General features: G+C 66.3%; 56 protein-coding genes and 1 other RNA gene (2 of these 57 running past the window's edge). 39 read left to right on the forward strand and 18 right to left on the reverse strand.

Annotated elements, in window-relative coordinates; translation table 11 throughout:
• On the forward strand, positions 1-506 hold the 3' portion of the coding sequence (locus tag LN450_RS21580) for a zinc-dependent alcohol dehydrogenase family protein (RefSeq protein ID WP_039417472.1). The gene continues 505 nt to the left of window position 1, outside the view; only the last 506 of its 1,011 coding nucleotides appear in the window; the start codon falls outside the window, past its left edge; the stop codon is at positions 504-506.
• Between the two features lie 55 nt (positions 507-561).
• Here the strand turns inward: LN450_RS21580 and LN450_RS21585 are convergent, their stop codons facing one another.
• Both LN450_RS21585 and LN450_RS21590 read right to left on the reverse strand, forming a co-directional pair.
• Positions 562-1,377 (reverse strand): META domain-containing protein, encoded by an 816-nt coding sequence (locus LN450_RS21585; RefSeq protein WP_011345919.1) that lies wholly within the window; start codon positions 1,375-1,377, stop codon positions 562-564.
• 240 nt (positions 1,378-1,617) lie between these two features.
• Positions 1,618-2,415 carry an undecaprenyl-diphosphate phosphatase gene (locus LN450_RS21590; protein ID WP_007968085.1) on the reverse strand — a complete coding sequence of 266 codons (798 nt, stop codon included), beginning with the start codon at positions 2,413-2,415 and terminating at the stop codon, positions 1,618-1,620.
• 221 nt (positions 2,416-2,636) lie between these two features.
• On the opposite strand from LN450_RS21590, the gene glnA reads away from it, so the two are divergent.
• From glnA to LN450_RS21625, 7 genes are all read left to right on the forward strand, one after another.
• On the forward strand, positions 2,637-4,046 hold the full coding sequence (glnA, locus tag LN450_RS21595; RefSeq protein WP_003488480.1) for a type I glutamate--ammonia ligase: 1,410 nt from the start codon (positions 2,637-2,639) through the stop codon (positions 4,044-4,046).
• A gap of 273 nt (positions 4,047-4,319) precedes the next feature.
• The gene (locus LN450_RS21600; RefSeq protein ID WP_002808480.1) at positions 4,320-4,658 is read left to right on the forward strand and encodes a P-II family nitrogen regulator; all 339 of its coding nucleotides are present in this window, start codon (positions 4,320-4,322) and stop codon (positions 4,656-4,658) included.
• A gap of 22 nt (positions 4,659-4,680) precedes the next feature.
• Entirely contained in the window at positions 4,681-6,123 is a 1,443-nt protein-coding gene (locus tag LN450_RS21605; protein ID WP_011345920.1) for an ammonium transporter, read from the forward strand.
• Positions 6,124-6,387: 264 nt separating this feature from the next.
• The gene (locus LN450_RS21610; protein ID WP_011345921.1) at positions 6,388-7,443 is read left to right on the forward strand and encodes a two-component system sensor histidine kinase NtrB; all 1,056 of its coding nucleotides are present in this window, start codon (positions 6,388-6,390) and stop codon (positions 7,441-7,443) included.
• A complete protein-coding gene (ntrC, locus tag LN450_RS21615) occupies positions 7,436-8,863 on the forward strand; it encodes a nitrogen regulation protein NR(I) (RefSeq protein WP_008571547.1) in 1,428 nt (475 codons plus the stop codon). Before LN450_RS21610 ends, ntrC begins: the two co-directional genes overlap by 8 nt.
• Positions 8,864-9,230: 367 nt before the next feature.
• A complete protein-coding gene (locus LN450_RS21620) occupies positions 9,231-9,833 on the forward strand; it encodes a superoxide dismutase family protein (protein WP_011345922.1) in 603 nt (200 codons plus the stop codon).
• A gap of 48 nt (positions 9,834-9,881) precedes the next feature.
• Entirely contained in the window at positions 9,882-10,529 is a 648-nt protein-coding gene (locus tag LN450_RS21625) for a superoxide dismutase family protein (protein WP_011345923.1), read from the forward strand.
• A 533-nt stretch (positions 10,530-11,062) separates the two neighbouring features.
• Here LN450_RS21625 and LN450_RS21630 read toward each other — a convergent pair.
• A complete protein-coding gene (locus LN450_RS21630; protein WP_011345925.1) occupies positions 11,063-11,500 on the reverse strand; it encodes a VOC family protein in 438 nt (145 codons plus the stop codon).
• Positions 11,497-12,381 (reverse strand): hypothetical protein, encoded by an 885-nt coding sequence (locus LN450_RS21635; protein WP_039417480.1) that lies wholly within the window; start codon positions 12,379-12,381, stop codon positions 11,497-11,499. Before LN450_RS21635 ends, LN450_RS21630 begins: the two co-directional genes overlap by 4 nt.
• 88 nt (positions 12,382-12,469) lie before the next feature.
• Here LN450_RS21635 and LN450_RS21640 point away from each other — a divergent pair, with 88 nt between their 5' ends.
• The gene (locus LN450_RS21640) at positions 12,470-13,765 is read left to right on the forward strand and encodes an acetyl-CoA C-acetyltransferase (protein ID WP_011345927.1); all 1,296 of its coding nucleotides are present in this window, start codon (positions 12,470-12,472) and stop codon (positions 13,763-13,765) included.
• Between the two features lie 222 nt (positions 13,766-13,987).
• On the opposite strand, the gene LN450_RS21645 is transcribed toward LN450_RS21640, so the two are convergent.
• From LN450_RS21645 to LN450_RS21655, 3 genes are all read right to left on the reverse strand, one after another.
• Positions 13,988-15,253 carry a heme biosynthesis protein HemY gene (locus tag LN450_RS21645; protein ID WP_011345928.1) on the reverse strand — a complete coding sequence of 422 codons (1,266 nt, stop codon included), beginning with the start codon at positions 15,251-15,253 and terminating at the stop codon, positions 13,988-13,990.
• On the reverse strand, positions 15,250-16,227 hold the full coding sequence (locus tag LN450_RS21650) for a uroporphyrinogen-III C-methyltransferase (protein WP_008572010.1): 978 nt from the start codon (positions 16,225-16,227) through the stop codon (positions 15,250-15,252). Before LN450_RS21650 ends, LN450_RS21645 begins: the two co-directional genes overlap by 4 nt.
• A gap of 103 nt (positions 16,228-16,330) precedes the next feature.
• Entirely contained in the window at positions 16,331-17,110 is a 780-nt protein-coding gene (locus LN450_RS21655) for a uroporphyrinogen-III synthase (protein WP_011345929.1), read from the reverse strand.
• Positions 17,111-17,313: 203 nt separating this feature from the next.
• Between LN450_RS21655 and LN450_RS21660 the strand changes: the two genes are divergently transcribed.
• The 7 genes from LN450_RS21660 to LN450_RS21690 all read left to right on the forward strand — a co-directional run bounded on the left by LN450_RS21660 (position 17,314) and on the right by LN450_RS21690 (position 21,678).
• Positions 17,314-18,123: a glycosyltransferase family 25 protein gene (locus tag LN450_RS21660; protein ID WP_039417482.1), complete on the forward strand. Its 810-nt coding sequence runs from the start codon at positions 17,314-17,316 to the stop codon at positions 18,121-18,123.
• A 324-nt stretch (positions 18,124-18,447) separates the two neighbouring features.
• A complete protein-coding gene (locus LN450_RS21665) occupies positions 18,448-18,918 on the forward strand; it encodes a YiiD C-terminal domain-containing protein (protein ID WP_017156408.1) in 471 nt (156 codons plus the stop codon).
• A gap of 28 nt (positions 18,919-18,946) precedes the next feature.
• Complete coding sequence (locus LN450_RS21670) at positions 18,947-19,369, forward strand: hypothetical protein (protein WP_011345931.1); 423 nt, start codon at positions 18,947-18,949, stop codon at positions 19,367-19,369.
• Between the two features lie 75 nt (positions 19,370-19,444).
• The gene (locus tag LN450_RS21675; protein WP_005912207.1) at positions 19,445-19,879 is read left to right on the forward strand and encodes a rhodanese-like domain-containing protein; all 435 of its coding nucleotides are present in this window, start codon (positions 19,445-19,447) and stop codon (positions 19,877-19,879) included.
• 109 nt (positions 19,880-19,988) lie between these two features.
• On the forward strand, positions 19,989-20,501 hold the full coding sequence (gene secB, locus LN450_RS21680) for a protein-export chaperone SecB (RefSeq protein ID WP_003488515.1): 513 nt from the start codon (positions 19,989-19,991) through the stop codon (positions 20,499-20,501).
• 15 nt (positions 20,502-20,516) lie between these two features.
• Positions 20,517-21,542: an NAD(P)H-dependent glycerol-3-phosphate dehydrogenase gene (locus tag LN450_RS21685; protein WP_008572015.1), complete on the forward strand. Its 1,026-nt coding sequence runs from the start codon at positions 20,517-20,519 to the stop codon at positions 21,540-21,542.
• 62 nt (positions 21,543-21,604) lie between these two features.
• Positions 21,605-21,678: non-coding RNA, sX9 sRNA (locus LN450_RS21690), on the forward strand.
• A gap of 328 nt (positions 21,679-22,006) precedes the next feature.
• Here the strand turns inward: LN450_RS21690 and LN450_RS21695 are convergent.
• Positions 22,007-22,603 (reverse strand): OmpO family porin, encoded by a 597-nt coding sequence (locus LN450_RS21695; RefSeq protein ID WP_003488520.1) that lies wholly within the window; start codon positions 22,601-22,603, stop codon positions 22,007-22,009.
• 375 nt (positions 22,604-22,978) lie between these two features.
• Here LN450_RS21695 and poxB point away from each other — a divergent pair, with 375 nt between their 5' ends.
• The 6 genes from poxB to LN450_RS21725 all read left to right on the forward strand — a co-directional run bounded on the left by poxB (position 22,979) and on the right by LN450_RS21725 (position 30,493).
• On the forward strand, positions 22,979-24,688 hold the full coding sequence (poxB, locus tag LN450_RS21700) for a ubiquinone-dependent pyruvate dehydrogenase (protein ID WP_170808547.1): 1,710 nt from the start codon (positions 22,979-22,981) through the stop codon (positions 24,686-24,688).
• A gap of 49 nt (positions 24,689-24,737) precedes the next feature.
• Positions 24,738-26,180 (forward strand): sensor histidine kinase, encoded by a 1,443-nt coding sequence (locus LN450_RS21705; RefSeq protein WP_011345950.1) that lies wholly within the window; start codon positions 24,738-24,740, stop codon positions 26,178-26,180.
• Positions 26,165-27,508: a sigma-54-dependent transcriptional regulator gene (locus tag LN450_RS21710; RefSeq protein ID WP_011345951.1), complete on the forward strand. Its 1,344-nt coding sequence runs from the start codon at positions 26,165-26,167 to the stop codon at positions 27,506-27,508. The genes LN450_RS21705 and LN450_RS21710 overlap by 16 nt, the downstream gene beginning before the upstream one ends.
• Positions 27,509-27,698: 190 nt before the next feature.
• Positions 27,699-28,451, forward strand: coding sequence for a hypothetical protein (locus LN450_RS21715; RefSeq protein WP_011345952.1), 753 nt, complete (start codon positions 27,699-27,701; stop codon positions 28,449-28,451).
• A gap of 75 nt (positions 28,452-28,526) precedes the next feature.
• A complete protein-coding gene (locus LN450_RS21720; RefSeq protein WP_228892940.1) occupies positions 28,527-29,171 on the forward strand; it encodes a hypothetical protein in 645 nt (214 codons plus the stop codon).
• A gap of 92 nt (positions 29,172-29,263) precedes the next feature.
• The gene (locus tag LN450_RS21725) at positions 29,264-30,493 is read left to right on the forward strand and encodes an MFS transporter (protein WP_011345953.1); all 1,230 of its coding nucleotides are present in this window, start codon (positions 29,264-29,266) and stop codon (positions 30,491-30,493) included.
• Between the two features lie 349 nt (positions 30,494-30,842).
• Here LN450_RS21725 and LN450_RS21730 read toward each other — a convergent pair whose 3' ends face one another.
• Both LN450_RS21730 and LN450_RS21735 read right to left on the reverse strand, forming a co-directional pair.
• Positions 30,843-31,319 carry a tRNA (cytidine(34)-2'-O)-methyltransferase gene (locus tag LN450_RS21730; RefSeq protein ID WP_008572190.1) on the reverse strand — a complete coding sequence of 159 codons (477 nt, stop codon included), beginning with the start codon at positions 31,317-31,319 and terminating at the stop codon, positions 30,843-30,845.
• Between the two features lie 26 nt (positions 31,320-31,345).
• Positions 31,346-31,807, reverse strand: coding sequence for an XAC0231 family protein (locus tag LN450_RS21735; protein ID WP_011345954.1), 462 nt, complete (start codon positions 31,805-31,807; stop codon positions 31,346-31,348).
• Positions 31,808-32,193: 386 nt separating this feature from the next.
• Here LN450_RS21735 and LN450_RS21740 point away from each other — a divergent pair, with 386 nt between their 5' ends.
• The 4 genes from LN450_RS21740 (at position 32,194) to LN450_RS21755 (ending at position 35,906) form a co-directional block, all read left to right on the forward strand.
• Entirely contained in the window at positions 32,194-32,514 is a 321-nt protein-coding gene (locus tag LN450_RS21740) for a DUF4156 domain-containing protein (RefSeq protein ID WP_008572192.1), read from the forward strand.
• A 101-nt stretch (positions 32,515-32,615) separates the two neighbouring features.
• Positions 32,616-33,632: a 3-oxoacyl-ACP synthase III gene (locus tag LN450_RS21745; RefSeq protein WP_008572193.1), complete on the forward strand. Its 1,017-nt coding sequence runs from the start codon at positions 32,616-32,618 to the stop codon at positions 33,630-33,632.
• An 83-nt stretch (positions 33,633-33,715) separates the two neighbouring features.
• Positions 33,716-34,855, forward strand: a complete 1,140-nt coding sequence (gene fic / locus LN450_RS21750) for a protein adenylyltransferase Fic (RefSeq protein ID WP_011345955.1) — start codon at positions 33,716-33,718, stop codon at positions 34,853-34,855.
• Positions 34,856-35,003: 148 nt separating this feature from the next.
• Positions 35,004-35,906 (forward strand): alpha/beta fold hydrolase, encoded by a 903-nt coding sequence (locus LN450_RS21755; protein ID WP_011345956.1) that lies wholly within the window; start codon positions 35,004-35,006, stop codon positions 35,904-35,906.
• A gap of 155 nt (positions 35,907-36,061) precedes the next feature.
• On the opposite strand, the gene LN450_RS21760 is transcribed toward LN450_RS21755, so the two are convergent.
• Positions 36,062-36,445, reverse strand: a complete 384-nt coding sequence (locus LN450_RS21760; RefSeq protein WP_011345957.1) for a YkgJ family cysteine cluster protein — start codon at positions 36,443-36,445, stop codon at positions 36,062-36,064.
• Between the two features lie 320 nt (positions 36,446-36,765).
• Between LN450_RS21760 and oleC the strand changes: the two genes are divergently transcribed.
• The 3 genes from oleC to LN450_RS21775 all read left to right on the forward strand — a co-directional run bounded on the left by oleC (position 36,766) and on the right by LN450_RS21775 (position 39,888).
• The gene (gene oleC, locus LN450_RS21765) at positions 36,766-38,427 is read left to right on the forward strand and encodes an olefin beta-lactone synthetase (RefSeq protein ID WP_011345958.1); all 1,662 of its coding nucleotides are present in this window, start codon (positions 36,766-36,768) and stop codon (positions 38,425-38,427) included.
• Between the two features lie 227 nt (positions 38,428-38,654).
• The gene (oleD, locus tag LN450_RS21770; RefSeq protein ID WP_008572201.1) at positions 38,655-39,665 is read left to right on the forward strand and encodes a 2-alkyl-3-oxoalkanoate reductase; all 1,011 of its coding nucleotides are present in this window, start codon (positions 38,655-38,657) and stop codon (positions 39,663-39,665) included.
• A gap of 64 nt (positions 39,666-39,729) precedes the next feature.
• Positions 39,730-39,888, forward strand: a complete 159-nt coding sequence (locus LN450_RS21775; RefSeq protein WP_003468167.1) for a DUF1328 domain-containing protein — start codon at positions 39,730-39,732, stop codon at positions 39,886-39,888.
• A 188-nt stretch (positions 39,889-40,076) separates the two neighbouring features.
• On the opposite strand, the gene ddlA is transcribed toward LN450_RS21775, so the two are convergent.
• Entirely contained in the window at positions 40,077-41,180 is a 1,104-nt protein-coding gene (ddlA, locus tag LN450_RS21780) for a D-alanine--D-alanine ligase (RefSeq protein ID WP_011345959.1), read from the reverse strand.
• Between the two features lie 234 nt (positions 41,181-41,414).
• On the opposite strand from ddlA, the gene LN450_RS21785 reads away from it, so the two are divergent.
• The 4 genes from LN450_RS21785 (at position 41,415) to LN450_RS21800 (ending at position 45,251) form a co-directional block, all read left to right on the forward strand.
• Positions 41,415-42,059, forward strand: a complete 645-nt coding sequence (locus LN450_RS21785) for a ubiquinone biosynthesis accessory factor UbiJ (RefSeq protein WP_011345960.1) — start codon at positions 41,415-41,417, stop codon at positions 42,057-42,059.
• Positions 42,056-43,729 carry a ubiquinone biosynthesis regulatory protein kinase UbiB gene (ubiB, locus tag LN450_RS21790; RefSeq protein ID WP_008572222.1) on the forward strand — a complete coding sequence of 558 codons (1,674 nt, stop codon included), beginning with the start codon at positions 42,056-42,058 and terminating at the stop codon, positions 43,727-43,729. Before LN450_RS21785 ends, ubiB begins: the two co-directional genes overlap by 4 nt.
• 9 nt (positions 43,730-43,738) lie before the next feature.
• Positions 43,739-44,242 (forward strand): cupin domain-containing protein, encoded by a 504-nt coding sequence (locus tag LN450_RS21795; protein ID WP_011345961.1) that lies wholly within the window; start codon positions 43,739-43,741, stop codon positions 44,240-44,242.
• 256 nt (positions 44,243-44,498) lie between these two features.
• Positions 44,499-45,251, forward strand: a complete 753-nt coding sequence (locus tag LN450_RS21800) for a pseudouridine synthase (protein WP_031420679.1) — start codon at positions 44,499-44,501, stop codon at positions 45,249-45,251.
• Between the two features lie 176 nt (positions 45,252-45,427).
• Here the strand turns inward: LN450_RS21800 and LN450_RS21805 are convergent, their stop codons facing one another.
• Complete coding sequence (locus LN450_RS21805) at positions 45,428-46,006, reverse strand: DUF2059 domain-containing protein (protein WP_031420680.1); 579 nt, start codon at positions 46,004-46,006, stop codon at positions 45,428-45,430.
• 55 nt (positions 46,007-46,061) lie between these two features.
• Here LN450_RS21805 and arfB point away from each other — a divergent pair, with 55 nt between their 5' ends.
• From arfB to dcp, 4 genes are all read left to right on the forward strand, one after another.
• Complete coding sequence (gene arfB, locus LN450_RS21810) at positions 46,062-46,493, forward strand: alternative ribosome rescue aminoacyl-tRNA hydrolase ArfB (protein WP_005912264.1); 432 nt, start codon at positions 46,062-46,064, stop codon at positions 46,491-46,493.
• Between the two features lie 2 nt (positions 46,494-46,495).
• The gene (locus tag LN450_RS21815) at positions 46,496-47,125 is read left to right on the forward strand and encodes a lysophosphatidylcholine acyltransferase (protein WP_011345965.1); all 630 of its coding nucleotides are present in this window, start codon (positions 46,496-46,498) and stop codon (positions 47,123-47,125) included.
• Positions 47,126-47,213: 88 nt separating this feature from the next.
• Complete coding sequence (locus tag LN450_RS21820) at positions 47,214-48,230, forward strand: isoaspartyl peptidase/L-asparaginase family protein (protein WP_011345966.1); 1,017 nt, start codon at positions 47,214-47,216, stop codon at positions 48,228-48,230.
• Positions 48,231-48,338: 108 nt separating this feature from the next.
• Positions 48,339-50,522, forward strand: a complete 2,184-nt coding sequence (dcp, locus tag LN450_RS21825; RefSeq protein ID WP_039417203.1) for a peptidyl-dipeptidase Dcp — start codon at positions 48,339-48,341, stop codon at positions 50,520-50,522.
• 253 nt (positions 50,523-50,775) lie between these two features.
• Here dcp and LN450_RS21830 read toward each other — a convergent pair whose 3' ends face one another.
• Together LN450_RS21830 and LN450_RS21835 are read right to left on the reverse strand one after the other, a co-directional pair.
• Positions 50,776-51,705 carry an oxidoreductase gene (locus tag LN450_RS21830; protein WP_011345968.1) on the reverse strand — a complete coding sequence of 310 codons (930 nt, stop codon included), beginning with the start codon at positions 51,703-51,705 and terminating at the stop codon, positions 50,776-50,778.
• A complete protein-coding gene (locus LN450_RS21835) occupies positions 51,705-52,742 on the reverse strand; it encodes an MBL fold metallo-hydrolase (protein ID WP_011345969.1) in 1,038 nt (345 codons plus the stop codon). The genes LN450_RS21830 and LN450_RS21835 overlap by 1 nt, the downstream gene beginning before the upstream one ends.
• Here LN450_RS21835 and LN450_RS21840 point away from each other — a divergent pair.
• Positions 52,741-52,962 carry a hypothetical protein gene (locus LN450_RS21840; RefSeq protein ID WP_039417210.1) on the forward strand — a complete coding sequence of 74 codons (222 nt, stop codon included), beginning with the start codon at positions 52,741-52,743 and terminating at the stop codon, positions 52,960-52,962. The genes LN450_RS21835 and LN450_RS21840 overlap by 2 nt on opposite strands.
• A gap of 9 nt (positions 52,963-52,971) precedes the next feature.
• Positions 52,972-53,604, forward strand: a complete 633-nt coding sequence (locus LN450_RS21845) for a TetR/AcrR family transcriptional regulator (RefSeq protein WP_008572236.1) — start codon at positions 52,972-52,974, stop codon at positions 53,602-53,604.
• 161 nt (positions 53,605-53,765) lie between these two features.
• Here LN450_RS21845 and LN450_RS21850 read toward each other — a convergent pair whose 3' ends face one another.
• The 3 genes from LN450_RS21850 to LN450_RS21860 form a co-directional block, all read right to left on the reverse strand.
• Entirely contained in the window at positions 53,766-54,113 is a 348-nt protein-coding gene (locus LN450_RS21850) for a VOC family protein (protein ID WP_011345970.1), read from the reverse strand.
• Between the two features lie 68 nt (positions 54,114-54,181).
• Positions 54,182-54,910, reverse strand: a complete 729-nt coding sequence (locus LN450_RS21855) for a helix-turn-helix domain-containing protein (protein ID WP_011345971.1) — start codon at positions 54,908-54,910, stop codon at positions 54,182-54,184.
• Between the two features lie 144 nt (positions 54,911-55,054).
• Positions 55,055-55,441, reverse strand: partial view of a cation:proton antiporter gene (locus LN450_RS21860; protein WP_011345972.1) — the final stretch only. 876 nt of this gene lie beyond the right edge of the window; the window shows 387 of its 1,263 coding nt (coding positions 877-1,263); the start codon falls outside the window, past its right edge — the gene reads right to left on this strand; it ends in the stop codon at positions 55,055-55,057.

A 55,441-nucleotide genomic window follows, 5' to 3' on the forward strand; every position in this document is an offset into this window, starting at 1 on the left:
CCGGTGGCGTCTCGATGGCCGCGCTCCAGCTGGCCAAGCTGCACGGGGCCCGCGTCGCCATCACCTCGTCCAGCGACGACAAGCTCGAGCTCGCACGCCGCCTGGGCGCCGACATCACCGTCAACTACCGCACCCACCCCGACTGGGCCGAGGCAGTCGTGCAGCTGTCCGGCGGTGGCGTGGACGTGATCATCGAGACCGGCGGGCAGGACACCTTGGGGCAGTCGATCAAGGCGGCGGCCGCGAACGCGACCATCGTGGTGATCGGCGTCACCCCCGGGGCGTCTTCGCCCATTCCCGATTACGTGGCGTTGATCCGCAAGAACGTGACCATTCGCGGGATCGCCAACGGCAGCCGGGCGATGTTCGTGGACCTGCTGCGGGCGATCGAGCAGCACCGCATCAAGACCCTGCACAGCAAGACGTTTCGGTTCGATGAGGCGCCCCAGGCCTTGGACTATTTCGCCAAGGCGCAACACGTGGGCAAGGTGCTCATCCGGTTGTGATGCGGGGCGGCGTCGCAGCGTGCGATGCCGTCGCCGGCTCCCTACTGCGGCTGCGCTAGCCGCCGGCTTCGATCATCTGGTCGAGCACGTAGACCGGTTTGGCGTCAGGCGCGCTGACGGCCGGGTAGCGGGTCACGCGCAGCAGCGTGCGGATTCCCTCTTCATGGTCGAAACCCTCGATCGTGCCGTCGTAGGGCTGCCACGACGTGGCGGCCGCTGTCGCGGCGGCCGCGCCCGGCTCGTGCTCGCGCACTTGGAGGCAGCGGCGCGCAGGGTCCAAAACGCAGGGCACGGTCTCTGCGGCCACTTCGATCAGCAGCGTCTGCCCCGGCCCGCCATACCGGGTGTCCGCGGTGGGCGTACCGCCGAAGATCAGCACGGTGCCGTCGCTGCGGGTCAGGGTCAGGCCAGGCACGGCTGCCGCGTTGTCCATGACCACTGCAAAGCGCCCGGACAACAGGTCGCTGGCCGCGCGTTCCTGCGCCATCCGGCGTGCATCGGCGCACATCCGCTTGCTCGAGACCACCCGGCCAATCTGCACGTGCGCCTGGGCCACGCTGTAGTTGGCGCCCAGCGCGTTGCAGGTCTGGCTGACCTGGATGCGCTGATCGTCGAAGTCCAGTTGCACTGGCGACACGCCGTCGACGAACAGACTGCGCAAGGCCGTGCCATGCGCATCGCTGGCCTGCTGCAAGTGCCAGTGCTGCGCACGCAGGGCAGCGCGCAATGGGACATTGTCCGTGTCGGGGGGAGCGGTGACCGGTGCCCGCGCAGCAGCGTGGCCGGAGCCGGGTGGGTCCGGCGATGCACCCGACCCGCAGGCCGTCACGCCCGCCGCCAGCAATGCAGGGGCGAAGAACACGGCACGCATGCGCAGCTCCCGGTGGTCGATGCGTCAGTGATACCGCCAGCGTGCGCCCGGGGCAATGACCGGCGTCACGACGTGGACGCATCAGAGCCACCAACCAAGCGACTGCGTCCGATATCCGGCGGGGCGGCCGTTGCCCGCAATCGGCTGGCAGCGCGCGGACGCGGCAGTGCCCAGCGCGTTTGTGTGCGCCCGGCCTGCACGTCGCAGCCATCACGACGTGCAGGCCGGGGCGGTGGAATGTCAGCCCGCCGCCGCCGGCAGCCACAGCAGCAGGGCGGCGCCCAGCAGCATGCGATACACCGCAAACACCGTGAAACGGTGCTTCTTGATATAGCCCAGCAGCCACTTCACCACCACAAAGCCGGTGATGGTCGCCGCCACGAAGGCCACCGCCACGTCGGTCCAGTTTTCGGTGCCGAAACCGCCTTCCTTGTACATCTCCAGCAGCGCGTAGCCGCTGGCCGCAAACATGGTCGGAATGCCCACCATGAACACGAAATCCGCCGCTGCCGAGCGCTTGCTCAGGCCCAGCAGCATCGCGATGAAGATCGTCGAGGCCGAGCGCGACGTTCCGGGAAAAACACCGGCCACGACCTGCGCCAGGCCTACGGCGATGGCTACCTTCCAGGTCACCACATCGCGCTCGGGCAGCTTGCCGGCGAAGTGTTCGGCCACCAGCATCCATACCCCGCCGATCAGCAACGCCCAGGCGACCGGTTGGAGCGTTTCGGGCAATTGCCAGCCGGCCTTGCGCACGATCAGCCCGACCACCGCGGTGACCAGGAAGGCCACGCCGACCTTGAGCACGTAGTCGCGGTTGGCGCGCTCGCCCAGGCCGGTGGCCAGGCTCCACAGGCGCTGCCGCAGCGCCAGGCAGATGGCCAGGATCGCGCCGGCCTGGATGACGATATTGAAGAAGTCAGAACGGCGTCCGAGCCATTGTTCGGCGATCAACAGGTGGCCGGTGCTGGAGATCGGCAGGAATTCGGTGAGGCCTTCGAGAATGCCCAACAACAGGGCGGAAATCAGATCGGACATCGGACTGGGCAGGGGTGAGGGAGGCGCCAGGATAGTGCATTGCGGCATGCACCATATCGGTGCGTTCTAATTTGCGCTTTGCACTTTCATGGTGCGATGCCGGTGGTACAGTTGCGAGCGATGTAAGCAAAATCAAGGGCTTGTGAAGCGCACAGGCTTGGCACGATCCCTGCTGTACTACCGCCCACGAGCCACTTAACTCCTGCCTGAGGTTTCTTCCGATGTCCGTGGAAAATGTTGAAAAGCTGATCAAGGACAACAAGGTCGAGTTCGTCGACCTGCGCTTCGTCGATATGCGTGGTGTACAGCAGCACATCACCTTTCCGGTCAATATCATCGAGCCGGCGCTGTTTGAAGAAGGCAAGATGTTCGACGGCAGTTCGATCGCGGGCTGGAAGGGCATCAACGAGTCGGACATGGTGTTGCTGCCGGACGCGGGCACCGCGTATCTGGATCCGTTCTTCGCCGATCCGACCATCGTGCTGACCTGCGACATCCTCGACCCGGCCACCATGCAGAGCTATGAGCGCGACCCGCGCGGCATCGCCAAGCGCGCCGAGGCCTACCTGAAGTCCTCCGGCACCGCAGACCAGGCGTTCTTCGGCCCGGAGCCGGAATTCTTCATCTTCGATTCGGTGCGCTTTGCCAACGACATGGGCCACACCTTCTTCCAGGTGGGTTCGGAAGAGGCGGCCTGGAACACCGGCGAAAAGTACGACGGCGGCAACAGCGGTTACCGCCCGGGCGTGAAGGGCGGCTACTTCCCGGTTCCGCCGACCGACAGCCTGCACGACCTGCGCGCGGAAATGATCAAGACGCTGGAACAGGTCGGCATCGAAACCGAGGTGCACCACCACGAAGTGGCCACCGCCGGCCAGTGCGAGATCGGCACCAAGTTCAGCTCGCTGGTGCAGAAGGCCGACGAACTGCTGACGATGAAGTACATCATCAAGAACGTCGCCTACCGCAACGGCAAGACCGCCACCTTCATGCCCAAGCCCATCGTGGGCGACAACGGCTCGGGCATGCACGTGCACCAGTCGCTGGCCAAGGGCGGCGTCAACCTGTTCACCGGCGACGGCTACGGCGGCCTGTCGCAGCTGGCGCTGTGGTACATCGGCGGCATCTTCAAGCATGCCCGCGCGATCAACGCCTTCGCCAACTCCGGCACCAACAGCTACAAGCGCCTGGTTCCGGGCTTCGAGGCGCCGGTGATGCTGGCCTATTCGGCGCGTAACCGTTCGGCCTCGTGCCGCATTCCGTGGGTCACCAACCCGAAGGCGCGCCGCATCGAAATGCGCTTCCCCGATCCGTTGCAGTCCGGCTACCTGACCTTCACCGCGCTGATGATGGCCGGCCTGGACGGCATCAAGAACCAGATCGACCCGGGCGCCCCGAGCGACAAGGACCTGTACGACCTGCCGCCGGAAGAAGAGAAGCTGATCCCGCAGGTGTGCTCCAGCCTGGACCAGGCCCTGGAAGCGCTGGACAAGGACCGCGAGTTCCTCAAGGCCGGCGGCGTGATGAGCGACGACTTCATCGACGGCTATATCGCGCTGAAGATGCAGGAAGTCACCAAGTTCCGTGCTGCGACCCACCCGTTGGAGTACCAGCTGTACTACGGCAACTGAGTTCCACCGCGGTGATGGCGGAGGCCCCCCTCCCACCTCCGCCATCGCCGCACATGTTCGATCGATCCAGGGCTCCGGCCGTGGATCGCAGGGGTAACGAGAGAGCACATCGTTCGCGGCGTGCGGGCCTGACCTCTCCCACGAGGCGGATGCATGGCATCTGCTGGGGTCCGCGCAATCGCGAACGATCGGATGCCGGGGTGGCATCCAGGTGACTGACACCGCCGGGCGGCGCAATGCCGGCCGGTTCTTTCCTCCATTCGGGGTATGCGCATGAAATTGATCACCGCCATCATCCGGCCGTTCAAGCTCGACGAGGTCCGCGAGGCCTTGTCTGCAGCAGGCGTGTCGGGCATCACCGTGACCGAGGTCAAGGGCTTCGGGCGCCAGAAAGGCCACACCGAGCTGTACCGCGGCGCCGAGTACGTCGTCGACTTCCTGCCCAAGATCAAGATCGAAACGGTGGTCACCGACGACCGTCTGGACGCGGTGGTCGAAGCGATCCAGAACGCCGCCGGCACCGGCAAGATCGGCGACGGCAAGATCTTCGTGACCGCGATCGAGCAGGTGGTGCGCATCCGCACCGGCGAGATCGGCGCCGATGCGCTCTGACCCCACCAGCCCCGGAGTTCGTATGAAGACAGCTCTTTTTGCCGGGTGGAAAGCCCGGTTCTACAGCGTGTGCATGCTGATGCTGTTCAGCGCGCTGATGGTGGGCGGCATGGGCAGCGCGCAGGCGCAGTCCGGTGCGCAGGTCACGCCGTTGCCGACCGAGCCGGTCACCACCGAACCGCTGCCGTCGGCGCAGCCGGTCGCCCCGCCGGTCGCCGCCGCCGAAGCCGCGCCGGTGGTGGAGAAGGGCGACGTCGCCTGGATGCTGACCTCCACCTTGCTGGTGCTGATGATGGTGGTGCCGGGCCTGGCGCTGTTCTACGGCGGCATGGTGCGCGCCAAGAACGTGCTGTCGGTGCTGATCCAGGTCGCCACAGTCTTTTCGCTGCTGACCGTCCTGTGGGTGCTGTATGGCTACAGCCTGGCGTTCTCCGGCGAAGGCGCGTGGATCGGCAATCTGGACAAGGCGCTACTCAAGGGCGTCACCATCGAAACCCTGGCGGCGACCTTCACCAAGGGCGTGAGCCTGCCGGAATACGTGTTCGTCGCGTTCCAGGCGACCTTTGCCGGCATCACCGGTGCGCTGATCGTCGGCGCCTTCGCCGAACGCGCCAAGTTCGCTGCGGTGCTGCTGTTCTCGGTGATCTGGTTCACCTTCGGCTACCTGCCGCTAGCGCACATGGTCTGGGCCACCGGCGGGTACCTGTTCGGACTGGGCGCGCTGGATTTCGCCGGTGGCACGGTCGTGCATATCAATGCCGGTGTTGCCGGCCTGGTCGGCGCCTACTTCGTCGGCAAGCGTGCCGGGCTGGGGCGTGAGGCGATTAAGCCGCACAACGTGACCCTGACCTTCGTCGGCGCCTCGCTGCTGTGGGTGGGGTGGTTCGGCTTCAATGCCGGTTCCAACCTGGAAGCCAATGCCGGTGCGGCGCTGGCCTTCCTCAACACCTTGCTGGCTACCGCCGCCGCCATCCTGGGCTGGTCGCTGACCGAGAAGATCATCAAGGGCAAGTCGTCCGCCCTGGGCGTGGCCTCGGGCATGGTGGCCGGCCTGGTCGGCATCACTCCGGCTTGCGGCACCGTGGGTCCGTTCGGCGCGATCGTCATTGGTCTTGCCGCCGGCGTGCTGTGCGTCTGGGGCGTCACCGGCCTGAAGCGCCTGCTGGGCGCCGACGACAGCCTGGACGTGTTCGGCGTGCATGGCCTGGGCGGCATCATCGGTGCCATCCTCACCGGCGTGTTCTCGGCGGCCTCGCTTGGCGGCCAGAAGGGTGGCGATTACGACATCGTGCACCAAGTCGGTATCCAGGCCCTGGGCGTAGGCATCACCGTGGGCTGGATCGGCGTGGTGTCGGTGGTCGGGTTCCTGGTGGCCAAGCTGGTGTTCGGCCTGCGCGTCAGCGAAGAAGCCGAGCGCGAGGGCCTGGACATCACCTCCCACGGTGAAGCTGCGTACGAGTCCTGAGCATGCACACCCGCGGCCGCGCTGCCGCGGGTGGCGCCCTGACCCGGCCGGGACCGCCCAGCCGGGTCCGTTTTCCCCCGCCGCCCATTGGGCGCGGAACCACTGCCGAGGTGCCTGCATGACCAGCCCCACGCCCGTGACTGCCGGCGCGGATGCACGCTGGATCGGTGCGACCCGCCGCCGTCCGGCCTCCATGGTGTCTCCGTGCGCTTCGCTTTGCGCGACATCGATGCATGGCGCTGCGCTTTGCACTAAATTGGTGCAATGGTGACGTCCTCTTCCATGCCATCACTGGACAGCCTGGGCACACCGGTCGCCTGGGCCGACCGCGAGGGCCACGTGCTGGGCGTCAACCCGGCGTTCGCGCGCTGGCTCGGGGTCAGTGCACGGCGGTTGGTCGAACAGCCCCTGGCCGCGCTGGAAGTGCAGGGCGACGCGTTGGCGCGCTTTCTGCTCAACGACGAACGTGACGTCTTGCGCCTGCACCGGCTGGCGCTGGGCCTGCCCAACGATGCGCCGCGTTTTGCCGAAGGCTGGCTGTCGCGGCTGGACGATGGCGGCTGGCTGCTGGAAACCCACCCGGTCGACGAATTTCCCGCGCTCGATCCCACCCACGCCCTGCCCAATGCCTTGAGCGCTGCGCTGAAAGGGTTGGCGCACGAGCTGCGTAACCCGCTGGCCGGGCTCAAGGGCGCCGCGCAGCTGCTGGCGCGCCGCGCGGCCGGGCGCGACGAAGACGAGCGCGAGCTGATCGAGCTGATCGGCACCGAGATCGAGCGCCTCAACACCCTGCTCGAACGGCTGCTCTCGCCCACCCCGGCGCGCCCGCACGACCGCCTCAACATCCATGTCGTGCTCGAACGCGTGCTACGCCTGGCCGAAGCTGAAGGCGGCTGGTCGGTGCAGGTGCAGCGCGACTACGACCCCAGCATTCCCGACATTCTGGGCGATGGCGACCGCCTGACCCAGGCGGTGTGGAACCTGGTGCGCAACGCCTTCCAGGCCGGCGCCACACGCGTGACGCTGCGCACCCGCGTGGAGCATGGCCAGCGCATCCGCGACCGCGTGCATGCGATGTCGCTGCGGCTGGAAATCATCGACGACGGCGGCGGCGTGCCGGAAGAACTGGCCGAGCACCTGTTTCTGCCACTGGTCAGTGGCCGTGCCGAAGGCAGCGGTCTGGGCCTGGCGCTGGCCCAGCAGGTTTCGCGCGAGCACCACGGCACGCTGACCTATCGCTCGCGTCCGGGCCATACCGTTTTCACCCTGCTGCTGCCCGAGCTGGCCGGCGATCACGACAAGGAGCAACCGCATGGCTGAGGCCGCCGCCGTATCCCATATCTGGGTGGTCGACGACGACCGGTCGGTCCGTTTCGTGCTGTCCACCGCCTTGCGCGATGCCGGCTATGCCGTGGACGGCTTCGACAGCGCCGCCGCCGCGCTGCAGGCGCTCGCCATGCGGCCCACGCCGGATTTGCTGTTCACCGACGTGCGCATGCCCGGCGAAGACGGCCTGACCCTGCTCGACAAACTCAAATCCAAACACCCGCACTTGCCGGTGATCGTGATGTCGGCCTATACCGACGTTGCCAGCACCGCCGGTGCCTTCCGCGGCGGGGCGCACGAGTTCCTGTCCAAGCCGTTCGACCTGGACGACGCGGTGGCACTGGCCGCACGCGCGCTGCCGGACGCCGATGCCGGCGTCGAAGAAATCGTCGCCACGCGGCTGGCCGAGGGCTCGGCTTCGCTGATCGGCGACACGCCCGCGATGCAGGCCTTGTTCCGCGCGATCGGGCGCCTGGCGCAGGCGCCGCTGTCGGTGCTGATCAATGGCGAAACCGGTACCGGCAAGGAGCTGGTCGCGCGCGCGCTGCACAACGAATCGCCGCGCGCGCGCAAACCCTTCGTCGCGCTCAACACCGCCGCCATCCCGGCCGAACTGCTGGAAAGCGAATTGTTCGGCCACGAAACCGGCGCCTTTACCGGGGCGACCAAACGGCATATCGGCCGCTTCGAACAGGCCGATGGCGGCACGCTGTTTCTGGACGAAATCGGCGACATGCCGTTGCCGCTGCAGACCCGCCTGCTGCGCGTGTTGGCAGAGAACGAATTCTTCCGCGTCGGTGGGCGCGAATTGATCCGCGTCGATGTACGCGTGATTGCCGCCACCCACCAGGACCTGGAAGCGCTGGTCGAACAAGGCCGCTTCCGCGCCGATCTGCTGCACCGCCTGGATGTGGTGCGCCTGCAGTTGCCGCCACTGCGCGAACGGCGCGGCGACATCGCGCAACTGGCCGAAAATTTCCTGGCCATGGCCGGGCGCAAACTCGACATGCTGCCCAAGCGGCTCTCGTCGGCCGCGCTGGAAGACCTGCGCCAGTACGACTGGCCCGGCAACGTGCGCGAACTGGAAAACGTGTGCTGGCGCCTGGCGGCGCTGGCGACCTCGGACATCATCGACGTGGTCGACGTGGACGCCGCATTGGCGCGCGGCGGCCGGCGTCACCGCAGCGGCCGCAGCGACGGGCAGTGGGACGACATGCTTTCCAGCTGGGCCGCGCAACGCCTGAGCGAAGGTGCCCAGGGCCTGCACGCCGAAGCGCGCGAGCGCCTGGACAGGACCTTGCTCGAAGCGGCCCTGCAACTCACCCAGGGCCGCCGCGCCGAAGCTGCTGCCCGCCTGGGACTGGGCCGCAACACGGTCACCCGCAAACTCGGCCCGGGGCGCAAACGCCGCTGATCTGGGTCCAACGCCCCTCGCCGATGGGGACGGGGTTGGGGCGAGGGTGCCGGCCGATGAAAGCGCGAGTGCCCGCGCACCTATCCAGCGATGCCTTGATCGAGCCGAGGCCGCCCGACAGTGCCCGCGGCAAGCATTGATGAGTGGTACGCCGCCGCATGCGGCGCTGTCGATGACGCCACCGCAACCCTGCCGTGCCGACGCCGTCGTCCGGGCAGTCACGCAGCGTGCCTGGCGCCTCGCACACCATCCGACAAGCCGACCCGGCACACCGACCCCGTACACTCCCGTGCCGCCAGCAGGCCCATTTCATGACACGTGAACATGCGCCCGCATAGGTTTCCAGCCTGATCAGGAGAACTGCTCGATGCGTTACCGGTCGCCCACGATCGTTGCCCTCACCGCGCTGGCGCTGGCCGCCTGCAGCAGCACGCCACCGCCGCCCAAGGCGCCTCCGCCGCCAGCGGCGCGGATCGTGCCTGCGCGCCCGGTGCAGCAAGCCGAGGCCGCGCTGGCTTCGGCCTCGGGCAGCCTGGTCAGCGGCCGGGTGGTGCTGGTGCCGGCGCTGCAGGGCATCCGCCTCACCGGCACCATCGGCGGCCTGCGTCCGGGCGGTGTGTCCGGATTCCATGTGCACGAACGCGGCGATTGCAGCGCGGCCGATGCCAGCAGCGCAGGCGCGCATTTCAACCCGGGTGGCGCGCCGCACGGGCGTGCCGGTGGCGGCGCGCATCATCTGGGCGACATGGACAATCTGCGTGCAGACGCCGAAGGCGTGGTGCATCTGGACATGATTCTGTCCGGCATCAGTCTGGGCGATGGCGCCCCGACCGACGTGGTCGGCAAGTCGCTGATCGTGCATGCCGACCCCGACGACTATCGCAGCCAGCCCAGCGGCAATGCCGGTGCGCGCCTGGCCTGCGGCGTCATTCGCGTCACCCAATGGGGCACGCCCCCTTCGCAGCCCTGAGTCGGGGCGTCAACGGCTGCAGTTGCGGCCTTTCTTCAGGAGTACTCCATGCGCATTGTTCCGACCACCTTGTTTCTGGCCACCGCCCTGGTGCTGACCGCGTGCAAGCGCGAGGAACCAGCGCCGGCCGAGCGGGCACCCGCACCGCAGGCCAGCACGCCGGCCGAAGCGGCGCACGGTGGCGAACACGCCGCCTCCATGGTCACCGAGGCGGCGGCCACCACCACCGCAACCGCCGAGCTCAAGCCGACCAAGGGCAATGACGTCAAAGGCACGGTGACGTTCAAGACCGTCGACGGTGCGCTGCGCGTCACCGGCCAGCTCAGCGGCCTCAAGCCCAATACCGAGCACGGCTTCCACATCCACGAAAAGGGCGATTGCAGCGCACCGGACGGCAGCAGCGCCGGCGGTCACTTCAACCCGTCCCAGTCCGATCACGGCAACGTCAGCGCCGAGCCGCACCACGGTGGCGACATGCCCAACATCACCGCCGACGCGCAGGGTAACGCCAGCATCGACGGCCCGGTCTCCAGCAACGTCAACCTCGGCAAGGCCGACCAGTTCGATATCGCCGGCCACGCGGTGATCGTGCATGCCGACGCAGACGACTACAAAACCCAGCCCACCGGCAACGCGGGCGGCCGCCTGGCTTGCGGCGTGATCACCACCGACAACGCGCAGGCGGCGACCAAGTAAGCGCTCCGCGACCGTTGTCGATGCACGGCAACGGTTGAATACGACGACGTTGCGGGCGATGTCGGCCGACCGGCCGGTGGACATGCAGGCAGCGCTGCAGCTCACACACCAACGCCGCGGCGACAGCGCCGCGGCGTTTGCGTAGGCGCGAGGTGCAGCGTCCAACCTTCGCTCCGATCGCGATATGGCGCACACATGGGTGCATGCGCCTGGATGCGGCAGCTTGCCGATGCCGTAAGCGCGAGCCGTGCGCATCCAGCGCAGCGATTGTCGAACGAACGCGGCAAACGCCGTCTTCCACTGCCCCTGGCGATCACCCGGTGATCCGCTTGCCAGCGGTCATTGTGCGTAGGCAGACGCGGTGTCTGTCCAAGGCCGATCGGGCCAGAGCCAATCGGGCACGCGAACAGTTCGCTTGAAGGCAGTGCACGCTGTTCGAGGAGATCGAACCGGTGGCATCCAGCCCGCCAATCGCGCGACAACCTCAGGTGTTGATCGATCACGGCAAATGCGGCTCACCGCGCAGCGATCACTCAATAATTCGCCCACAACCCCGGTGTCGCCAATTCCAGCAAATGCGCATCGGGATCGCGGAAGTAAATGCTTTGCCCGCCGCCCGGCCATTGCGTACGGCCTTCGATGGCGACCCCGCAGGCATGCAGGTGATTTTCCCAGCCGGGCAGGGCATCGCTTGCGACCGCCAGTGCGAAATGCTGGCACCCGTTGCCTTCATGCGGCGGAATCGTGCCGCCTGGCAGCGTGACCGTCGCCGAGGTGCTGCCTTGCAGGAACACCAACAAGACCTGCCCAGGCGCGATGGCGTAGGCGGCCATGCGCGTATCGCGGTGCATCGGTTGCAACCCCAGCACGCGCGCGTAGAAGGCGCATGCGCGCTCCAGGTCCGCAACATACACGCCGGTCTCCAGCACGCCCTGCAGCGCAGGGGGCAAGGCCGCCGGCGTCTGGCTCACGCCGCCAGCGCCTGCCGCGGATCCTGGCCCGGCTCGATATGCACGTACAGCACGGGCAGCCCATGCGCTTCCAGCACGGCGGCCATCTGCCGCTGGCGTGCCAGATAGTGCTCATAGACGCCGCGCAGGCGTTCGCAATCTTCGCGGTCGTGCGCGTAGTAATCGCACCAGCCTGCGGGATCGAACAAGGCGATACGCACTTCGCCATCGATGTAGCGCAACACCGGCTCGGGGGGCTGCTCCAGCCACTCTTCGGTGTGCGGCGCCAGCAGTGCGGCTTCGATCAGCGGCCACAGCGGCGCCAGGCCCTGATTGTCGTACTGCATCGACATCATCGCCGCCAGATCGTTGGCGGTGAGATACCGCGCATGCTCGATGCGGGCGCCGAAGCTTTCCTGCGCCAGCAACGCGGTATCGGCCTGCGCCATTCCCTGGGCCAGCAGCACTTCCTCCATGGCGTCGGCCACGCCGGCAACCGTGTGCGGGTCGCCCGACAGCAGGAACGGCAACACGCGCAACCCACCGCCGGCCAGTTGCGCATCGGCCTGGAACGGCAGCGGGATCTCGCCTTGCGCGTCGGCACCGAAGGCCAGCACCCGCGGGCCCTGGTCGCGCCCGGGTGCACGCGCCTGCAGCTCTTCCAGGCGCCGATGCAGCGGCCAGCCGGGCCGCAACACTTCGGACGGATCGAAATGCGCCAACGCCACGCTCAATTCCAGATCGCGGACTTCCGGGATCCATTGCGCCAGGTCGCGGCCGATGCGTTCGGCCAGCATGCCGGCCTGCGCCGGCGCCAAGGCGCCGCGCTCGGGGGCGCTTCCGCCGGTCAATTCCAGCGCCAGCACACCCATGGCGGTTACGCCGTGTTCGGTCTTGCTCATGATTCGCGGTTGGCCCATCACGGGGTCGAAGCTACACTGCGGCCATTATGCCTGCCGGCCCTGTGCAGGCCATGTCCCCGAGTCCTCCATGCCAGGTCAACCGATGCCCGCAGCCCGTCCCGTCGCCATTTTGGGCGGCGTTCGTATCCCGTTCTGTCGTCAGAACACCGCGTACGCGGATGTGGGCAACCTGGGCATGTCGGTGCGCACGCTGGGCGCGTTGGTCGAGCGCTTCGGGTTGCATGGGCAGCAATTGGGCGAAGTGGCGATGGGCGCGGTGATCAAGCATTCCGCGGACTGGAACCTGGCGCGCGAGGCGGCGCTGTCGTCGGGTCTGTCGCCGCTGACGCCGGGCATCACCCTGCAGCGCGCCTGCGGCACCAGCCTGGATTCGGTGATCACCATCGCCAACAAGATCGCGCTGGGGCAGATCGACTCGGGCATCGGCGGCGGCTCTGACACCACCTCCGAAGTGCCGATCGTGTACGGCAAGAAGTTGCGCGCACGGCTGCTGGCCGCCAACCGTGCCAAGGCCACCGGCGACAAGCTCAGGGCGCTGCTGCGTGGCTTCAAGCTGGCCGAGCTCAAGCCCGAGTTCCCCGGCGTGGCCGAGCCGCGCACCGGCAAGAGCATGGGCGACCACTGCGAGGACATGGCCAAGGAATGGAACATCTCGCGCGATTCGCAGGACGAATGGGCGGTGGCTTCGCACCACAAGCTGGCCGCTGCCTATGAGCGCGGTTTCTTCGACTCGCTGATCGCGCCGTTCCGCGGCGTCTCGCGCGACAACATCCTGCGCGCGGACACCTCGCTGGAAAAACTCGCCACGCTACGCCCGGCCTTCGACAAGACCTCCGGCCGCGGCACGTTGACCGCCGCCAATTCCACCCCGCTCACCGATGGCGCCGCCGCGGTGCTGCTCTCCAGCGAAGCCTGGGCGCTGGCGCATGGCCACACGCCGATGGCCTACCTGCGCGATGCACAGGTGGCGGCAGTCGACTTCGTGCATGGCGAAGGCCTGCTGATGGCGCCCACCATCGCGGTGCCGCAGATGCTGGCGCGTCAGGGCCTGACCCTGCAGGATTTCGACATCTACGAAATCCACGAGGCCTTCGCCGCGCAGGTGCTGTGCACGTTGCGTGCCTGGGAGAGCGAGGATTACTGCCGCAATCGCCTCGGGCTGGATGCGCCGCTGGGACGCATCGACCCGGACAAGATCAATCCGCTGGGCTCGTCGCTGGCCACCGGCCATCCGTTCGCCGCCACTGGCGCACGCGTGGTGGCCACGGCCGCCAAACAGCTGGAAGAGCGCGGCGGCGGCCGTGCATTGATTTCGATCTGCACCGCCGGCGGCATGGGCGTGGTGGCGATCGTCGAGCGCTGATGCCGTGGTGCGGTACGGGATTGGGCATTCGGGATTGGGGATTTGCAGAAGCGGCAGTTGAATTCTGCCGTTGCGGGTCCGCCATCCTTAATTCCATCGCTGTATGGCTAACAATGCGACGTCAGCTTCTCCGATGAAGTAGATGGCCGCTTGGCGCGCATTGGCCCCGTTCGCGGGAGTGCAATGCGGCGGTACGCACATCGCATACCGCCGCTGTCCCGACTACAAAATGCGATCGTCCGCTGCGTGCGGATCGACTGGCGCCGGGTCGTACGTGGTGACGATCGGCCCGCGCAACGACTGCTGTGGCATGACGTCGCGTACCGGTTCGCCGCGTGCGGCGCGCAAGGTATTGGCGTAGCAATGCTGTGCCGACAGCAGGTCGCCGGAGGCGGCAAACCCGTGTCCCAGCTCTTCCCAGGCCTCGCTGCCGGCGCCGCTTGCGATGGCGCGATGCAGGAATTCCTCGGCCTGCGACCACTGCTGTTGATGACGCGCGAGCCGCGCCAGTGTCAGCAACAGCCCTGGGCTGTCGGGATATTGGGTCAGCCAGCGCTGCGCGCTGGCGCGGCGCGAATCGTATTTTTCCAGCGGCAGCACGCCGTACAGGCGTACCAGCGATTCGTCCCATTGCGCGTCCAGCGCCTGCTCCAGGCTGTGCACGGCGGCATCGTCCCAATGCAGCACGGCCGCACGTTGCGCGTAGGCGCCAACCACTGCCGGAGTGGTGCGTAATGTCTTGGGCAATGCTTCCCAGCGCTCGGCCAGTGCATTGGCGTCGCTGGCCTGCAACAGGGTCTGCTCGGCCAGCGTCGCTTCCAGCGTGCTGTAGGCATCGGGCGCCAAGACCGCCTGCTGACGCAGGGCACCGAGCTGGCCATAGGCTTCGTCGGCGCGACCGATCTGCGCCAGGGCGCGGGTGCGCAACAGCAGGCCGCGTGCCGGCAACGGCTGCGCGTTGGCGCTATCCAGTGCATTGATCGCATCGACCGGGCGCTGGCGCGCCAGGTGCCGCTCGCCCTGCAACAGCGCATAGCCTGTCGGGTCGCGCTCGGCCAGTTGCTTTGCCAGTGCCGTGGCCGCCGCCTCGTCGCCGCGCGCATCGGCCACGCGCACCGCGCTGGCCAGGGCGATGCCGCTGACCTCGTCGTCTTCGCTGGCACTGACCAGCAGCCGCTCGGCGCGCTGCCATTGGCCATGATCGGCAGCGCGCAGGCCTTCGATCAAACGCGCACGGCCCTTGTTGCGGCGGTACTTGCCCCACACGCGGAACGGCAGGCTGATCAACGTCCACAGCAGCCACAGCACCAGCAATGCGATCAGCAGGATCAGCAGCGCTTGCGGCATGGCGGCGTGATAGTCGTTGCCCCCCACACTGACAACGACGTTGCCCAGGTCGTAACTGTTCTGATGCGACAGCCACTGTGCGCCAAGCACGCCCAGCGCCACGGCAATCAGCAGGATCAAGACGGTACGCAACACTTTCATTGGGTGGATCTCCCTTCACGCATGGCCTGCAGTTGCAGCAGGGTGGTGCCCAGTTCCGGCAGGCGCGGACGCAGTGGCGCTTGTTGCAGGCTGCGCAAGCGTGCACGCAGCTGACGACGTTGCGGCGAATCCGGCCAGAGCCGGGTGGTCCAGGTCTCCACGCGGCGCAGCGATTGCGCAAAACCGGCGGCATCGCCACGTTCCGCGGCGGCGCGGGCCAGGCTGATTTCGATCTGCACTGCATCGCGCGCAGCACGCCGGTCGCCGCCGGTCAGCAAGGCGTCGCCGCGGCTGGGGCGGATGTCCACCAGCGGCGCCAGCGCTTTTTGCCACCACGGTTGCGCCGCGGCGCTGGCCTGTGCGGTCTGTTCCGGCAGGCGCTGCAACTCGGCGGCCAAGGTGTCCAGATTCTTGCCCGCCTCCGCCTGCGGGCCGGCCCCCAGACGCTCCAGCGCATCGCGTTCCTGCACCAATGCCTGACGCAGATTGAGGTAACCGGGGTCGTCGATGCCGTTGAGTGCGCCGTTGGCCAGCGCATAGGCGCGCCGCGCGCCATCGGCATCGCCGGCGATACTCAGGCGCTGCTGGCCAAGCCGCAGCAGCAGCTCCACTTCATCCAGACGCAGCGCCTGTGCGCCATGACGGTTGGGGTCGGCCAGCTTTTGCACGGTGTCTTCGAGCAACGCGCTGCGCTGACTCAAGCCCAGCATCTCGTCGCGCAGGACGCGGTTGGTGGCCGCCGCGTCCTGCAGACGCTCGTTGGCCAGGCGCTGATCGCGGCGCAGCGTCTCCAGCATCTGCTGGGTGCCGTCCCAGCGTTGCTGCTGCGCCTGCGCGGCCTGCAGCTGCGTTGCCTGATAGTTCTGCCACGCGCGCCAGCCCAGGAACAGCGCCACGCCCACGGCCGCCACGGCGACGACAAGCAGCAGCCATGCCAAGGGAAAGCGTCGCGCAGGAGCGGGCATTTCGGTCATTCGGACATCCTCGGGCAGTCACGACCGGCGCAGGCGCCGCAGTCATCGCACACAGCATGGCGTGCAGCGCCGGACGGCGGCAAGCTGTGCTTGAGTTCGCAGTTCAGCAAGGTCGTGGTGGTGTCATGATTGCCGCCCCAGCAGCAGCGGCGAGCTGCTGCGGCAACGGGCCTGCTGCGCGCATGCCATGCACGAAACCGGCTGCATGTGCGGCGTCGAGCATGCGATCGCTGGATGCCACTACCGGACGCTGTTGCCACGCAGCGACCAATTCGGCAGGCAGCTGTTGCAGAACCAGCGTCAGCGCTTCGGCGCTACTGAGCGCCAGCACGCTGCGCGGCAGTGCAAGCGACAACGCCTGGATGGACGAGGCGCGCAAGCGCAGCGGGACGCGTCGATAGACATCGGCACGCACGATGCGTGCACCGCGCTGCTGCAACGTGGGCGCCAGCATGCCGCGCCCGCCGGGGGCAGTGATCAGCCCGACGGCCTGTAGCGGTGCCTGCAGCAGCGGCAGCGCAAGCAGGCCTTCGCTGTCCATGCGCGCCGGCCGCACCACGCTGTCGATGCCGCAGGCGTGCAATGCGCGTGCAGTGCCGTCGCCCACGCTGACCCAGTGCGCCGGCGCCGGGCGCTGCAGCGGCGCCAGACGATGCGCTGCCTGCACCGCGGCCGGGCTGGTGAAAATCGCAATCGGTGCTGCCAGCGCCTGCCGCAGCGCGTCTCGCGCCTGCGCGGTGTCATGGGTCTGCAGGCGCCATGGCGACAGCGCAAGTACCCGTCCGCTATGCCGCGCAACTGCCCGCCGTAACGGCGCATGTTCACCGCTGGGGCGCAGCGAGATCAGGGTCCAGGCAGCGTCGGGATGGGCAAGGCCGGTCATGAGGTGATTATGCGAGAGCGTGGGTCACCTGCGGCCCACTGTCGCCGCATCCGGGGATGCCAGTACGAATCGATGGCGCAATGCCGGCAGCCAGAGCGATGATTCGGCAGCCTGACTGGCGCCCTTCGACTCGATCCGGAACCTCTTGCAACCGCTGGGAATCCGGTCACGATCCTGGCCGACAACCGTGCTGGAGCGGCGAAGTGATCAAGTCCTACCTTATCAACATGCAGCGCAGCGGCGACCGGTTGCAGGCCATGTCGGCGCGCTTCGATGCGCTGGGCCTGCCGTTCGAGCGCATTGCTGCCATTGATGGCGCCACGTTGACGGACGAGCAGATCGCCCACTTTGTACGCGAGCGCCCGTTGGAAGGGTCGGGCGATGCCTTCAGCGCCGGCCCGCGCAAGTGGACGGCGTCCAACATCGGCTGCTTTCTCAGTCACCAGGCAGCGTGGCGCATTGCGGCCGATTCCGACGACGCCTACACGGCGATTTTCGAAGACGACATGCATCTGTCCGATGCGCTGCCGGCGTTGCTGGGCAGCACCGATTGGCTACCGGGTGGCCGCAGCATCGTGCGGCTGGAGCCGTCCTACAACCGCATCAAACTCGATGCCAAGGTGGCGGATGTCGCCGGACGCCAACTGCGCCTGGTGCGGCCATCGACGTATCAGCATTGCTGGCCGGTATGCGCCGGCGCGCTGATCATCAGCAGGGATGCGGCGCGATTGCTGCTGGCTGCGAAGGCGCGCTGGCACACCATGGCCGATATCTTTTTGTTCGGCTGGAACGAGTCGCCGGTGGCGCACCAGTTGTCCACCTATCAGCTCTCGCCGGCTGCGTGCATCCAGGACAAATTCTTCCATGCAGCTGCGGAAAACATCGTATTTACCAGCACCATCGATGCGCCGCTGACGCACGCACAGAAGCAGCGCAGCACGCATTGGAAAGCCAAGGCCACCGCGCTGTTGCGGGTGGCGCAGGGCTATCGCAAGGTGGTCTTTGCGCCTTAGCGCGGCAAACAATCCGTCGCGCGCAGGCGTCGGTCGTGCCGGGCGGTTGCGCGGTCGTTGGCGGGCGGTTTGATGCATGGCGCGCTATCTGCAACGCCACCGGCAGGCATCGTGGCGGATACCGCGTGCTGACCGAGCGCGTGATCCGGGCTGGGCCAAGGCATCGAAAAGGTTGTTGCATGTGGCCAGCGCGATGCCGGCCCACACATCGCACGTGGCGATGACTGCATTCACCATGCGGTACCGCATGTCATGCAGGTGCACAAGACGCTCGCAGAACATTGCGGCATGATGCCGCCCTTCGCCGTCTTTCAGTCTTTGCCGATGACTCCTTCGTGCACGCTCGCATCCGCCCTGCAGTCGCTGCAGCAGCAGTTCATCGCCATGCCGCCGGTCCTGTCGATGGGCATTGCCGTGGACGGTCTGCACGATGGTGCGTTGCGCCTGCGGGCGCCGCTGCAGGCCAACGTCAACGACAAGGCCAATGCGTTCGGCGGCAGCCTGGCCTCGCTGATGACGCTGGCCAGCTGGGGGTGGCTGACCCTGCAGCTGCAATTGGCTGGGCACCACGCCGATGTCTACGTTGCAGACAGCCAGCTGCGCTATGTCGCGCCTGTGTACGAAGACCTGGTCGCCAATGCCGAGCCGTCCGAGTTGGGAAGCTGGGAGGCCTTTCTGGCGACGTTCCGGCAGCGTGGCAAGGCGCGCATCGGCATGCGCGCGCAGATCGCACTGGGCTCCGGTGCCGCCGCGGCCACGTTGAGCGGGCGCTTCGTGGCGTTTCCAAAACGGTAGGATGCCGGCTGGATCCGGGGGAATACGCATGCGTGCAGTCATTACAACGATCGTGCTGCTTGGGCTGGCACTGCTGAGCGGGGTGGCCAATGCCGGCAGCCGTGCCCAGGCGCGGGCGCTGGAAACCATCCAGGCCGCCTACACGGCCGCCGTGCGCTGGAACGATTTCGATGCCGCGCAGGGCTTCGTCGAGCCGGCCTATGCCCAGGCGCATCCGCTCAGCGACCTGGAACGTTCGCGCTACGAGCAGGTGCAGATTTCCGGCTACCGCGAGGTGCGCGTGGGCCAAGACCCCAATGGCGACCTGCGGCGCGAGGTCGAGTTGCGGGTGATCAACCGCAATACCCAGGCCGAACGGCTGGTGCGCAGCATCGAGATCTGGCGCTGGAATCCCGAGCAGAAGCGCTGGTGGCTGGCCAGCGGCCTGCCCGACCTGTGGAAGGGCCAGTAGCCTGGCCCCTGCGCGCCGGGCGTCGCGTGCGCCAGCTGTGCGACAATTCCCGCCCGCTCGACTGACCCTGACCCCGTGAATTTCGAAGAGCTGCAGGCCTTTGTCGGCCGCAACCCCATGTTGTCGCTGGCCCTGGTGGGCCTGACCATCGCCCTGATCGTCACCGAGGTCGCGCGCCTGTTCCGCGGCTATCGCGCGCTCAAGCCGGCCGAGCTGACCCGTCTGATCAACAGCGAAAATGCGCTGGTGATCGACCTGTCGCCCACTGCCGACTTCGAAAAAGGCCACATCGCCGGCAGCCGGAACGTGGCGCTGGCCAAGTTCGACCCAGCCGGCAAGCTATTGGCCAACGCCAAGGCCTCGCCGGTGGTGGTGGTGTGCCGCAGCGGCACCACCTCCGCCGGTGCAGCCAAGACGCTGAAGAAAGCTGGTTTCGAACAGGTGTACTGGCTCGAAGGCGGCGTGGCCGCCTGGCAGATGGCCGAGCTGCCACTGATCAAGGGCCGCTGATCCGCCTTGTGCGGCAACCGGCACGCCCCCATTGCTGGCGTGAGAGACTTGCGCTTTCACGTTCGCATCACTCAACGCTGCATCCACCGAACCGTTTCTGGAGTTAGGAATGTCCGACGAAATCCTCAACGGCGCCGCTGCGCCGGCCGACGCCGCTGCTGGTCCCGCCTTCACCATCGAAAAGATTTACGTCAAGGACGTGTCCTTCGAATCTCCGAACGCACCGGCCGTCTTCAATGACGCCAATCAGCCCGAGCTGCAGCTGAACCTCAACCAGAAGGTGCAGCGCCTCAACGACAACGCCTTCGAAGTGGTGTTGGCCGTGACCCTGACCTGCACCGCCGGTGGCAAGACGGCCTATGTGGCCGAAGTGCAGCAGGCCGGCGTGTTCGGCCTGGTCGGCCTGGACCCGCAGGCGATCGACGTGCTGCTCGGCACCCAGTGCCCGAACATCCTGTTCCCGTACGTGCGCACCCTGGTCAGCGACCTGATCCAGGCCGGCGGCTTCCCGCCGTTCTACCTGCAGCCGATCAATTTCGAAGCCCTGTACGCAGAAACCCTGCGTCAGCGTCAGAACGAAGGCACTTCGCTGGCCGATTCCGAGCCGGCTGGCAACGCCTAAGCGTTGATTGCGCCGATGAGCGATTGGACCCACAAGATCGCCGTTCTCGGCGCCGGTTCCTGGGGCACGGCCCTGGCCGCGCTGCTCGCCAGGCATGGTCATCCGACCGTGCTCTGGGGGCGCGATGCGGCGATGGTGGATACCATCGACCGCACCCACGAGAACGCTCGCTATCTGCCGGGCATTGCGCTGCCCGACAGTCTGCGTGCCACCACCGACCTGCAGGCGGCGGTGGCTGACGCCACCTGGATCCTGGTGGTGGTGCCCTCGCATGCGTTCACCGAGACCATCCGGCTGATCGCACCGCTGCGTCCGGCCGGTGCCGGCGTTGCCTGGGCGACCAAGGGCTTCGAACCCGGTTCCGGGCGGTTCCTGCATGAAGTGGCACGCGACATCCTCGGCCCCAGCGTTCCGCTGGCCGTGGTGACCGGGCCCTCCTTCGCCAAGGAGGTCACGCTCGGCCTGCCGACCGCCATCACCGTGCACGGCGACGATGCGGCGTTTGCACAAGTGGTGGCCGATGCGATGCACGGCCCCACCTTCCGCGCCTACACCGGCGACGACATGGTGGGCGCCGAGCTGGGCGGGGCGATGAAGAACGTGCTGGCGGTGGCCACCGGCGTGGCCGACGGCATGCAGCTTGGTCTCAATGCACGGGCCGGTCTGATCACGCGTGGCTTGAACGAGATGCTGCGTCTGGCGGCGGTGATCGGCGCACGTCCGGAGACCCTGATGGGCCTGGCCGGATTGGGCGATCTGGTGCTTACCTGCACCGGCGATCTGTCGCGCAACCGGCGCCTCGGTCTGGCCCTGGGGCGCGGGCAGAGCTTGGACGATGCGATCCGCGAGATCGGCCAGGTGGTCGAATCGGTGCAGACGGCCGATGAGGTCATGCGTCAGGCCGAACACCACGGCATCGAACTGCCGATCTCCAATGCCGTGCGTGCGGTATTACACGGTGAAATCACTCCGGAAGCAGGCCTGAAGGAACTGCTGGCACGCGAGCGCAAGCCAGAGTACCCGCAGACCTTGTTTACCTGAGAACAGCCGACAAACCGCTGCGCTTACTGCCAGTCGTGCGTGGGCCGGTGCTTAGAATCCTCGTGCGCCACCCTTGCATGACGGTTCCGCGCGCTGTCCACGCCCCCGGATGATTGCTCGCTCCGTCTTGTTCGCCGCGCCAAGACCGGTAGCGCCTTGGCATCCAATGCGAAAATGCACAACACAACGCCCGGCGTACCGGGCGCGTTTGTTTGGCCGCTTGCCGCGCGGCGCAAGCACGGCTTTGGCGGATCGGGCGCCAGGTCGTTGGGGCACCCAACGCGAGCACGGCCCACCCTCGTGACGCAGATGCAACGTTGGCGAGTTTCCTGTGCGAAGTGACGCGCATCGTGACGTGCATGTCCAAACCGCCAACCGATCGCCCAAAAGAAAGAAGCCCGGTCGGGGGACCGGGCTTCCAGTGCAACGCGGGAGAGAGAGCGCGCTGCAGTCAAACGTGCGGCTTACCAGCTGAAGCGCGGGCCGACCGACCATTCCTTGTTGCCGTCGCCATCCATACGGATGTCGCCGTTGATGCCCCAGTTCTGGTTCAACTTCACCTGGGCGCCAAGGCGGCCGTAGAAGTTGTCGCCGATGTCGATGCCACGCTTCTTGGAGAAATCTTCGTAGCCAGCCAGGGCATAGACTTCGAAGTGCTCGCCGAAGGCGTTACGCAGACCGGCTTCAACGCTGTAGCCGTCGAAGTTGATGTTCGGGGTGTCCAGGTCCAGCTTGCGGTAGGCAACGCGCGCAACGAAGTCGGTGCTCGTGGCGATTTCGTGGTTGAAGCCCACGCCGACGCCCCACTGCTGGAAGTCCGAGTCGGTGTTTTCGAACACGTTGTTGTTGTCGTCAGCATTCTGCTTGCTGTAATCGCCGAACACGTGGAAATTCGGAGCGATGGCGTAGGAGGCCTTCACGCCCCAGCCGTCTGCATCGCGACCTTCGGTCGGCGTGCGCACGTAGTCGCCTTCGACGAAGTTGTAGGAGAGGTTTTCAGCAGCCGAAGCCGCAAACGGCAGAGCTGCGAGAAGGCCGAGGGCCAGCAAAGAAGTCTTCATGATCGGGATACCTGTACTTATTTGATTGGACCGGCGCTGAGGCGGATGCCGTTCGCTGCCGAGATGTAAATTCTCCGTTATTCGATGGAACGCGACATGAATTTTGGACTGACCAGTTGATGAATCATCGCGCCAGATTCAGCTGCGCTTTCTTGTGTAGCGTGCAGATGCGCGTACAGCACGTGCAAAACGTGATGCTCTAGCGCTTACATGGCGCCGACGTGAGGCATGTGTACACAAACGCGGCAGATCGCCTGGTTTCCAACGTTTTACGCGCGCGCGCTCCACCAGCACATTGCACTGACACCGCCGCTGGGAGCATTGCACGCCTGTTGAACACACCTGTGGAGCTGCATCGTGGCGAAGAAAAAAACGTTGGCGCGCTTTCTGGCCGAGACGCTGCAGAGCGCCGGGGTCGAGCGGATCTGGGGCGTGACCGGCGACAGCCTCAACGGCTTGACCGATGCCTTGCGCGAGATGCAGACCATCGCGTGGATGCATGTGCGGCACGAAGAAGTGGCCGCGTTCGCCGCAGGTGCCGAGGCGGCGGTGACCGGCCAGCTGGCGGTGTGTGCGGGCAGTTGCGGGCCGGGCAATCTGCATCTGATCAACGGGCTGTTCGATTGCCATCGCAGCCGCCAGCCGGTACTGGCGATTGCCGCGCATATTCCGTCGTCCGAGATCGGGCTGAGCTATTTTCAGGAGACCCACCCGCAGGAGCTGTTTCGCGAGTGCAGTCACTTCGTGGAGTTGGTGACCAACCCGGCGCAATTGCCGGAAGTGCTGCATCGGGCGATGCGCACGGCCATCCTGCAGCAAGGCGTGGCGGTGGTGGTGATTCCCGGCGATATCGCGCTGCTGGAGGTGGACAAGCATGTCTCCAGTGCGTGGCCGGCGCTGCGTCAGCCGCGGATGCTGCCTGCCGCCGAGGATGTGCGGCAATTGGCCGAGCTGCTGCAGCAGAGCAAGGCGGTGACGCTGTTGTGCGGCAGTGGCTGTGCCGGCGCGCATGACGCAGTCGTGGCGTTGGCCGACACGTTGGGTGCGCCGGTGGTGCATGCGCTACGTGGCAAGGAATACGTGGAGTGGGACAACCCGTTCGATGTCGGCATGACCGGCCTGATCGGTTTCAGTTCCGGTTATCACGCCATGCTCAATTGCGACACCTTGCTCATGCTGGGCACGGATTTTCCGTACCGGCAGTTCTACCCGAAGGACGCGACCATCGTGCAGGTGGATCGCGACCCAAGCGCGCTCGGTCGGCGCACGCCGTTGCAGCTGGGCATTGCCGCCGATGTGGGCGAAACCATTGCAGCATTGCTGCCGCAGCTGCAGCGCCGCGAAGAACGCGGGTTTCTGGAAAAGTCGCTTGCGCACTACCGCAAGGCGCGCGAAGGGCTGGACGATCTGGCGGTGCCGGCAGATCCCGGGCAGCCGCTGCACCCGCAGTTCGTGACCCGGCTGATCAGCCAGATTGCCGATCAGGATGCAGTGTTCACCTGCGATGTCGGCACGCCCACGGTGTGGGCCGCCCGCTACCTGCGCATGAACGGCAAGCGTCGCTTGCTGGGGTCGTTCAATCACGGTTCGATGGCCAACGCAATGCCGCAGGCGCTTGGTGCGCAAGCAGCATTTCCCGGTCGGCAAGTCATTTCGCTATCGGGCGATGGTGGCTTTGCGATGCTGATGGGCGATTTCATCTCGCTGGCGCAATTGAATCTGCCGGTGAAGGTGGTGGTGTTCAACAACGCTTCGCTGGGATTTGTGGCGATGGAGATGAAGGCTGCCGGTTACCTGGATACCGGTACCGAGCTGCGCAATCCGGATTTCGCGGCGATGAGCAACGCGATGGGCATCCTCGGCATCCGTGTCGATGAGTCGTCGCAACTGGAGCGTGCATTGCGCCAAGCCTTCGCGCATTCGGGTCCGGCGCTGGTGGATGTGCGCATCGCCACGCAGGAGCTGGCGGTGCCGCCGGCGATCAAACTCGAACAGGCCAAGGGTATGGGCCTGTATCTGCTCAAGGCAGTGATGAGCGGGCGTGGCGATGAGGTCATCGAGTTGGTGAAGACCAACCTGCGTTAATTCAGTTGCACTCACGCACACTGGCTGTCCTCTTCAGGCCGCTTCGTCCATGCCCCGTTCGCTGCTCCGGCAACTGTTGCTGATCTGGATGGTGATCGTGGCCGCCTGTGTGGGCGTGGCCACGATGTTGTACGGCCTGTATCGGCAGACCGAGGGTGTGCGGCTGGAAGAGGCGCGCCAGCAATTGGGCGGGCAATGCGCGCGCATCGTGCAACGCTATGCCGGGGCAAGCGAGGCGGCGCGTCGCGGCGACGATGGCGCAGGCCTGGCAGCGGTGGTGGTGCAGTTGGTGCTGGCCGATGCGCCAGGCGTCGAGGGCGGTGTCTGGGACCTGCACAAGGGCTTTGTTGCCTATGCCTACCCGACCTACGACGGCAGCGATCACAAGACCGATATTCCCGCCGCGGAGTGGGCCAACATCGTCAACACGGCGCAGCAGAGCGTGACGACAAGGCAGGCGGCGCAATACCGTCGCGACGGTCGCCGCGAGGTGCTGCTGATCAGCGCCTGTCCGTTGGCATCCGGCAGCGCGGCATGGACGATGACGCGGGTGCCGGCCAGCAAGGCCGACGCGTGGCGGCCGTTGGTCGTTGGCATGCTGCTGATCTTCGCGATGGTGGCGATATCGGCCATTGCGCTGGGCGTGCTGGTGCGGCGCTGGAGCCAGCGCCTGCAGCGGATCCAGCAGGCGCTGGCGGCCGACACCGAGATGCCGCACATTCCGCCGACCGGTACGCCGGAACTGGACCGCCTGGGCGCGGCGGTCAACGACTATGCGCAGCGCAACGCGCAGGCGCTGGCGCAGACGCGCCGGTTGGCCGACGAGCTGTCGCGGCACGAACGGCTTGCCGCACTGGGGCGCATGACGGCCACGGTGGCGCATGAGATCCGCAACCCGATCGCCACGATGCGGTTGGCGCTGGAAAACGAGATCGCGCGCCGCGATGCGACGCCGGACGATGCGGCGCATGGCGAGTTGATGCTGGGGCAGATTCGTCGCCTGGATGGCGTGGTCGAGAGTCTGCTCGGCATGGTGCAGCCGATTCGTCTGCAACTGGAGACGGTGGTCGTGCAGGACTGGCTGGCGACGCTGCTGGAACACAGCCCATTACCGCCGGGCACGCCGCCGCCCCGCCTGCTGCTGCCGGCCGCGCCGTTGCGCTGGACCCTGGATCCGCAGCAACTGGGGCGCGCCGTGCACAACCTGCTGCGCAATGCTGCGCAGCACGCCGATCCAGGCAGCGAGGTCACGCTGCAGGCGGCAGCAGTGGAGGGCATGTTGCAGCTGCAGGTCTGCAACCGTGGCGCGCCGATCGCAGAACCGATCGCTGCGCACCTGTTCGAACCGTTCGTCAGTGGCCGCGCCGACGGCAATGGCCTGGGGCTGGCGCTGGTGCGCGAGATCGCGCGTGCGCATGGCGGGCACGCGCGCTACGCACATGCCGACGGGCTGACCCATTTCATCCTGGAGTTGCCATGGCGCGCATCCTGATCATCGACGACGACGCGGCGTTTCGCACCACCTTGCAGGCCACCTTGCGCTCGCTCGGGCATACGGTGGTCGCCGCCGGGAACGGGCCGGACGGGCTGGCGCGGCTGAGCGAAGGCGGCATCGACATGGCGTTCGTGGATTTCCGCATGCCGGGCATGGACGGCATCGCGGTGCTGCGTGCGCGCCTGGACGATGCGCAGGCGCGTCAGGTGCCGCTGGTGATGCTGACCGCCCATGTGTCCAGCGGCAACACGATCGAGGCGATGACGCTGGGCGCCTTCGATCATCTGGTCAAGCCGGTCGGCCGTGCCGATATCGTGGAGGTGGTGGAGCGCGCGCTGCTCAGTCGTGCCGATGCGCAGGCTGCAGCGACAGACAGCTCGCCTGCGCCGGTCGAGGATGAGGATGCACTGGTCGGCCACAGCCCGGCGATGCGCACCGTGCACAAGCGCATCGGGCTGGCAGCGGCGTCCGATCTGCCGGTGCTGATCACCGGGGAAACCGGCACCGGCAAGGAATTGGCCGCACGCGCACTGCATCGCGCCAGCCCGCGCGCCAATGCACCATTTGTCGCAGTCAACTGCGCGGCCATTCCGCTGGACTTGATGGAGAGCGAGCTATTCGGCCATCGCAAGGGGGCGTTTTCCGGCGCCAGCAGCGACCGACGCGGGCTGATTCGCGAAGCCGATGGCGGCACGTTGTTTCTGGACGAAATCGGCGACATGCCATTGCCGATGCAGGCCAAGCTGCTGCGTTTCCTGCAGGAAGGCGAGGTGACGCCACTGGGTGGCGGCCCGCAGAAGGTGGATGTGCGGGTGCTGGCCGCCACCCATCGCGACCTGGCGGCCTGCGTGGCCGACGGACGCTTTCGGAGCGACCTGCGTTACCGCCTCAATGTGGTGCCGATCGAATTGCCGCCATTGCGCGAGCGTGGCCAGGACATCCTGCTGCTGGCGCAGCACTTCCTGAGCGCCGATGCAGCGCGTGCGCAGAGCCTGTCGCCGGCCGCGCAGGAGCGACTGCTCGCGCACCGCTGGCCTGGCAACGTGCGCGAATTGCGCAATGTCATGCAGCGCAGCCAGGTCTTGGTGCGTGGCGCCAGCATCGATGCGGCGGATCTGGATGAAGCGCTGGGCGAGGCGGGCGAGTTGCCGCCGCAGGAGCCATCGGTGGTGACCGGGACCCTGCCCGAGGCCGTGGCGCGGCTGGAAACGCAGATGATCCGGTCGGCGCTGGAACACAGCCAGGGCAATCGCGCCGAGGCCGCGCGCCGGCTGGGGATCCACCGGCAGCTGCTCTATCGCAAGCTGGAGGAATACGGCCTGTGACACTTGCGCGCACATCGATCGCAGGCTGCGGGACAGGTGTCCCCAAACCGGACAGGGTGGATGAAATGCAGACGTCTCCGTCCGGCTGCAGAGCAAATAAAGCTCTTTCAAAACAATCAGTTATTGGTTGGCACGATTGCTGCTTTGTCTCTGGTACGCGGCCCCGTCCCGCCGCGCAGGAGACATCCCCATGATGCGTCAGACTGTTCTTGCAATTGCCCTGGCCTGCACCATCGGCGCCGCCGCCGCACAAGTGGCCGCCCCGCCGCCGCCGCCGGCGCCCAATGGCCCGATCGGCGGTCCGCCAGCCCCGCCGACCCCGGTCGCCGCCACACCGGTGAGCGTGAGCGGTACCGTCGAGCGCTTCCTGCTCAACCCCAATGGCGAGGTCGACGGACTGTGGCTGCGCGACGGCACCCAGGTCGGGTTTCCACCGCATCTGTCCAGCGAGGTGAAGGCAGCCGTACGGGCCGGCGACAGTGTCGTCGTCAAGGGCTTCCGCCTGGGCAATCTGCCGGTGCTGCAGGTCAGTTCGATCCGCTCCGGCCGTAGCGGCCGCGAGGTGGTCGACCGTCCGCCCACCTTCGGCGCCGCCCCGCCGCCGCCGCCGACCCCCGGCCAGCTGACCCCGTTGCAGTCCGATGGCACGATCCAGCGCCTGGTCTATGGGCCTGCCGGCGAGGTCAATGGTGCGCTGGTCAGCGATGGCACGGTGGTGCGGATGCCACCGCATCTGGCGCTGCAGTTTGCCGATCTGCTGCGCGTGGGCGAGCCGCTGAGCGCCAGCGGCTTCGGTGTGGCCACCCCGGACGGCCGTGCGATCGAGGCGACCCAGCTGGGGCGTGATCGCTCCTCGCTGCGTGCGCTGTTCACCGCGCCGCGTCCGGACGGCCCGCTGCCGCCACCGCCGCCGGGCGCGCCGGTTCCGCCGGCCGGCCGTTGAGTCGTACCGCTCCGGTTTTCTTCATTGGTTTCCTCCGCTGGTCACGCAGCCGCGTGGCCAGCGGCTTGACCGGCAATGCCGGTCCTTTTTCGGAGTAACACCACGCATTGGGTCGACCCTGATTTCCTCCCCGCCACCCGCGGCACCCTGGCGCGTTTCCTGCTCAACCCCAAGGCCGATATCGACGGCCTGCTGCTCACTGATGGCACCGAAGTGCACACCCCGCCGCATCTGTCCGAGGCGCTGCTGAAGGCGCTCAAGCCTGGTAGCGCGCTCACCGTACGTGGCCTCAAGCCGCGCGACGTGGAGATGCTGGTGGCGCTGGCAATCGATCCGGAAGGCGGCAAGCGCATCCTCGATGAAGGCCCGCATGGGCCGCATGCCAAGCCCAAACCCAAACCGCCCGGCAAACCGCCCAAGCCGGAAGTGGCCCAGCACAGCGGCACCATCACCCGGTTGCTGCATGGTCCGCATGGGCAGGTGCATGGCGTGCTGCTGGACGATGCGGTCACGGTGCGGTTTCCGCCGCATGCCGGTGGCGACTTCGCCAAGCAGCTGGTGGTCGGCAAGCCACTGGTGGCCGAAGGCGAGACCAAGGCCACGCCGCACGGTGTGCTGATCCATGCCCATGCCTTGGGTGGCAAGGCGGCGACGCTGAAGCAGATCGAGCATCCACCGCACGGCCCTGCGCATAAACCCAAGCCCAAGCCCAAACACTAGGAGCCGGACATGCGGCCACCGCGCGCCACTGAGATGCCCGCCCCGTGGTCTGCCACGTGCGCCTTCGTGCGCGCTCGCAGCGGAGCGGTGCCATGCCGGTGACCAAGGACAGGCCCCGTGGGACACGCGCGCTGGAAGCACTGCATTTCAGCGTGGCCGATGTGCAGGACGGGCTGGGGCCGTTCCTCAGCGTGTTTTTGCAATCCAAAGGCTGGTCGGTGGCGGCGATCGGCACGGTGATGAGCGTGGGCGGCATTGCCGGCATGCTCGCCACCACACCGGCCGGCGCGCTGGTCGATGCCACCCGGCGCAAACGCGCCGTGGTGGTCATCGGTTGCCTGGCGATCCTGCTTGCCACCGCCTTGATCTGGCTGCAGCCCACCTCTTCGGGCGTGGTCGCCGCCCAGATCGCCTCGGCGTTGGCAGCGGCCGGCATTGGCCCGGCATTGACGGGCATTACGTTGGGGCTGGTGCACGCGCACGGTTTCGACCATCAGCTGGCGCGCAACCAGGTGGCCAACCATGCCGGCAACGTGCTGGCCGCGGTGCTGGCCGGCTGGTTGGGATGGCGCTATGGCTTCGCCGCCGTGTTCCTGCTGACCGCCTTTTTCGGCGCCCTGGCGCTGGTGGCGGTGCTGGCGATTCCGGCTGCGGCCATCGACCACCGCGCAGCACGCGGTCTGGCAAGCAACAACGGTGGGGATGCGTTGAGCGGTTGGCGTGTGCTGCTGACCTGCCGCCCGCTGGCGCTGCTGGCGGCGACCTTGGGGCTGTTCCATCTGGGCAATGCGGCGATGCTGCCGCTGTACGGCATGGCGATCGTGGCGGCGCACGCCGGCGACCCGAGTGCATTGACGGCCACCACCATCGTGGTGGCACAGGCCACGATGGTGGTGGTCGCGCTGCTGGCGATGCGCTGGATACGCGTGCATGGGCACTGGTGGGTGCTGCTGGTGGCGTTCATGGCCCTGCCGTTGCGCGCCTTGGTGGCGGCCTCGGTGATTCACGGCTGGGGCGTGTTTCCGGTGCAGATCCTCGATGGGCTCGGCGCCGGCTTGCAAAGCGTGGTGGTGCCGGCACTGGTCGCGCGGTTGTTGCAAGGCACCGGGCGCGTGAATGTCGGCCAGGGCGCGGTGATGACCGTGCAGGGCGTCGGTGCGGCACTGAGTCCGGCCTTTGGTGGCTGGTTGGCGCATGCCTTCGGTTACCGCATCGCGTTTCTGACCTTGGGTGCGATCGCGCTGCTGGCAGTGGCGTTGTGGGCCGGCTGTCGCGGCATGTTGCAGGCAGCGGCTTCCATGCAGGCCGAGACAGTGCTGTGACCGGTGCGCAGGGCGCGCGCAAGCGGAGCGACCGATCGCTGTCCGTCGCGGCTTGCGCGTTATCGATCGCGCTGCGCTGACGGGACGAGCAAGTGCGGTCTGACCAGGGGCGTGTCCTGTCGGCCGGCAGGCCTGGCATGCGCGCAGATGACGCGGCGCACATCATCGCCTCGTTGGTCCGGATCGATGCAGTGTCTGTCGCTGTCCAACGATAGCCACCACCACAGATGCCGCGTCCTGGTGAGAGATCAGGTGCGATAGCCACCATCTCATCGCGCGTCCGGCGACGCGGTCTTGCCAGCAGGCACGCAGGCGCATGCCGTTGCGTACAGTCCCGGCTATCGCCTGGTTACTGTCCGCCAGCGAAATTCCATTGCCGCCAGGCTTCGAACACCATCACCGCAACGGTGTTGGACAGGTTGAGGCTGCGGTTGTCCGGGCGCATCGGCAAACGGAGCCGGTGCTGCGGCGGAATTGACTCCAGCACCTCGGCCGGCAGGCCGCGGGTTTCCGGACCAAATAAAAACGCATCGCCATCGGCGAACTGCGGTGTGTCGTAGCGCACCGTACTGCGGGTGCTCAGTGCGAAGACGCGCTTGGGCGCGATCGCGGCCAGGGCGCTGGGCAGGTCGGTGTGCACCTGCAACGGCGCGTATTCGTGGTAGTCCAGGCCGGCGCGCTTGAGCTGCTTGTCGCTGAGGTCGAAGCCGAGCGGCTCGATCAGGTGCAGGCGCGCGCCGGTATTGGCGCACAAGCGAATCACATTGCCCGTATTGGGCGGAATTTCAGGCTGAAACAGGATGACGTCGAGGACAGGTGCTGGCATGCGCGCAAGTGTAGCTGCGCGCGTGCTTAAAGGCTGATGGCGGCGTTGACCAGCGCTTCCGGTTCGGCCGGCGAGGGCTGCAGCTGCGGCGTCGGCAGGTTCACGATGACCTGGCCCATCAGTGCACCGATGGCGCCAGCTGCCTGGCTGGAGGCGCTCTGCGCGCTGGCGGCGGCGCTGCGCACCACCAGGTCGGCACGCTGTTCAGCCGAAGGGCGCACCTGCACCGCCGCCAAGGTGACGATGCGCGGGCCGGCCTGTTCGGCGGCCAGCGCGGCCACTTGCTCGGCCGAGGGACGCACTTGCACGGCGGTCAGGGTGCGAATGGCGCTGTTGCGCTCCAGTGTCTGCTGGGCGATCTGGTCGGCGGCCGGGCGAACCTGGACGGTGTCCAGGGTGGTCAGGCTCGCGGCCTGGGCAAATCCGGCCAGGGTGGCGCCAGCGAACAGGGCGGTGGAGAGGGCGATGCGCAGGGTTTGGGTCTTCATGGCGGGGTCTCTTGGTGTTGTTAATCAGTGGTGTGGTAGTAAGGTAGTACACCGTTTCGGTATGCACAAGAACTTTCGCGTGGCTTTTTATTTTGTTCAGCGAAAAGTCAGTTTCAGTGGTTGTCGGCGGTTGCGAGATACAGGGGAGCAAACGGTGTGCCAACAAAAGGCCATTGTTTTTAAAGGGTTTTCAGCCGCGTAAGAGTGTCCGCGTCCGGACACCCGGACGCGCTGCAGGACGGCGGACACCGCGCCCAAACGGGTATGCACGCTCAAGGCAAGGCGGTTCGGTGCGCTGAATGGGTGGATGGCGGGTGCCACCGCGCGCCGGATCGCCAGCACGCAACTGCGGCACAATCCGGCTTTCCCCACAGGTGTGATGACTTATGCGCGTGCTGATGCTGTCTGTTCTGGTTGCCACCACCACTGCGGCGTGCACCTGGGTGCCGATCGAACAAAGCGGCAAAAGTGTGCGGGTGCTGCCCGCAGGCCCTGTGCCAGCGGGGTGTCAGCAGCAGGGCGAAGTGGTGGTGACGGTCAAGAGCAAGGTCGGCTTCTATAACCGCAACCCGCTGCGCGTGCAGGAAGAACTGGAAACGCTGGCGCGCAACGAGGCCCCCGGCGCCAACGCCAATGCGGTGCAGGCGCAAGGCCAGCCGGCCGACGGCAGCCAGCGTTTCAACGCCTTCCGCTGCCCCCCGCGCTGAACCGTTGGGCTGGGGCGCAGGCGATTCAATTGTAAAGATGCGGTAAAACCAGCCAGCGGCTAGACTAGCGCCCCCTCGCCTGACGCCATGGCGCTACTTCGATGCTCTTCCAGAATGTCTCCATCGCGGGACTGGCGCATGTTGATGCGCCGCACACGCTGACTTCCAAGGAAATCAACGAACGCCTGCAACCGACCTACGACCGCCTCGGAATCAAGACCGACGTGTTGGGCGACGTTGCCGGTATCCATGCACGGCGCTTGTGGGACCAGGATGTCCAGGCATCGGACGCCGCCACCCAGGCCGCGCGCAAGGCGCTGATCGATGCCGGTATCGGCATCGAGAAGATCGGCTTGCTGGTCAACACCTCGGTGAGCCGCGATTACCTGGAGCCGTCCACGGCGTCCATCGTGTCCGGCAACCTGGGCGTGGGCGACCACTGCGTCACCTTCGACGTGGCCAACGCCTGCCTGGCCTTCATCAATGGCATGGACATCGCCGCACGCATGCTTGAGCGCGGCGAGATCGACTATGCGTTGGTGGTGGATGGCGAGACTGCCAACCTGGTGTACGAAAAGACCCTTGAGCGCATGACCTCGCCGGATGTCACCGAGGAGGAGTTCCGCAACGAACTTGCCGCGCTGACCCTGGGCTGCGGTGCAGCAGCCATGGTGATGGCGCGCACCGAGCTGGTGCCCGACGCGCCGCGCTACAAGGGCGGCGTGACCCGTTCGGCCACCGAGTGGAACAAGCTGTGCCGGGGCAACCTGGACCGCATGGTCACCGACACCCGGCTGTTGCTGATCGAAGGGATCAAGCTGGCCCAGAAGACCTTCATGGCCGCCAGGCAGGTGCTGGGCTGGGCGGTGGAGGAGCTGGACCAGTTCGTCATCCACCAGGTCAGCCGCCCGCACACCGCCGCCTTCGTGAAGTCGTTCGGCATCGACCCGGCCAAGGTCATGACCATCTTCGGCGAGCACGGCAACATCGGCCCGGCCTCGGTGCCGATCGTGCTGAGCAAGCTCAAGGAACTGGGCCGCCTGAAGAAGGGCGACCGCATCGCGCTGCTGGGCATTGGCTCGGGCTTGAACTGCTCGATGGCCGAAGTGGTTTGGTGATGCACGGAAAGACGCGTTAAAAAAAATGGATTTTTAGAACGCGTTCTTGCATCATGTTCGTTCTCGCAACATGAGCAGGTGCCATGGATGAACCACCCGCTTTCGACCCGGGTCAACCCCACAATGCTCTCCCGCCGCTACCGCCGGCGGGAGATATAGAAACCCGCAGCCTGCTCAAGGCTTGCATCGTCGCACGCACCGCCCTGGCCGAACTGAAACAGGCCACCGCGTTGTTACCCAACCCGGCCGTGTTGATCAATACGATTCCGGTCCTGGAAGCGCAGGCCAGCTCGGAGATCGAAAACATCGTCACGACCACTGACGATTTATTTCGCTACGCAGACGACCAAGAGCGCGCCCAAAATCCCGCGACCAAAGAAGCCCTGCGTTACCGCAGTGCGCTGTACGAAGGCTTTCAATCGCTCAGACAGCGGCCGCTGTGTACCGAAACCGCAATTGTCGTGTGCAGTCGTATCAAAGCGGTGCAGATGCAGATTCGTCGCGTGCCTGGTACTGCGCTGGCTAACGATCAGATCCAGCAGATCATTTATACCCCGCCAGTGGGTGAAACGCTGCTACGCGACAAACTCGCGAACTGGGAGCGCTTCATCCACGAACACACCGATGTCGATCCATTGATCCGGATGGCGGTTGCGCATTATCAATTCGAAGCAATCCACCCATTTACCGATGGTAACGGTCGCACAGGGCGGGTGTTGAATCTGCTGATGCTGATCGAACAAGGATTACTCGATGTACCGGTGCTGTATCTGTCGCGCTACATCATTCGACATCGCAGCGACTACTACCGCTTGCTGCTGGACGTGACGCGGCATGGACACTGGGCCGAGTGGATTCATTACATGCTCGCTGCCGTCGCTGAGACTGCTGCATGGACAACAGCCAAAATCCAGGCGATTCGCGGCTTGGAGGCACAGGCACAAGATCACGTCCGCAGCCTCGCACCGAAGGCCTACAGCCGCGAGCTTGTCGATGTGATCTTCAATCAGCCGTATTGCCGCATCCAAAATGTTGTAGAGGTGCTGGGCGTGACCAGGCAAACCGCTGCACGTCACCTCAAGGAACTGGTAGATATCGGTGTCTTGAAAGAGCAGCGTTTAGGCAAAGAAAAACTGTTCCTACATCCGGCATTTCTACAGCTGCTGTCCAGCGACGAGCATCAACTGCCGCCGTATCGGGGGCATGCGAGGCAAGCCGAGTGACGCTTGGGATCTATTGAAATCTCCGCTACGGGTGGCGTGCCTTGGCCCGGACGCATCGTGACAATCAACGTAATCTGCACTTGTGTGCGGTACAGGGCAGCACCTGCACCGCGCGAAATTACTCGAACTGAATCGGACGCGTTTTTGCATGAATTACCCCGGCTACCCCTTTACCCCCAAGCGCCTTGAAGTGCGCCCCGGCGTTGCGATGTCGTATCTGGACGAAGGCCCGCGCGATGGCGAGGTGGTTGTCATGCTGCACGGCAATCCGTCGTGGAGTTATTTGTGGCGGCATCTGGTGAGCGGCCTGTCCGATCGCTACCGCTGCATCGTGCCCGATCACATCGGCATGGGGCTGTCCGACAAGCCGGACGATGCGCCCGACGCGCAGCCGCGTTATGACTACACGCTGCAATCGCGCGTGGACGATCTGGATACGTTGTTGCGACATCTGGGCATCACCGGGCCGGTGACGCTGGCAGTGCACGATTGGGGCGGCATGATCGGGTTCGGCTGGGCGTTGTCGCATCACGCCCAGGTCAAGCGGCTGGTCATCACCAACACCGCAGCGTTCCCGCTGCCGGCGGAAAAGCCGATGCCGTGGCAGATTGCGATGGGCCGGCACTGGCGGCTGGGCGAGTGGTTCATCCGCACGTTCAATGCGTTCTCGTCCGGCGCTTCATGGTTGGGCGTGTCGCGGCCGATGCCGTCGGATGTTCGCCGTGCGTATGTGGCGCCGTACAACAACTGGCGCAATCGCATCTCCACCATCCGCTTCATGCAGGATATTCCGCTGTCGCCGGCCGACAAGGGTTGGTCGCTGCTGGAGCGCTCGGCGCAGGCGCTGCCTTCGTTCGCCGATCGCCCGGCCTTCATTGCCTGGGGCCTGCGCGACATCTGTTTCGACAAGCACTTCCTGGCCGGCTTTCGCAAGGCACTGCCGCAGGCCGAAGTGACAGCATTCGACGATGCCAATCACTATGTGCTGGAAGACAAGCATGAGGTGTTGGTGCCGGCGATTCGCGCGTTTCTGGAGCGCAATCCGCTCTAGCGCATTGCGCCGGCAGCAGCGTGCGGCCACGCGTCAGCTCACTGCACGCAATGACTGGAATGACTGCATCCAAATCCGATGCAGCGCATCGGTCATCCCGGCCAGATGCCTGCCGACGCGGTTGCGAGCACGACACAAGGTGCTGCGCTATAGCGTTACATCGGCGGCAGCGGGTTGCGTTGTGCGTCGTCCACGCCAACCCAATCGGCATCGGTCAGTGCGTGCAGGCCGTGCGCCAAACGCGCTTTATCGCATTGCGCACTGCGCTGCCCGAATTCCAGCGAGGCCGGCACGGCCGCGCAGGACGAGGGGCGGCGGTCGTGGATGCTGCAGCGGCTGTAGCGCCCGATGTCTGCATCCAGCGCGATGCAGCGCGGTTGCGACTGCGAGGTGCCGCGCATCACCCGCTCATGCGTGCGTAGGGCGTCGGTCAGCTCGATCGGCACCCTGCCGCCCAATGCAGGATCGGCTTCGCTCCAATGGAAACTGACGCGGAAATAGGCGCAGCAGGCGCCGCAGGTAAGGCAGGGGTGTGCCATGGAGTGCCGGGCCTGGCGCGGCGAAATCGCGTGGGAAGCGCGGCATTTTGACCGAACCGCGCCGCGATACAAGTAGCGTGCCGCGGTGACCGGTTAGCGATTCAGATGCGCGCCGCCATGCCTGGGTGGGCGGCGCTCCACGCGTGTCGCGCACCCAGGCATGCGCTGCGAACGCGTTGCGGCGATTGGGTCGGGTACTGCCGCGCATCGATGCGTCATGGCGTCAGGCGATGATGAGCCGCGCTTGCGCCCGCGCCGTGCGTCGCCTTCAGGCAGGCTGCAGCGGCCGGCGTCATTGGCGCATGGGTGATAATGCGCAGATGACGACCCTCTGCAATATCGCGGCCACCCTTCCGCAACTGGCGCGCGAGCGCCCCGACCAGATCGCCATCCGTTGCCCGGGCGCTCGCGGCGCCAACGGGTTTGCCGCCTACGATCTGACCTTGAGCTATGCCGAGCTGGATGCGCGCAGCGATGCGATCGCCGCCGGGCTGGCACGCCGCGGCATCGGGCGCGGCGCGCGTGCGGTGGTGATGGTGCGGCCGTCGCCGGAATTCTTCCTGCTGATGTTCGCCTTGTTCAAGGCTGGCGCGGTGCCGGTGCTGGTGGATCCGGGGATCGACAAGCGTGCGCTCAAGCAGTGCCTGGACGAAGCGCAGCCGCAGGCATTTATCGGCATTGCGCTGGCGCAGCTGGCGCGCCGTTTGCTGCGCTGGGCGCGCTCTGCCAAACAGATCGTCACCGTCGGCGGACGTTATGGCTGGGGCGGGGTGACGCTGGCGCGCGTGGAGCGCGATGGTGCCGGCGCAGGCAGCCAACTGGCCGACACCGCGCCCGACGATGTGGCGGCGATCCTGTTTACCAGTGGCTCGACCGGTGTGCCCAAGGGTGTGGTGTATCGCCACCGGCATTTCGTCGGCCAGATCGAATTGCTGCGCAATGCGTTCAACATGCAGCCCGGCGGGGTGGATCTGCCGACGTTTCCGCCATTTGCCTTGTTCGATCCGGCGTTGGGACTGACCTCGGTGATTCCGGACATGGACCCGACGCGCCCGGGCAGTGCCGACCCGCGCAAGTTGCATGATGCGATCGCGCGCTTCGGTATCACCCAGTTGTTCGGTTCGCCGGCCCTGATGCGCGTGCTGGCCGACGATGGGCAGCCGCTTCCCAACGTGCGCCTGGTCACGTCGGCCGGTGCGCCGGTGCCGCCGGATGTGGTGGCGAAGATCCGCGCGCTGCTGCCGGCCGATGCGCAGTTCTGGACCCCTTACGGCGCCACCGAGTGCCTGCCGGTGGCCGCGATCGAAGGGCGCACCCTGGATGCCACGCGCGCCGCTACCGAGGCTGGTGCCGGCACCTGTGTGGGCCAGGTGGTCGCGCCGAATGAGGTGCGCATTATTGCGATTGACGATGCGGCCATTGCCGATTGGAGTGGCGTGCGCGTGCTGGCGACCGGTGAGGTCGGCGAGATCACCGTTGCCGGCCCCACCGCCACCGACACCTATTTCAACCGCGATGCGGCCACGCGCATCGCCAAGATCCGCGAACGCCGCAGCGATGGCAGCGAGCGCGTCGTGCACCGCATGGGCGATGTCGGATATTTCGACGCCGAAGGACGCTTGTGGTTCTGTGGGCGCAAGACCCAGCGCGTGGAAACCGCCAGCGGCCCGCTGTACACCGAACAGGTGGAGCCGGTGTTCAACGTGCATCCGCAGGTGCGGCGCACCGCGCTAGTGGGCGTGGGTGCGCCCGGACAGCAGCAACCGGTGCTGTGCGTGGAGTTGCAGCCGGGGGTGTCTGCTCCTGCGTTCGCACAGGTGGAAAGCGACCTGCGCGCGCTGGGCGCTGCCCGCCCGCACACCGCAGGTATCGCGCGTTTCCTGCGCCACTCCGGTTTTCCGGTCGACATCCGCCACAACGCCAAGATCGGCCGCGAAACGCTGGCGGTGTGGGCAGCGCAGCAGCTGCATGAGAACGGATGACAACAGGGAGCGCCTAGTGGTCAGGCGGGTATGGATGGCGCACTCGTAAATTGCAGCGCGCAAGTGGTCGATTCCGATCACCGCACCCGCCCGCCAGGGATTAGGTGCAGTGTCTGTTGATCGCTGCGGCCCTCGACGGCAGCCTGCACGGCCGCGCGTCGACGCAAGATCGCCAAGTCGGGTGTGGCCGGCTATGGTGTCGTCCCTCAGAGGCGAGGTGTGGTGCGATGAAGGTATTGGTGACCGGTGGTGGCGGCTTTCTTGGCCAGGCGTTGTGCCGCGGCCTGCGCGCGCGTGGGCACGAGGTGGTGAGCTTCCAGCGCGGCGATTACCCGGTGCTGCAACGCCTGGGCGTGGGCCAGATCCGCGGCGACCTGGCCGACCCGCAGGCGGTGCGGCATGCCTTCGCCGGTATCGATGCGGTGTTCCACAATGCCGCCAAGGCCGGCGCATGGGGCAGTTACGACAGCTATCACCAGGCCAATGTGGTGGGCACGCAGAACGTGATCGAGGCCTGTCGCGCCAACGGCGTGCCGCGGTTGATCTATACCTCCACGCCCAGCGTCACCCATCGCGCCACCAATCCGGTGGAAGGACTCGGTGCCGATGAAGTGCCGTATGGCGAGAATCTGCGCGCCGCCTACGCGGCAACCAAGGCCATTGCCGAGCGTGCAGTGCTGGCGGCCAACGATGCCCAGTTGGCGACAGTGGCGCTGCGACCGCGCCTGATCTGGGGGCCGGGCGACAATCACTTGTTGCCGCGCCTGGCCGCGCGTGCGCGTGCCGGGCGGCTGCGCATGGTCGGCGATGGCAGCAACCTGGTCGACAGCACGTACATCGACAACGCCGCGCAGGCGCATTTCGATGCGTTCGAGCACCTTGCCGTGGGCGCTGCCTGCGCAGGCAAGGCGTACTTCATTTCCAATGGCGAACCGCTGCCGATGCGCGAGTTGCTCAATCGTTTGCTGGCTGCGGTGGACGCGCCGGCAGTCACGCGCTCGCTGTCGTTCAACACCGCCTACCGCATCGGCGCCGTGTGCGAAACGCTATGGCCACTGTTGCGTCTGCCAGGCGAGGTGCCGTTGACGCGTTTTCTGGTGGAACAGCTGTGTACGCCGCATTGGTACAGCATGGAGCCGGCACGTCGCGACTTCGGCTATGTACCGCGCATCAGCATTGAAGAAGGCCTGCAACGGCTGCGATCCTCATCTTCCAACGACATCGCCATCACCGGATAAAGACCGGCATATCCACAAGATACGTCTGCGCCGATTCGGCACGACAACTTCTGGATACCTTGCCATGCTGCATTACGCCATCATCTTTTTCGTCATCGCCATCATCGCTGCTGTGCTGGGCTTTAGCGGTATCGCCGGTGCGGCGACCAACATCGCCTGGATCCTGTTCGTGGTGTTCCTGATCCTGGCAGTGATCTCGATGTTCCGTCGCGGCAAGGTATAACGCTTAGCTGCGATACGTCACGGCAGCGGCGCTGCCGGTTGGCGCTCACAGGGCCCGCTTCCGCAAGGATGCGGGCCCTGTGCGTTGTGGCCGGAAATGCGCGGATTTTGAATGTGCGTTGTCGAGTCCAGGCGCGGCGTCGTGGTCGTGGTCGCGCGCTTGTATGCGATGTAACGGCGGCAGCGCCATCAAGGCAGTTGGACCGCACTGCGCAGCAATTGATCGTCGGCATGCCGTTCTAGTGCAAGCTCGATCAACCGCGCGATCAGGCTGCGATAGTCCAGCCCGCTTGCCTGCCACAATTTCGGATACATGCTGATGCGGGTGAAGCCCGGCAGCGTGTTGACCTCGTTGATCACGATGCGTCCATCGGCGCACAGGAAGACATCCACCCGCGCCAGGCCTGCACAGTCCAGCGCCTGGTAAGCCTGCACCGCGATTTGCTGGATGCGCTGCTGGGTCCGCGCATCAATGTCGGCCGGAATCACGATCTCCGCGCCGTGTTCGCTGATGTATTTGGTCTGGTACGAATAGAACGCGTCGTGCACTACCACCTCGCCGCAGACGCTGGCCTGGGGTGTGGCATTGCCCAACACGGCACATTCGATTTCGCGCCCGGCAATGGCCGCTTCCACCAACACCTTGTAGTCGTAGGCCAAGGCCAAGGCGAGTGCAGCGGCGAACTGATCGGCGCTGCGCACCTGGCTGACGCCGACCGACGAGCCCTGGTTGGCCGGTTTGACGAACAGCGGCAAGCCAAACTGCGCGATCAACGCCTCTACATCGGCCATCGCGGCGGTGTGGCGGTTGAAGCAGACGAACGGCGCCACCGCCAGCCCGGCATCGCGCAACACGCGCTTGGCCATGTCCTTGTCCATCGCGACCGCCGAGCCCAGTACGCCGGAGCCCACGAAGGGCAGGTTGGCCATGCGCAGCAGCCCCTGCAGCGAGCCGTCCTCGCCCAGGGTGCCGTGCACGATAGGGAACACCACATCGATCTGCGCCAGCGCCTGCTCCGGCTGGATCGGCCGCACCTGCTGCTGTTGCGCGCCCGGCAGCAGCGCTACGCCGCGCCCGCTACGATGCAGCGCAATGCGCGCCGGGTCGTCGGCATGCAGCAGGAAGCTGTCGGGGTCGTTGACGTGCCACTGGCCTTGCTTGTCGATACCGATCAGCACCGGCTCGAAGCGTTGCGGGTCTAGTGCATCCAGGATATTGCGCGCCGATTGCAACGAGACCTCGTGCTCGGCCGATTTGCCACCGAAGATGAGGCCGACCCGAATCATGCGCATTGCCTGCTCCTGCCATTGGAAGTGGACAGGATGCCTGTGGCGTATGCGCTGAAGGAAGTCGTGCTGCAGCCAACCATGGCGAACAACGCCGGCGTGCCCGATGCGCCTGACCATGCGCCGCGGTGCCCGGCAACCTGCCGTCGCAACGACCGCACGACCGCCGTACCGACAGCCGGCGCACGTGCCACACCGCCGTCAGGCAGCTGCGACATGCAGGGGCGGTAGAATGCGGGCATGCCCGGATCACTCTTCAATTCTCTCAAGCCGCTCGCCGGCCAGGCCCTGCAGGCAGCGCTCAACCGTGCGCTGGCGCTGGACCCGGATACCCGCGACGCCCTGCTGCCGCTGGAAGGCCAGCGCATCGCGCTGACCCTGGAGGCGCCCGCGCTGGCCCTGCAGATCCGCGTGCACGAGCGCCGGTTGCTGGTCGGCCCGGTCGATCAGGCACAGGAACCTGACCTGGCGGTGCGCAGCAGCCTGGCCGGCTTGCTCGGGCAACTGCCGCTGCTGGCCAACGCACGTCGCGCCGGCGCGCCGGCCGGTCGGCTCAAGGTTTCCGGCGATGCCGAACTGGCGCGCCAGCTGCAGCAACTGGCCGGCCGCTTCGACCCGGATTGGCAGTTGCCGTTCGTTACGGTGTTCGGCGACATCCTGGGCGTGCAGATCGCCGGCGCGGTGCGCGCAGCGCTGCAGCAGGCACGTCGCAGTGCGGTGGATCTGGCGCAGAGCGCGGCCGAATTCGTCACCGAAGAATCGCGCGATGTGGTGCCGCGCGCCGAGCTCGAGGCTTTCCATGACGACGTGGACGAGCTACGCGATGACGTCGAACGGCTGGCCGCGCGCGTGCGCCGCCTGCGTGCGAGCGGAGGCACGGCATGAAGGCGATCCTGCGGGCAAGCCGCATCGGCCGGGTGATCCTGCGCTATCGCCTGGATGCCTTGCTGGAAGGCACCCCGGCCGAGCGCTGGTTGCGTTTGGCCAAGCCCTTCGTGCCGCGTGCCAGCGCCGAAATCGCCGCGCAATCGCGCGGTGCGCGGCTGCGCCTGGCGCTACAGGAGCTGGGGCCGATCTTCGTCAAGTTCGGGCAGATTCTGTCCACCCGGCGCGATCTGATTCCGGCCGACGTGGCCGAAGAACTCACCTTGCTGCAGGACCGGGTCAAGCCGTTCGATGGCCAGGCCGCGCGCCTGATCGTCGAAGCCGCACTCGGCCTGCCGGTCAGCGTGGCGTTTGCCAGCTTCGATACCGTGCCGCTGGCCTCGGCGTCGATCGCGCAGGTGCATGCGGCCACGTTGCCGCCCGATGCCAACGGCGTGCGCCGCGAAGTGGTGGTCAAGGTGCTGCGTCCGGACATCGAACGCCAGATCGATGCCGATATCGCGTTGCTGCACTCGCTGGCCACTTTGGTCGAGCGCACCCACCCGCGTGCCGACAAGATCCGTCCGCGTGAAGTGGTGGCCGAGATCGAAGGCACGCTGGCCGCCGAACTGGACCTGCAGCGCGAAGGCGCCAACGCCAGCGTATTGCGCCGGTTCTGGGAAGGCTCGGACGATCTGTACGTGCCGGAAGTGATCTGGTCGCACACCGCCGAGCGCGCGCTCACGCTGGAGCGCGTGTACGGCATTCCATCCGACGACATCGCCAAGCTCGATGCGGCGGGCATCGATCGCAAGGCGCTCGCGGCCAAGGGCGTACGCGTGTTCTACACCCAGGTATTTCGCGACAACTTCTTCCATGCCGATGCGCACGCCGGCAACATCTGGGTCGATTCGGACCCGGAACGCCGGCTCAATCCGCGCTTCATTGCGTTAGATTTCGGCATCATGGGCCAGCTCTCGCAGGAAGATCAGTACTACCTGGCCGAGAACTTCATGGCGATCTTCCACAAGGATTACCGCCGCATGGCCGAGTTGCACGTGGAGGCCGGCTGGATGCCCAGCAACGTGCGCATCGACGAACTGGAGGCGGCCGCGCGCTCGGTATGCGAGCCGTATTTCACCCGGCCGCTGTCGGAAATTTCCTTGGCGCAGGTGCTGATCAAATTGTTCCGCGTGGCGCAGCGCTATGAGTTGACGCTGCAGCCGCAGCTGATCTTGCTGCAAAAAACGCTGCTCAATATCGAAGGCGTGGGCCGGCAACTCGACCCCAAGCTGGATATCTGGGCAGTGGCGCGACCGGTGCTCGAGCGCATCCTGCGCGAGCGTTACAGCCCGCGCCGCGTGCTGCGCGAACTGGGCAAGCGGTTGCCGGAGATCATGACCCATGCGCCGGACATGCCGCGCCTGGTGCACAGCTGGCTAAAGCAGCAGGTGGAAGGCCGCCATCAGATCGACATCCGCTCGCCCGAACTGCTCGCCCTGGACCTGAGCCTGCGCAAGCTGCAGACCCGCGTGGTGACCGCCATCACCGGCAGCGGGTTACTGGTGGTCGCGGCCGTGCTCTATGGACTGCATCCGGATGGTTGGTACCTGGGCACGGTGCCGGTGTGGAGCTGGATCAGCGGCGGCGCCGGTTCGGCCGCGCTGCTGGTCGCCTGGTTGCGGCGATAGGGGACGACCATGCCCGACGCAACCGATACCTTGGACGCAAGCACATCCGTAGCGGCGATTGCGGCGCTGGATGCGCCACCGCGCACGCAAGAATCCAGCTATCCGCCGTTGTTCGCCGCGCAGATGGGCGGCCGCCAGAAGCGCGCACTGGGCGAGGTGTTCGGGCTGCGCAACTTCGGCGTCAACCTGACCACGCTGGCGCCGGGTGCACGTTCGGCGCTGCGGCACGGGCATTCGCAGCAGGACGAGTTCGTCTACATCGTCAGCGGCGCGCCCAGCCTGATCACCAACGCCGGCGAGCAGTTGCTGCAGCCGGGCATGTGCGTTGGCTTCCGCGCCGGTGATGGCGATGCGCATTGCCTGATCAATCGCAGCCAGACGGTGGTGACGTACCTGGAAGTGGGCGACCGCAGTGCCGGCGATTGCGTGACCTATCCGGACGATGACCTGATGCTGGTCCCCGTGGCGGACGGGCAGCGCGCGTACCGGCACAAGGACGGCACGCCCTACTGAGCGCGCCGGTGGTGGTCCATCTGTTGGCGTTGCACGATGGCGCAATACACCGCGATACGCGCATCCGTCTGCTGCCCTGACGCTGGCGTGGTTGGGGCAAGTGAGACGTGAAGCAGCCACCCATGCGGCGGGCAGGCATCAGTTGCGTGTGGAGCGCGCAGCAATTGCACCGTACGAGCGGTCCAGGCCGCAGCCATTGCCGTACACGTGGCTGGCGACAGCACGGTCTGTTCGCCGTCGGCAGCGCGGCGATGCAGTGGCATGCGGTGTCGGCGATGCGGATAATCCGCCGGTGAGCATATCCCCCAAGCATCTGCAGATTCTCTACCAGGACGATGTCCTGGCCGTCGTCGACAAACCCGCCGGCCTGATGGTCCATGACAGCAAGCTGGCGCGTGGAGAGGACGACTTCCTGGCCGACCGTCTACGCGAGCAGCTGGGCAAGCCGATCTTTCTGGTGCACCGGCTCGACCGCGCCACCAGCGGCTGCCTGCTGCTGGCCTTCGATCGCGACAGCGCCAGTGCGCTGGGCAAGGCCTTGATGGCGGGCGAGGTGGAGAAAGATTATCTCACCGTCTGTCGCGGCTGGCCGGCCGAGGAGCGCTTCATCGTCGACCATGACCTGGACGGCGGGCCGGGCAAGCCGGTCAAGAAGCCGGCCGTGACGCATTTCCAGCGTCTGGCCACCGGCGAGCTGGAGATTCCTTCCACCGGGTTCACCACCTCGCGCTACGCACTGCTGCGCTGTCAGCCGCAGACCGGCCGCTTCCGGCAGATTCGCCGGCATATGAAGCACCTGTCCCATCACATGATCGGCGACACCAGCCACGGCGACGGCCGCCACAACCGCAGTTTCCGCATGCTCGGCATCCACCGCATGTTGCTGCACGCCGAACGCCTGGGATTTCCGCATCCGGGCGGTGGCCGGCGCATCAGCATCACCGCGCCGCTGGATGCGGAGTTCACCAAGGCGTGTGCGTTGTTTGGTTGGGACGTGGCGCAGTTGTAGGTGGCGCCACCGCTGTCGCGCGGGAGCGCCCTGATCGTCCTACGGGGGAGGGGCGCCGCAGAGGCGGATGAGGGCGCGCGCTCAGCCCGCCTGGTCAACGCGCGTGCCACTCTCCGCTAACTCAAGGCCCCAGCAAAGCAAGCTCTGACGATTCCCCATTCCCCATTCCCCGCCTTTCAGGGCTTCTTGGCCGGCGCAGGTTCGTTGACGATCTTCTCCAGGTCCTTCTGCAGGTCGGCAAACAGCGGCAGCATCCTTTGCTGGATGGCGCCCATCAGGTTCTGGGTCAGGGCGGGGGTCTTGTCGAGCAGGCTCTGGCCGGCCGAGCTCTCGTAGAACTCGGCCATGGCCAGCACGTCCTCGCGCGAGAACGAGCGCTTGTAGATATCCACATACATCGGGCGCAGTTCCGACCACGACAGCGCCTTGCGCACGGTCTGGCGGGTGCGTTCCTGGATGCGTTGCAGCTGCGCCTGTTGGTCGGGGTCGAGCTGGCGCTGTGCGGTGAGCTGGGCGAATTGCTGCTGCTGCAGTGCTTCGATCTGCGGCAGCATCGTATCCAGCATGGTCTGCGCGCGCGAGGCGGCCAGCAGGCGGTTGATGTCGGCATCGCTGGGCGCCTGCGCCAATGCCGCCGGGGCAGCCACGGCCAGCAGGGCCGACAGCAGCAGCCGGCGTCCGAGGCGGCGCGTGGCAGTGAGCGAATGGGTAGGTGTCATCGGAGCATCCTGCAAACGGGGGACCGGCCGCAGCATACGGGAGCCGGCGTTCGCGCGCGCGTCCACGCCGCTGCCGATACAATCGGCGCACATGGCCAGCGACCCGATCCAGATCACCCCCAGCCTGACGATTCCGCCGAGCGAACTCGTCGAACGCTTCGTGCGTGCCAGCGGCGCCGGCGGGCAGAACGTCAACAAGGTCTCCACCGCGGTGGAGCTGCGTTTCGACGTGGCTGGGTCGCCGTCGCTGCCCGAGCCGCTGCGGGCGCGGCTGCTGTCGCGGCGCGACCGCCGCATGACGGCCGACGGCGTGCTGGTGATCGACGCGCAGCGCTTCCGCACCCAAGACCGCAACCGCGACGATGCGCGCGAGCGGCTGGTCGAAATCATCAGTGCGTGCCTGTCGGTGCCCAAGCGCCGGGTCGCCACCAAACCGAGTCATGGTGCCAAGCTGCGGCGGCTGGATGCCAAGCGGGAACGCAGCCAAATCAAGCGTGGACGCTCTGCGTCCCACTGGGAGTAAGCGTGAGTCAACCCGACCCGTCGTTGCCACCGGTAACACAGGCCAACATCCTGCTGCAGCCATCTCCGCCCCGGATGCCGCGTGCCCATGGCCGCTTCATCCGCTGGCTGGGCCGTACCGCCTTGCGCGTGACCGGCTGGCGCCTGCTCGGGCGGCTGCCCGACGAGCCCAAGCTGGTCATGATCGTGGCCCCGCATTCGTCCAACTGGGACGGCTTTTTGGGCTTTGCGGCCAAGTTCGCGCTGGGCTTCGAAGTGCGCGTGCTGGGCAAGGCGCAGCTGTTCTGGTGGCCGCTGGGCCCGCTGCTGCGCAAGCTCGGCGGCATTCCGCTGGACCGCAGCTCGCCACAGGGCACCATCGGCCAGGCGGTGCGGCTGATCCGTAACTCCGAGCAGATGTGGTACGTGATCACCCCCGAAGGCACGCGCAAGCGGGTGGAGCAATGGAAGGCCGGCTTCTGGAAGATCGCTTCCGATTCCAATGTGCCGATCCTGCCGGTGTATTTCGACTACCCCAGCAAGACCGTGGGCATCGGCGAGCCGTTCTGGACCGGTAACGACATGGCCGCCGATATCGCCGCCATCCGCACCTGGTACCGGCCGTGGCGCGGCAAGCATCGCGATACGTTGTGAGTGGCGTGGCGCGCGGTTGAAGGATCGTCGGCGTTGGTTGGTGAACCGGTGCGCCTGTCGTCGAATATGCATTCCATCGAGGCACTTCATGATCGCTAGGTACGCACGCGCGTTGTGTCTGTCGCTTTCTCTGCTGCTCATCGCCGGCCCGGCGCTGTCGGCCACGCCGATGCTGGTGATCCATGGTGGTGCGGGCGTGGAGAAATCCAGCCTTTCCAAGGACGAGCAGGCGCAGGCGCGCGAGGCGATGCAACGCGCACTGCGCGCCGGGCACGCGGTGTTGAACCGCGGTGGCAGTGCGGTGGATGCAGTGGCCGCCACCATCATCGTGCTGGAGGACGCACCGCAGTTCAATGCGGGGCGTGGTGCGGTGTTTACCCACGACGGCAGGAACGAACTGGACGCGGCCATCATGGACGGCGCCAGCGGCAAGGCCGGCGCGATTGCCGGCGTGCACACGGTCAAGAACCCGATCCAGCTGGCACGCCGCGTGATGGACCACTCCAGGCACGTCATGCTGGTCGGCAACGGCGCCGAGCAATTCGCGCGCGAGCAAGGCATCGCCCTGGTCGACCCGAGCTATTTCCGCACCGACAAGCGCTGGCAGCAGCTGCAGAAGGCGCTCAAGGCCGAGGCCGGCGACCGCCAGGCGCAGGCGCAGCTGGACCTGGAAACCGCCAAGCATTTCGGCACGGTCGGTGCGCTGGCGCTGGACCGCGACGGCCATCTGGCCGCTGGCACCTCCACCGGCGGCATGACCAACAAGCGCTATGGCCGCGTGGGCGATGCGCCGATCATCGGCGCCGGCACCTATGCCAACAGCCAATGCGCGGTGTCGGGCACCGGCTGGGGCGAGTTCTACATCCGCGCCGTGGCGGCCTACGACATCTGCGCGCGCATGAAATACGCCGGACAATCGCTGCAGCAGGCGGCCGAGACCGTGATCGACCAGCAGATCCCAAAGGCCGGCGGCGACGGCGGCGCCATCGCGCTGGATGCACAGGGCAACCTGGCGTTTCCCTTCAATACCGAGGGCATGTACCGCGGCTGGATCGGTGCCGACGGCACCCCGCATGTGGCGATTTTCAAGGACGAGACGCTGTAGCGTCGCCATCCCCAACCGCGTCCGTCGACCCAATCCAACGGCACATGCCAGCGGGCGCGAAACCCGCTAGCGTGGCCGGCTGCACTACCCACTCAGGAATCACACGCCATGTCGCGTACCGTCGTTCTGGCCGCTGCCATCACCTTGGCACTGGCTGCTTGTTCTGGAAAAGAGTCGTCCGGCCAGGAGTCCACCACCGTGACCGAGAAAACCGCCCCGGCCCCGGCCGCGGATGCTGCATCCAACCCCTTGCTGACTGCCAGCACGCTGCCGTTCCAGGCGCCGCCGTTCGACAAGATCAAGGACGCCGATTACCTGCCGGCGTTCGAAGAAGGCATGCGCCAGCATCTGGCCGACATCCGCAAGATCGCCGATAACCCCCAAGCGCCCACCTTCGACAACACCATCGAAGCGATGGAGCGTGGTGGCGAAACGCTTACGCGCGTGTCGCGCATCTTCTTCGGGCTGGTGCAGGCCGATACCAGCGACGCACGCCAGAAAATCCAGGAAGAGATCGCGCCCAAGCTGGCCGCGCATCAGGACGAGATCAATCTGGACCCCAAACTCTTCGCACGCGTCAAAACCATTTACGACCAGCGCGACACGCTGAATCTGGACCCGGAGCAGAAGCGTCTGGTCGAGCGCGACTACGAAGAGCTGGTACGCGCCGGCGCGCAGTTGTCCGATGCCGACAAGGACAGCCTGCGCAAGCTCAACGTGGAAGAAACCACCCTCTCCACGCAGTTCCATACCCGCCTGGTCGCCGCCTCGGCCGCCGGCGCGGTGGTGGTGGACGACAAGGCCAAGCTCGATGGCCTGAGCGAAGGCGATATCGCCGCCGCGGCCGATGCCGCCAAGGCCCGCAAGCTCGATGGCAAGTATCTGCTCACCCTGCAGAACACTACCCAGCAGCCGGTGCTGGCCTCGCTGAAGGATCGCCAGCTGCGTGCCGAGGTGTTGAAGGCCTCTGAAACACGCGCAGAAAAGGGCGATGCCAACGACACCCGCCAGACCATCCAGCGCCTGGCGCAGCTGCGCGCGCAAAAGGCCAAGTTGCTCGGCTTCGACAACTACGCCGCCTACAGCCTGGGCGACCAGATGGCCAAGACGCCGGATGCTGCGCTCAAGCTGCTGACCGACACCGTGCCGGCGGCCACCGCCAAGGCGCGCCGCGAAGTGGCCGACATGCAGAAGGTGATCGACGCGCAACGTGCTGATGCAAAGACCGGCGATTTCAAGCTCGCCGCGTCCGATTGGGACTTCTACGCCGAGCAGGTGCGCAAGGCCAAGTACGACCTGGACGAGGCGCAGATCAAGCCGTACTTCGAGCTGGACAACGTGCTGCAGAACGGCGTCTTCTACGCCGCCACGCAGCTGTACGGCATCACCTTCAAGCAACGCACCGACATCCCGACCTATCACGCGGATATGAAGGTGTATGAGGTGTTCGATGCCGACGGCACTTCCATGGCGCTGTTCTACACCGACTACTTCAAGCGCGACAGCAAGTCCGGTGGCGCGTGGATGGACGTGTTCGTCGAGCAGGATGGCCTTACCGGTGCCAAGCCGGTGGTCTACAACGTGTGCAACTTCACCAAGCCGGCCGCCGGCCAGCCGGCGTTGCTGAGCTTTGACGACGTCACCACCTTGTTCCATGAGTTCGGCCATGCGCTGCACGGCATGTTCTCCAAGGTGAAGTACCCCTCGATTGCCGGCACCAGCACTTCGCGCGACTTCGTGGAATTCCCCTCGCAGTTCAACGAGCACTGGGCCTCCGATCCGAAGGTCTTCGCCCACTACGCCAAGCACTACCAGACCGGCGCGCCGATGCCGGCCGAGCTGGTGGAAAAGATCAAGAAGGCCAAGACCTTCAACAGCGGCTACGCCACCACCGAATACCTGTCGGCAGCGCTGCTGGATCTGGCCTGGCACACCCAGCCGGCCGACGCGCCGCTGCAGGACGTGAGCAAGTTCGAAGCCGACGCCCTGAAGCGCTTCAAGGTGGATCTGGCCGAAGTGCCGCCGCGTTATCGCAGCAGCTACTTCGACCACATCTGGGGCGGCGGTTATTCGGCCGGGTACTACGCGTACTTCTGGTCGGAAGTGCTCGACGACGATGCGTTCGAATGGTTCAAGGAAAACGGCGGCCTGACCCGCAAGAACGGCGACACGTTCCGCGCCAAGATCCTCTCGCGCGGCAACACCGTCGATCTGGCCACGCTGTATCGCGATTTCCGCGGCAAAGACCCCAGCGTCAAGGCGCTGCTGGAAAACCGTGGATTGACCGAGTAAGCGCCGCGCTGCGGCGACATGCTGCACGGGTATCGTGCATGCAGATCGAGACGGGGTGGCCATCGGCCATCCCGTTTTCGTTTGCGGACCTGGCAACCTTCTCGCATTCGCGAGCATGCCGGATGCAGCGCAGGGCACCCTGTCAGGACGCTATCGCAACGTCTCCGCAAGCGCAGCCGCTGCGACGGCTTCACTTGCGCAGCGCAGTGCAGAGACCAAGTCAAACTGCGTGGCCGGCTTCATCAGGGCGCCATCAGAACGCCACGCCCGTCAGCGCACACGCGGTATCCCACAAGCGTGCTGCCACCTGCTGGTCATGCGCCTGGTGGGCGATCTTGGCAGGCGCCGGATCGCCCTTCAGCTCGAACAGGCCGTTTGGTCCGTAATAGCCCCCGGCCTGTGCCTGCGGAGACGTCGCCGCATACAGCGTCGGTCGTGCGCCCGCGCTTGCCGAATGGCCGATGCAGCGGGTGAACAGCCCGGTGGCCACGCCGCTCGCGCTGCGTCGGCCTGCGCCGTCCGGCCCGTTGGCGATCAAGGCGGTCCGTGCGATTCCCGGGTGCGCGGCGATCGCACGCACGCCCCAGCCATGCGTGTTGCTGCGGCGCTGCAATTCCAGGCTGAACATCAGCATTGCCAACTTGGATTGCCCATAGGCTTTCCACGGACGGTATGGGCGTTCGCTCTGCAGATCGTCGAAATCGATGCGCGCCTGTCGATGCGCCAGGCTCGACAAGTTGACCACACGCGGTGCCGACGCAGCACGCAGCAAAGGAAGTACCTGCGCGGTCAGCGCAAAATGTCCCAGGTAATTGCTGCCCAGTTGCAACTCCATCCCGTCGGCGGTGGTTTGCCGTTGCGGGGGCGCCATCACGCCGGCGTTGTTGATCAGCAGATCCACCGCAGCATGGCGCGTGGTCAGCCGCTTGGCGAATGCGCGAACCGACGCCAAACTTGCCAAGTCAAGCGCCTCCACACGCACCTCGGCCTCCGAATGGCGGGCAAGCAGCGCCCAGCGTGCCGCTTCGCCCCTGTCGGGGTTGCGTGCGGTCAGCACGACATGGGCGCCGGCACCGGCCAGGGCCAGCGCGGTTTCGTAGCCCAGTCCGCCGGGACTGGCGCCGGTGACGATGGCCACTCGTCCCCGCTGCGATGGCAGATCGGCTAGCGTCCAGCCGCTCATCACGCAAGTACCAGAGTGTCGGGCAGCGTGCGCCACCAGCGTTGATCGGTGTCCGGGCGGTGCGCGTTCACCCGTTCGCCCATCTGCGGGATGGCCAGCGGAACGTTTGCGGCCGCCGCCAACGCGACGATGCGCTCGAACGGCTCGGACCAGGCATGCAAGGCCAGGTCGAAGGTGCCGTTGTGGATAGGCAACAAGGTATGCCCGCCGACGTCGAAGAAGGCCTGCAAGGTCTGCTCCGGCTGCATGTGCACGTGCGGCCACATGTGGTCGTAGGCGCCGTTTTCGATCAATGCCACATCGAACGGCCCGAGCTGCTCGCCGATGGTCTTGAAGTGCGGGCCATAGCCGCCGTCGCCGCTGAAGAACAAACGCAGGTCACCTGCCTGGATCACCCAGGAACACCACAGCGTGCGCCCGTTGTCGAACAGCCCGCGGCCGGAAAAATGTTGCGACGGGGTGGCGGTGAGCTGCAGGCCGGCAACGCTGATCGACTCCCACCAGTCCAGCTGCCGCACCTTGGCCGGGTCCACGCCCCAGCGCACCAGCAGGTCGCCCACGCCCAACGGAGCGACAAACACGCCGACACGGTCGGCCAGCGCACCGATGGTGGCGCGGTCGAGATGGTCGTAGTGGTCATGCGACAGGATCACCCCAGCCAGCGGCGGCAGCGCGTCCAGCGCAATCGGCGGGGCGTGGAAGCGCTTGGGTCCGGCGAACGGCACCGGCGAGGCGCGTTTGGAAAACACCGGGTCGGTCAGCCACAGCCCGCCCGCCAGCTTCATCAGCAGGGTGGAATGGCCCAGCCGGTACAGGCTGCGATCCGGTGCGGCCAGCAGTTGCGCGCGTGTCAGCGGCTGCACCGGCAAGGGCGCGGAGGGCGCCGTGGTGCGGGGCTTGCCGAATACCATGGCCCACATCAGGCCGAGCTGCTCGCGCAGGGTCATGACGGTGGTCGGCAACGGCATGGCATTACGGAAGCGGCCAGCGCGAAACTGCGGCGAATCGACATACGGGGAAGGGCGTGGGGAAGCCATAGGAAGTCCGGGCAAGACGTGGGAGAGCAGAAGGACGAGCGATCAGGCAACGGCGATGCAGCAAGCACTGGGTGGAACTGGCGTCAGGATCGGCATGGACGGCCGTACAGGCAGCTTCCTACAGACCAACGGCGGCGCGGTGACAACAACACAGCGCACCAGCACTGATTACACTACACAGTGTAGTTTTATTTTAGTGAAAGTAAACTACCCGGTGTAAAATCGCCCCATGTCGACCGCATCTTCCTCTCCGGCCACGCCCCAGCGCCTGACCGACCGCAAGCGCAACGCCATCGTCGAGGCCGCCATTGCCCAATTCCGGCAGCACGGCTTCGAAGCGACCAGCATGGACCGCGTGGCCGCCACCGCCGGCGTTTCCAAACGCACGGTCTACAACCACTTCCCCAGCAAGGACGCCTTGTTTGGCGAGATCTTGCGCGGACTGTGGCAACGCAGCGCCGAGGCGGTGAACCTGGCCTATCGGCCCGACCAACCGCTGCACCTGCAGTTGATCGCCCTGCTGCAACAGAAACTGCGGCTGTTGGACGACCCGGCGTTCATCGATCTGTCGCGCGTGGCCATCGCCGAAGGCATCCACTCGCCGGCGCGTGCGCGCGAATTGTTGTCGCAGCTGGGCAGCAAGGAAGAGGGCACCACCGCCTGGCTGCGTGCCGCACTGGCCGATGGCCGGCTGGCAGGCGTAGAGCCTGAATTCGCCGCGCAGCAGTTGCAGGCGCTGGTGAAGGGCTTTGCGTTCTGGCCGCAGATCACCATGGGCCAGCCGCCGCTGTCGCCGCAGCAACAGACGCAGGTGGCCGAATCGGCGGTGGCGATGTTCCTGGGGCTGTACGCGCGCAAATAAGCGCGGGCAGCCCGTTCATTTGCTAACAAGGCGTAGCGAGTAGTCGTCAGGTGAGCGCAGCCGGCGCACTCACAGGCGCAGCGGACGAGTGAGACATGCCCCGACTTCGCGCACCGGCTGCGCCCGCCTGGCGGCGCGCGTAGGCGTTTTGCCAGCTGCGCTTAGTCTTTTGACCACACTGCCAAGGGATAGCCGTGCGGGTCGGCAAAGTGAAAACGGCGCCCGCCCGGGAACGCGAACACCGGTTGGGTGATGCGTCCACCTGCCGCTTCGATACGCGCCTGGCTGCGCGCCAGATCATCGGAGGCGAGCACCACCAGCGCGCCACCCGGCTGCGGCGTGCCATGGAAGAAACCGCCGCTCAGGCGGCCGTCGCGGAATTCGCAGTAGTCAGGGCCGTAGTCCTGAAATGTCCAGCCGAAGGCCTGCCCGTAAAAGGCTTTGGCGACGGCGATCGAGTCGACGGCAAATTCCAGATAATCGATGCGGTGCTGCGTGGTGTCGGTCATGGCGTGCTCCTGAGCGAGCGCACAGCATGCAGATGGCGCACGCCGGTGGCTTGGCGAAAACGGCCAACTCAGCGTGCATGCTGCTGCACCAGGGCGCGCGGACTCAGCCCGGTGAGTTGACGTGCATCGCGCACCAGATGCGGCGCATCGCCGTAGCCGGCATGCAGCGCGGCCTCGGTCAAGTTGCGGTGCCGTCGCACGATCCGCAGGAAGCGCTGCAGGCGCAGAACGCGCTCCAGCGTCTTGCTGCCGTAGCCGAACGCGTCCTGACAGCGGCGGCGCAGCGAGCGCTCGCTGATTCCCAACGCGTCGGTCAACGCGCTTAGCCGGGTCGGCGCGCCGACGGACAGTTGTTCGAACAGCCAAGCCATCTGCGGATCGCGCGCTGCGGCGTGCTGTAGGCACAGTGCCTGCAAGGTCTGTAACGGGTCGGCGCCGTCTTCCAGGCGATGCTGCCATGTGCGGCCCCGCTCGCCCCACAGCGTTTCCAGCGCAACGCGTTGGTCGGCAATGGCGTGTAACGGCAGCTGCAGCAGACCGGCTGCCACGCCCGCTGCCAGGCGGACACCGGTCAACGTCGTGCCTGCCGCCACCGATGCGGGATTGGCAATGCGATCCGGCCCGGCAACGAATACTTCGCTGCCGTTCCAGATCAGATCGACGCTGCCATCGGGCAACACCAGCACCGGTTGCGGCGCGGGACCGCCCTGGCGAAATTGCCAACTGCACTGCAGCTGCGCGCGTAACGCAGGCGGTGCCGCGCTTTCGGCATAACATGGCTCAGCTGGGTCGGACATGACGGCACTCTGCGTAAGAGTGGATGCGGGCGCGTGCAGTGCCGCAACGTGGAGCGCGCCATGATTCAATGCCGTGCGCTGCACGGCAGCCCAGTTGCATGCACGGTATCGGGCCTGACGCGGCACCGCAGCACCATCGCGCCCTCATCCGTGAGGTGAATTGCTTGCGGCCAGCGCATCGGCTGCTGCATGCCGTTTGCGCTGGAACCAGGCCACCATCGGCGAGGCCATGACCGTGGTCACCAGCGTCATGCCGAACAACAGCGTAAACAGATCCGGCCCGATCACGCCGCTATCCAGGCCGATCTTGATCACCACCAACTCCATCAGCCCGCGTGCGTTCATCAGCGAGCCCACTGTAAGACTGTCGCGCCAGTGATGGCCGCTCAGGCGCGCACCCAGCGTGCAGCCGAGCAACTTGCCGCCCACCGCCACCCCGATCACCAGCACAAGTCCGCTCAGGCCGGCGCCGGCGAATGCGCCAGGGCTGGTGGCTTGACCGGCAACCGCAAACAGCACCGGCATCAGTAG

The organism is Xanthomonas euvesicatoria pv. euvesicatoria (assembly GCF_020880415.1).
GTDB classification, from domain to species: Bacteria; Pseudomonadota; Gammaproteobacteria; order Xanthomonadales; family Xanthomonadaceae; genus Xanthomonas; species Xanthomonas euvesicatoria.

Excerpts from the sequence above, each read along its gene's own strand:
- LN450_RS21590 (WP_007968085.1), bottom strand. The coding sequence starts at position 2,415 with ATGTCCGATCTGATTTCCGCCCTGTTGTTGGGCATTCTCGAAGGCCTC.
- LN450_RS21650 (WP_008572010.1), bottom strand. The coding sequence starts at position 16,227 with ATGACCGAAATGCCCGCTCCTGCGCGACGCTTTCCCTTGGCATGGCTG.
- glnA (WP_003488480.1), top strand. The coding sequence starts at position 2,637 with ATGTCCGTGGAAAATGTTGAAAAGCTGATCAAGGACAACAAGGTCGAG.
- LN450_RS21605 (WP_011345920.1), top strand. The coding sequence starts at position 4,681 with ATGAAGACAGCTCTTTTTGCCGGGTGGAAAGCCCGGTTCTACAGCGTG.
- LN450_RS21610 (WP_011345921.1), top strand. The coding sequence starts at position 6,388 with ATGGTGACGTCCTCTTCCATGCCATCACTGGACAGCCTGGGCACACCG.
- LN450_RS21720 (WP_228892940.1), top strand. The coding sequence starts at position 28,527 with ATGCCGGTCCTTTTTCGGAGTAACACCACGCATTGGGTCGACCCTGAT.
- LN450_RS21710 (WP_011345951.1), top strand. The coding sequence starts at position 26,165 with ATGGCGCGCATCCTGATCATCGACGACGACGCGGCGTTTCGCACCACC.
- LN450_RS21820 (WP_011345966.1), top strand. The coding sequence starts at position 47,214 with ATGATCGCTAGGTACGCACGCGCGTTGTGTCTGTCGCTTTCTCTGCTG.
- LN450_RS21745 (WP_008572193.1), top strand. The coding sequence starts at position 32,616 with ATGCTCTTCCAGAATGTCTCCATCGCGGGACTGGCGCATGTTGATGCG.
- secB (WP_003488515.1), top strand. The coding sequence starts at position 19,989 with ATGTCCGACGAAATCCTCAACGGCGCCGCTGCGCCGGCCGACGCCGCT.
- oleD (WP_008572201.1), top strand. The coding sequence starts at position 38,655 with ATGAAGGTATTGGTGACCGGTGGTGGCGGCTTTCTTGGCCAGGCGTTG.
- LN450_RS21585 (WP_011345919.1), bottom strand. The coding sequence starts at position 1,377 with ATGCGTGCCGTGTTCTTCGCCCCTGCATTGCTGGCGGCGGGCGTGACG.
- arfB (WP_005912264.1), top strand. The coding sequence starts at position 46,062 with ATGGCCAGCGACCCGATCCAGATCACCCCCAGCCTGACGATTCCGCCG.
- LN450_RS21620 (WP_011345922.1), top strand. The coding sequence starts at position 9,231 with ATGCGTTACCGGTCGCCCACGATCGTTGCCCTCACCGCGCTGGCGCTG.
- LN450_RS21705 (WP_011345950.1), top strand. The coding sequence starts at position 24,738 with ATGCCCCGTTCGCTGCTCCGGCAACTGTTGCTGATCTGGATGGTGATC.
- LN450_RS21725 (WP_011345953.1), top strand. The coding sequence starts at position 29,264 with ATGCCGGTGACCAAGGACAGGCCCCGTGGGACACGCGCGCTGGAAGCA.
- LN450_RS21740 (WP_008572192.1), top strand. The coding sequence starts at position 32,194 with ATGCGCGTGCTGATGCTGTCTGTTCTGGTTGCCACCACCACTGCGGCG.
- ubiB (WP_008572222.1), top strand. The coding sequence starts at position 42,056 with ATGAAGGCGATCCTGCGGGCAAGCCGCATCGGCCGGGTGATCCTGCGC.
- LN450_RS21830 (WP_011345968.1), bottom strand. The coding sequence starts at position 51,705 with ATGAGCGGCTGGACGCTAGCCGATCTGCCATCGCAGCGGGGACGAGTG.
- LN450_RS21775 (WP_003468167.1), top strand. The coding sequence starts at position 39,730 with ATGCTGCATTACGCCATCATCTTTTTCGTCATCGCCATCATCGCTGCT.
- LN450_RS21670 (WP_011345931.1), top strand. The coding sequence starts at position 18,947 with ATGCGTGCAGTCATTACAACGATCGTGCTGCTTGGGCTGGCACTGCTG.
- LN450_RS21855 (WP_011345971.1), bottom strand. The coding sequence starts at position 54,910 with ATGTCCGACCCAGCTGAGCCATGTTATGCCGAAAGCGCGGCACCGCCT.
- LN450_RS21635 (WP_039417480.1), bottom strand. The coding sequence starts at position 12,381 with ATGAGCAAGACCGAACACGGCGTAACCGCCATGGGTGTGCTGGCGCTG.
- LN450_RS21600 (WP_002808480.1), top strand. The coding sequence starts at position 4,320 with ATGAAATTGATCACCGCCATCATCCGGCCGTTCAAGCTCGACGAGGTC.
- LN450_RS21850 (WP_011345970.1), bottom strand. The coding sequence starts at position 54,113 with ATGACCGACACCACGCAGCACCGCATCGATTATCTGGAATTTGCCGTC.
- LN450_RS21835 (WP_011345969.1), bottom strand. The coding sequence starts at position 52,742 with ATGGCTTCCCCACGCCCTTCCCCGTATGTCGATTCGCCGCAGTTTCGC.
- LN450_RS21760 (WP_011345957.1), bottom strand. The coding sequence starts at position 36,445 with ATGGCACACCCCTGCCTTACCTGCGGCGCCTGCTGCGCCTATTTCCGC.
- LN450_RS21665 (WP_017156408.1), top strand. The coding sequence starts at position 18,448 with ATGACTCCTTCGTGCACGCTCGCATCCGCCCTGCAGTCGCTGCAGCAG.
- LN450_RS21795 (WP_011345961.1), top strand. The coding sequence starts at position 43,739 with ATGCCCGACGCAACCGATACCTTGGACGCAAGCACATCCGTAGCGGCG.
- LN450_RS21625 (WP_011345923.1), top strand. The coding sequence starts at position 9,882 with ATGCGCATTGTTCCGACCACCTTGTTTCTGGCCACCGCCCTGGTGCTG.
- oleC (WP_011345958.1), top strand. The coding sequence starts at position 36,766 with ATGACGACCCTCTGCAATATCGCGGCCACCCTTCCGCAACTGGCGCGC.
- LN450_RS21730 (WP_008572190.1), bottom strand. The coding sequence starts at position 31,319 with ATGCCAGCACCTGTCCTCGACGTCATCCTGTTTCAGCCTGAAATTCCG.
- LN450_RS21785 (WP_011345960.1), top strand. The coding sequence starts at position 41,415 with ATGCCCGGATCACTCTTCAATTCTCTCAAGCCGCTCGCCGGCCAGGCC.
- LN450_RS21715 (WP_011345952.1), top strand. The coding sequence starts at position 27,699 with ATGATGCGTCAGACTGTTCTTGCAATTGCCCTGGCCTGCACCATCGGC.
- LN450_RS21805 (WP_031420680.1), bottom strand. The coding sequence starts at position 46,006 with ATGCTGCGGCCGGTCCCCCGTTTGCAGGATGCTCCGATGACACCTACC.
- dcp (WP_039417203.1), top strand. The coding sequence starts at position 48,339 with ATGTCGCGTACCGTCGTTCTGGCCGCTGCCATCACCTTGGCACTGGCT.
- ntrC (WP_008571547.1), top strand. The coding sequence starts at position 7,436 with ATGGCTGAGGCCGCCGCCGTATCCCATATCTGGGTGGTCGACGACGAC.
- LN450_RS21640 (WP_011345927.1), top strand. The coding sequence starts at position 12,470 with ATGCCAGGTCAACCGATGCCCGCAGCCCGTCCCGTCGCCATTTTGGGC.
- ddlA (WP_011345959.1), bottom strand. The coding sequence starts at position 41,180 with ATGCGCATGATTCGGGTCGGCCTCATCTTCGGTGGCAAATCGGCCGAG.
- LN450_RS21655 (WP_011345929.1), bottom strand. The coding sequence starts at position 17,110 with ATGACCGGCCTTGCCCATCCCGACGCTGCCTGGACCCTGATCTCGCTG.
- LN450_RS21755 (WP_011345956.1), top strand. The coding sequence starts at position 35,004 with ATGAATTACCCCGGCTACCCCTTTACCCCCAAGCGCCTTGAAGTGCGC.
- LN450_RS21735 (WP_011345954.1), bottom strand. The coding sequence starts at position 31,807 with ATGAAGACCCAAACCCTGCGCATCGCCCTCTCCACCGCCCTGTTCGCT.
- fic (WP_011345955.1), top strand. The coding sequence starts at position 33,716 with ATGGATGAACCACCCGCTTTCGACCCGGGTCAACCCCACAATGCTCTC.
- LN450_RS21695 (WP_003488520.1), bottom strand. The coding sequence starts at position 22,603 with ATGAAGACTTCTTTGCTGGCCCTCGGCCTTCTCGCAGCTCTGCCGTTT.
- LN450_RS21845 (WP_008572236.1), top strand. The coding sequence starts at position 52,972 with ATGTCGACCGCATCTTCCTCTCCGGCCACGCCCCAGCGCCTGACCGAC.
- LN450_RS21645 (WP_011345928.1), bottom strand. The coding sequence starts at position 15,253 with ATGAAAGTGTTGCGTACCGTCTTGATCCTGCTGATTGCCGTGGCGCTG.
- LN450_RS21685 (WP_008572015.1), top strand. The coding sequence starts at position 20,517 with ATGAGCGATTGGACCCACAAGATCGCCGTTCTCGGCGCCGGTTCCTGG.